This window comes from Nocardioides sp. NPDC006273 (assembly GCF_040613495.1).
Classification (GTDB): Bacteria; Actinomycetota; Actinomycetes; order Propionibacteriales; family Nocardioidaceae; genus Nocardioides.
Map to the genome: position 1 here is coordinate 1 of NZ_JBEXSD010000001.1, position 54,711 is coordinate 54,711.

Genomic DNA, 54,711 nt, shown 5'->3' on the forward strand with positions numbered 1-54,711 from the left:
GCGAGATCCGCCGCTGCCTCAAGCGCTACATCACCCGCGAGCTCTACCGCCAACTCGAGCACCCACAAACCCTTGACAGGACATAGGAGCGTCGCGGTGCATGATCGAGAAACAATCGAAGAAGGGTCGGCGGCGAACCCTGAAACGAAGAACAGTCGCGTAGCGAGGTTTCCCGGACGAGAACCGTGTTGGTCTCGACACGCCTCCGCCTAGCGGCTCCGGCGGCTCGACCAGCGGGGGCCAGGCTCGGCTAGCGGGAGCCAGGCTCGGCCAGCGGCAGCAGGTAGCTCGACCAGCGGCGCGGCCGTCGGGCTGACGCCCACCCACCGAGACCACTCCATGGACCCCCTGAACAACTAACTATAGTAATTAGAGTTACATTACTATTCCAGCAGCCCAGATACCCCAGGAGTCCACATGGAGCGCCTCATCATCTTTGCCCTCGTCGGCCTAGCCGCCCAGGCCGTAGACGGCTCGTTGGGCATGGCATACGGCGTCACCTCCAGCACCCTCCTGGTAGCCACCGGAGTCGCCCCCGCGGTCGCGTCCGCATCGGTCCACCTCGCCGAGGTCGGCACGACGTTCGTCTCGGGCGTCTCTCACTGGCGTCTCGGGAACGTCGACTGGAAGGTCGTGGGCAAGATCGCGATCCCCGGCGGCGTCGGCGCGTTCGCCGGCGCGACGTTCCTCTCGGGTCTCTCCACCGAGAGCGCCACGCCGTGGGTGGCCGGTCTCCTGCTCCTGCTGGGTCTCTACATCGTCGCGCGCTTCGTCTTCGGGAAGCCGCCGGTCTTCATCCCGGGCCGGCGCCCGGGGCTCGGCCTGCTTGCTCCGCTGGGCCTGTTCGGCGGCTTCATCGACGCGACCGGCGGCGGTGGCTGGGGTCCGGTCACCACGCCTACGCTGATCTCGAGCGGCACCCTGCACCCGCGCAAGGTGATCGGCTCGGTCTCCACCGCCGAGTTCGTCACGACCGTCTCGGCGAGCGTCGGCTTCCTCGTCGGTCTGGCAGGGGAGGCGCTCGACTGGCGGATCATCGGCGGGCTTCTCATCGGTGGCGTGATCGCGGCCCCCTTCGCCGCCTACCTCGTCAAGCACCTCTCGCTGCCCACCCTGGGAGGCCTGGTCGGCAGCATCATCCTGGTCACCAACGGCCGTACGCTGCTGCGCAGCTTCGAGGCCGAGTCCGTGGCTGCGTACGGCCTGCTCTTCGCCGTCGCCGCTGTCATCGTCGCCGTCGCGGTGCGCAAGGTGAGGCGCGATCCCACCGCATCACCGGAGCCCGAGCCCACCAACGTCTGATGACGTGGCGGGCTCGGGTCCGCCCTATCGGCGAGCTCCGATGGCGGTTCGCGAGGCGGCCTCCTGGAGGGCCTCCTTCTCCGGCTCGGTGATCACACCGGCCGTCAACAGGGCCGCGGTCCGCTCCGCGACGTACGCACGGAACACACCGGGGGACGACCAGGTGTGCTCCTCGGCGAACTGCTCCGACAGGCACCACCGACCATCCACCACCCGGTCCTCGACGCCGGAGCTGACCAGCTTCTCGGGGATCCCGAGCCACACCGTGCCCTGGCAGACGACCGCATCGGCGCGCTGGGCGTTGATGGTCGTGTTGACCAGCCGCAGACCTTGGACGTGCTCGGCCAGCATCGGAGTGCGGACACCGGAGAAGGAGGAGTTCAGGATGTTGATGTTGGTGATCGGCGAGCGGGCATAGCCGCGCAGGAAGATCGCGTGAGTGCCGCCGACGCTGTGCAGGTCCTCGATGTAGACGTCCCGCACGGTCGGGGTGAAGTCGCCCGCGTCGCCCTCCTCGTAGCCGAAGTCGACCCAGACCGCCTGGCCACCCTGCTGCGGCACCGCGTTGTCACGGACGTAGATGTCCTCGACCACCCCGCCGCGTACCGAGTTGGTCTTGATCCGAACCACGCGGTCGAGGTCGGGGCTGTCCATGACGTTGTCCTGCGCGAAGACGTTGCGTACGCCGCCGGACATCTCGCTGCCGGCGACCACCGCCCCGTGGCCGGCCTGCATGTAGTTGCCCTCGATCAGGATGTTCTCGGCAGGAACGCCGATGCGGCGGCCCTCGGCGTTGCGCCCCGACTTGATGGCGATGTTGTCGTCACCGGTGTTGAAGAAGGTGTTCTTGATGACCACGTCGCGGCTGGACTCCGGGTTCACTCCGTCGTTGTTCGGGCCGAGGCTCTCCAGGTGGACGCCGTCGATCGTGACGTTCTCCGACAGCGTCGGGTGCAGCAGCCACATCGGCGACCTGTTGAGGGTGACGCCCTGGACGAGGATGTTGCGGCTCTCGTAGAACTCGACGAAGCTCGGGCGGATGTAGTGGCCGGCGCCGAAGACCCGCTCCTCGACCGGCACGCCCTCCTCGCCCATCCGGAAGAGCTCGTTGCGGTCCGGCGTCTCCGGGCGAGGCCGGTCCGCCTTCCAGTCCCACCAGTTGTCGGCGTCGGCGTTGCCGTCCAGGGTCCCGTTGCCGGTCACCGCGACGTTCTCGACCTGGTGGGCGTAGATGAAGGGGGAGTAGTTGTAGAGCTCGACGCCCTCGTAGCGCGTCTTCACCACCGGCAGGAAGTCCGCCTTGTCGCGGCTGAAGCGGATCGTCGCCTCGTCGGCGAGATGGAGGTTGACGTTGCTCTTCAGGTGGATCGCCCCGGTGAGGAAGACCCCGGCCGGCACCTCCACCCGGCCGCCGCCGGCCGCGTTCACCGCCTCGATCGCCTCCCGGAAGGCGTCGGTGCTCTTCGCCTGGCCCGACGGATCGGCGCCGAAGTCGACGATGCTGACCGCATGGTCGGGGAATGTCGGCGGCTTCACGCGGGCCCGGATCTCGTCGGCCTGCGCCCAGGCCGCGGAGGTGTCCGTGGGGTCGCCCGCCGGCGGCGGCGGCGCCTGCCCTGCCACCGCGGCGGGGCTGGTGAGGCTCAGGGTGCAGAGGAGGGCGATCGTCAGGCCGAGCGCGCGAGCCGGCCATCGGGTCACAAAGGAGGAAGGTGTGACGTACGTCTCGTTCCGAGTCATGACTGAATGCTCGCGTCGGGCGTCCGAGTGCGTCCAATGCCGATCCGGTCTGGTGCCATACCCTCGCGACCCGTGCGGCTACGACGCCTGTTCGTGCGGGCGAGGTACGGCGGCGACGAGCTGCTGGGTGTAGGGATCCTGGGGGGAGCGGAAGACGGCGTCGGGGTCGCCGTGCTCGACGATCTTGCCGGACTTCATGACGTAGACGTGGTGGGCGACGAGGTGGACGACGGCGAGGTCGTGGCTGATGAAGAGGTAGGAGAGGCCCTGGTCCCGCTGGAGGTCGACCATCAGCTCCAGGATCTGCTCCTGGACGAGGACGTCGAGCGCGCTGACCGCCTCGTCCATGACGACGAGCTCGGGATCGAGGGCGAGTGCGCGGGCGATCGCGACGCGCTGGCGTTGACCTCCGGAGAGCTCGTGCGGCCGCCGGTGGGCGTACGCCGCGGGCAGGTCGACCCTGCCGAGCAGGTCGGCTACGGCCTTGCGGCGAGAGGCGGCATCGCCGATGCGGTGGACGCGCAGTGGCTCGTCGACGACCTGGCCGATCGTGTAGCGCGGGTCGAGAGAGGCATACGGGTTCTGGAAGACCGGCTGGATGGCGCGCCGGTAGGCGAGCAGGTCCTTGCCGCGCAGGCTCGCCAGGTCGGTGCCGCGGTAGCGGATGGTGCCGGCGTCGGCCCGTTCGAGGCGGAGGGCGAGCCGGGCGGCGGTGGACTTGCCGGAGCCGGACTCGCCGACGATGGCGACCGTGCGTCCCTTGGGGATGGACAGGTGGATCCCGTCGACGGCGTGGAGGTGCTCGCGCTGCCCGCGGATGCGGTATCGGCGCACGGCGCCACTCACCTCGAGGAGGGTCTCGGGGCGCTCGGCGGACCCGTCGTCGGCCGCCGTCGGGATGACCTTGACGTCGGACATGGCGGGCGCGGCGGCCAGCAGCCGCTGGGTGTAGTCATGCTGTGGAGACGCGATGATCGTGGCCGCGTCACCGCTCTCGACGACCCTGCCGCGATGCATGACGACGACCCTGTCGGCGCGTTCGGCGGCCAGGGCGAGATCGTGGGTGATCAGAAGCACGCCGGTGCCGAGCTCGGCGGTGAGCGCAGCCATCTGGTCGAGCACGAGGCGCTGCACGGTGACGTCGAGCGCGGAGGTCGGCTCGTCGGCGAGGAGCACCTCGGGTCGGCAGGCGAGCGCCATCGCGATGAGCACCCGCTGCCGCATCCCACCTGAGAACTCGTGCGGATACTGGCGGAAGCGGGCGGCGGGCCGGTCGATGCCGGCCTCGCCGAGCAGGTCGATGGCGCGTTCGCGCGCCTCCTGCCCGGACGCGAGGCCGTGGACCGCCAGCGCCTCGGTGATCTGCGCACCGACGGTCATCACCGGGTTGAGGTTGGTCATCGGGTCCTGCGGCACCAGGCCGATGCGTCGGCCACGGATCGCGGTCATGGCCGACTCGGGGGCGCGGGTGATGTCCTGGTCACCGAGGGTGATCGTGCCGGCGGTGATCCGGCCGTTGTCCGCCAGGAGCCGGTTGACGCAGGAGGCGAGCGTCGACTTGCCGGAGCCGGACTGGCCGACGACGGCGACGGTCTCTCCGGCGGCGACGTCGATGGAGACGTCGTGCAGCGCCTGGACCGGGCCCTCGCCGGTGTCGAAGGTGACCGAGAGGTCGCGTACGGACAGGACAGGGGTCATCGGTCCTCCTCGAGGCCGGCCGCGTCGAGGAGGACCGAGATGATCTCGGTGCCGGGTACGACGTCTGGGAGCCGGGTGGGATTGTGGTCGATCGGGCCGAGCGGGCCGTGCAGTCGGGTCGCGCCGCCGGCGACGACGACACCGGTGTCGGGGGCGACGGCGAAGAAGGTGCCGGTGAAGCCGGGATGCTGCAGGAAAGTGGTCTCGCCGGCCCGGCCGAGGAAGGCGCCCAGCGCCTGCTCGGGATGCTCGGGGTGCGGTGTCGAGAAGCGGTCGAGCACCTCGCGTGGCACGAAGGTGCCCTCGCACAGTGCAGTCCCGTAGGTCAGCAGGTCTTCGACGGTTGCGAAGAGGCCGGCGTGCCCGGCGACGCCGTCGAGGGCGTGGGCGGTGTTGCCGTCGTTCACCTCACCCCGGACGGGATGGTCGCGCCATCTGGAGAAGCGAGCCGGTGGGATGCCGACGGGGTGCGGCTCGTCGGTGGCGAGCATGGCGCACTCATACGCGTCGCTGTCCGCGCTCGTGGCGGCGCGGTCCGGGACGACCGGCCCGAAGCGGGCCGAGAGCCCCAGTGGCGCGGCCACGAGCTGCTCGTACGCCTCGTCCAGCCGGAGCGTGGTGACCTGCTCGATCACCGCGCCGAGCAGGATCATGCCGAGGTCGGAGTACGTCCAGCCCGCGCCGGGTGGGTACGCCAGCGGGAGCTGCTGGACATGCTGGATCGTCTCGCTGCGCCGGCCGCTGGGCACGGTGGCGTAGAGCGGCCACCACGGACGCAGACCGGCAGTGTGGGTCAGCAGCTGAATGACGGTCGCCTCGTCCTTCCCATCGCCTCGGAAGGCGGGCAGGTGTCGGCACACCGGGTCGCCGAGGCGCAGATCGTCGGCGGCGACGAGCCGCATCGTGATCGCCGTCGTCGCGACCAGCTTGGTGACCGAGGCGAGGTCGAGCATGTGGTCAGGCCGCATCGGCGTCCCCGGACCATCGGCAGAGGGCAGACGCGCCCAGCCGGAGGCCGCGATCTCGGAGCCGTCCGGGGTGCGCCGCCCGACGACGGCACCCGCCGGATGGGTGCCGTCGCTGCCGAGAGTGAGCAGGCGGTCGGCGTAGGTCTGAACGGGTTGCCGGCCGGTCATCGCTCGAACACCAGGGTGCCGGGCCAGGTGTCGATGGCGGGCGGAGGCGTGCCCGTGGCGCTGATCCGGCCGAGCACGCGGGGCCCGTCGGCACCGGTGCAGCTGGGCACGTTGCCGGGGAGCCCGTGGACGCTGGCCCAGCCGATGAGGGCGAAGGCGATCGCCTCCTTGTGGTCGGACGGGACGCCGAGGGCGTCGCTGCTGGTGACGCGCACGCCGGGGAGGAGCTCGCCGAGCCGTCGCATCAGCACCGGGTTGCGTACGCCGCCACCCGAGGCCACCAGCACCTCGACGCCCGCCCGGGAGACCGCCTGGGAGACGGTGACCGCGGACAGCTCGGTGAGGGTCGCGACCAGGTCGGGAAGCGAGGGCGCCACGCCCGTGCGCTCGAGCGCTTCCCGGACGTAGTCGAGGTTGAACAGCTCCTTGCCGGTGCTCTTCGGTGCCGGCCGCCCGAAGTAGGGAGAGTCGAGCAGCTCGGCCAGCAGCGCCTGGTCGACGGCGCCGGTCGCGGCGAGCTCGCCGTCGCGGTCGTAGGTCGCCGCTCCGGGCGCCTCCGTGACCACCGCGTCGATGAGGGCGTTGGCGGGCCCGATGTCCCACGCGACCGGGTCCGCGGCGCTTCGGCACACGGTGAGGTTGGCGATGCCGCCGAGGTTGAGCGCGGCGGCGACGGCTCCTTCCTCGACCAGCGGCGCCAGCATCCGGACGTCCAGCAGCGGCACCAACGGCGCGCCGTGCCCGCCGGCCGCGATGTCGTCGGAGCGTACGTCGGAGACGACCGTCGCGCCGGTCGCCTCGGCGATCCAGGCGGGCTGCCCGATCTGAAGCGTGCCGAGCGCACGGCCGCCCTCGACCCAGTGGCTGTGCTCAACCCAGTGAAAGGCGGTCTGGCCGTGGGTGCAGACGACGTCGACGGCGCCGGCCTCCTCGACAGCCCGGCTCGCGGCCGCGGCGAACGCCTGCCCGATCCGGGTGTCGAGCTCGCAGACGACGTCGAAGCCGACCGGCGCCGGCGGCATGGCGTCGATGAGCCGCTGTCGCAGGTCGGCCGCGTAGGGCACGGAGGTGCTGTGCGCGATTCGGGCGCGCAGCACGTTGCCGTCGACGGAGAAGTCGACGACCGCGATGTCGATCCCGTCGTGGGAGGTTCCGGAGATCATTCCGAGGACGCGCATCAGCCACGCTCCTCGATGACGGTCCGCAGCCGGCCGCCGGCCAGCTCCAGCGCCTGCGAAGCCTCGGCAGGGGAGAGGCCGGTGAGGATCGTCGCGATCGCGAGCTTGGTGTGCCAGTCCGCCTCGTCGAGCGCTCGGAGCACGGTCGTATCGTCGGCTCCGGTGGCCTCGGTGACCATCCGGATCGCGCGGTGCCGAAGCTTGGCGTTGTTGGCCCGCATGTCCACCATCAGCGACCCGTAGGTCCGCCCGAGCTGCACCATGGTGGCGGTCGAGATCATGTTGAGCACCATCTTCGTGGCCGTGCCGGCGCCGAGCCGGGTCGATCCGGCGACGATCTCGGGTCCGACCGGCACCTCGATCCCGTGGTCGGCGACGCGCGCCAGGGGCGTGTCCAGGTTGCAGGCGAGACCGACGGTGAGCGCGCCGTGCTCCGCTGCGTACGCCAGGGCACCGAGGGCATAGGGCGTACGCCCGCTGGAGGCGATCCCCACGACGGTGTCGAGCGGCCCGACGTCGAGAGCTGCCAGGTCGGCGGCGCCCGCGCTCTCGTCGTCCTCGACGCCCTCGGCTGCGCTGAAGAGCGCCGATGGGCCGCCGGCGATGACGCCGACGACGACGCCGTCGAGGCCGAAGGTGGGCGGCACCTCGGAGGCGTCGAGCACCCCGAGCCGACCGGACGTGCCTGCGCCCACGTAGATCAGCCGGCCGCCTTCCCGCATCCGAGCGGTCGCCGCGGTTGCGGCGGCCGCGATCGACGGCAGGGCGGAGCGTACGGACGTCGCGACCGTCGCGTCGCGCGCGTTCATCGCCGCGATCAGGTCGGCGACCGAGAGCTGGTCGATCTCCGGACCGTCCATGGTGCTCGACGCCTCGGTGGTGAGCGCATCGAGCATCGCTTCGTCCTCTGCTTTCACTGGCTCCACCTTCACTGGCTCTGGCTTCACTGGTTGGCTCCTCGTGGGTCGAGCGCGGCTCGGAGTCCGTCGCCGAGCAGGTTCAGCCCGACGACGGCCAGGATCAGCGCGACGCCGGGGGCGAAGAGCATCCACGGAGCGACGCTGCTGAGCGTCTGCGCCGCATAGACCATGCCGCCGAGCGACGCCGCCGGGGGCGGGGTGCCGAACCCGAGGAAGCTCAGCGCCGCCTCGGTGAGGATCGCCCAGGACAGCGACAGGGTGACCTGGACGACCAGGATGCCGAGGATGTTCGGAAGCACGTGCTCGAACAGGGTGGAGAGCCGACTGCGGCCCACGGCGGTCGCGGCTAGCACGTACTCGGCGTGGCGCAGCGTCAGAACCGGCCCGCGGGCGACCCGCGCGAAGATCGGCAGGTAGACCACCGCGATCGCGATCGCCACCGTCAGCCAGCTGCGGTGCAGGGTGGCGGCCAGCGCGAGGGCGAGCAGCAGGGAAGGGAAGGCGAACAGCACGTTGGTGATGACGCCGACCACCCGGTCGAGGACGCCTTGGTAGTAGCCGGCCAGGATGCCGAGCAGCACCCCACCGATCGCCGCCACGGTCACCGAGACGAGGGCGACCCGCAGCGAGTTGGCCAGGCCGGCGCAGACCCGGGCGAAGATGTCGCGACCGAACTGGTCGGTGCCGAGCCAGTGGCTCGCGCTGGGTCCCTGGAGCGCAGCCTGTACGTCCTGAGCCGCCGGGTCCTGTCCGACCCCGACCGCGGCGAAGACCGCGAGCACCGTCACCAGGGCCATCAGGACCAGGCCGACGATCCCGCTCGGCGTACGGAACGCCTTGGCCCATCGGCCGGAGGCCCGCGTCGTGGGGACCTCGGGCACTTCATGCATGTCTGCTGCTGCGCTCATCGGGCCACCTCCGTAGCGCAAGCGCCAGAATACGGACGCAGCCCGATGAAAGATCCGATGTTCGCTCGCTGACGCTCGCTCATTGAACCCTCACCCTCGGGTCGACGAGACGGTAGAGGACGTCGGTGAGCAGGTTGACCAGGACGAACATCACCGCGATCACCAGCACGGTCGACTGCACCACTGCGTACTCCTTCTGCTCCAGGCCCAGCAGCACCTGGCGCCCGATGCCGGGGATCGCGAAGATCTGCTCGACCACCAAGGCCCCGCCGAGCAGGAAGCCGAACTGGAGGCCGCTCATCGTCACCACCGGGATCAGGGCGTTGCGGAGGATGTGCCGCACCTGCAGCCGCCGGCCGGACACCCCCTTGGCGCGGGCGGTCCGGACGTAGTCCTCGGAACGCACGTTGAGGATCGCGGCGCGTGTGGTCTGCAGGATCGGCGGGGCGATGCTGACCCCGAGGACGAGCGCCGGCAGCAGCATCTGCTGCAGGTTGAGGCCGGGGTCCTCGCCCAGCGTGCGGTAGCCCTCGCCGTTGGGATACCAGCCGACCGTGTTCACCAGCCAGCTCGACACCACGGCGGCGAGCAGGAACGAGGGCACCGACAGCGCGACCAGGCTGGTCACCTGGCTGATCTGGTCACGTGCCCGCCCGGGGCGGCTGGCCGCCAGCATCCCGCCTGGAATGCCGAGGGCGAGACCGATCACGATGGCGAGCACAGCGAGCTCGACGGTGTTGGGCAACGACTGCACGGTCATCGACAGCACGCTCAGGTGTGAGGTCGCCGAGACGCCGAGATTGCCGGTGAGCACACCGCCGAGCCAACCCAGGTACTGGGACAGGAGCGGCTCGTTGACCCCGTAATAGGCCTCCAGCGCCTGCAGCTGCTCGGGGGAGAGGTCACCGGCAGCCGTCCCGTACGCCGCGGTGATCTGGTCGCCCGGGACCACCCGCAGCAGCACGAACGTGAGGATCGAGACGCCGACCAGCGTCACCGCCGCCTCTCCGAAACGCCGGGCCACCGGGTGGCGCCCGAAGGCGCCCGCCCGGTGAGCGAGGCTCGACGCGGTGCTCAGGAGACCGACGCCTTCCACAGCGTCGCGATCGAGGCGTCGGCGCGCTCCTCCAGGCCCTCGACGGCCTTGTTGGCGACGACGTACATCTCCGGGGTGAACAGCCACACCCATGCCGCCTGGTCGACCAGGTGCTGGGAGATCTCCTCGTAGATCGGCTTGCGGGCGGCGGTGTCGGTGGTGGCGATGCCGTCGGCGAAGAGCTTGTCGAGGTCTGGCGAGCTGTAGCCGGCGACCTTGTTGAAGCTGCCCGCCTCGGTGAAGTAGCGGCTGTACATCGTGTTCGGGTCCGAGCTGCCGCCGTTCATCGCGATCGCCGCGTCGAAGTCGGCGGCGAGCCACCGCTCGACGTAGGCGTTGGAGTCGAGCGCCTCGACGTTGACCTCGATCCCGACCTTGCCGAGCTGCGCCTGGATGTTCTGCGCCTCGTCGACCGCGGTGGAGTAGAGACCCTGGGAGGTCATCAGGTTCAGCGTGAACCCGTTCGGCTTGCCCGCCTTGGCCAGGTAGTCCTTCGCCTTGTCCAGGTCCTGCTCGGGGCACGGCTGCGCTTCAGGGTCCGAGCGGAACTCCGGCGAGGTGATCGGCCCGGTCGGCTTCCCCGACCCCAGCGCGGCGGAGTCGATCACGTCCTGGCGCGAGATCGCGCACTGGATCGCCAGCCGGGCGTTGGGGTCCGACAGCGTCGGCGAGGTCGCCCGCAGCTGCAGCACGTGGTAGGACAGCGAGTCGACCGTCATGGACTCGGTCTGTCCCGAGGTCGCGGTCTTCGCCGTCACCGGGTTGTCGAAGATGGCCACGTCCACCGAGCCGGTCTTCAGCGAGGACACCATCGACTGCTCGTCGGGGATGACGCGGAACTCGACCGTCGCCGCGCCGGGCTCGCCGGCGTAGTAGTCGGCGTTGCGCGTGAGCGTGATCGACTCGTTCGGCGTACGGCTCTTGAACTGGTAGGGCCCCGAACCCACGGGCTTGGTCTCCAGGCTCTTCGCGTCGACGTCCGAGGGCACGATCGCGGTGTTCACCCCGGTCAGCCCGGACACGAAGGAGGCGTCGGGCTGCTTCAGGGTCACCACGACCGTCTGCGGGTCGGGCGCCTCGATGCCGGCCACGTTGGCGAAGTACGACGCCGAGCTCGCGCTCGAGGCGGGGTCGATGATCTTCTCGTAGGTGTGCTTCACATCGGCGGAGTCGAGATCGGAGCCGTCCCCGAAGGTGACGCCTTCTCGCAGGGTGAAGGTGTAGGTCTTCCCGTCCTCCGAGATCTCCGGCAGCTCCGCGAGCCCTGCCTCCGGGACGCCTTCGGCGTCGGTGTTGAGGAGGGGGCTGTAGATCTGCGAGAGGACCTGGATCGACTGGGTCGAGGTCGCGGTCCAGGGGACCATCTGCGCCGGGTCGGCGGAGATCCCGAAGACCAGGGTGCCGTTGGCATCGCCGGTCTGCTCGCCGTCGGTGCCGCAGCCGGCGAGGCCTGCTGCGAGCAGGCCGGCCGCGAGCGCGGTGGCGACCGTTGCGTGCGTGCGATGTCCGTGTCGTCGTTGCGTACTCACGGATCCTCCTAGGGATGGGCAAGGATGTCGGGCCAAGAGGTCGGGTTCTTGCCTGCAGTGGCATCGCCCGCGGATCCCTGGACTCTATGACAAAATGTTTCCGATGTGACCCAATGCGGGTCAATTATTAACAGGTTGTTGTGGTCGAGCCGAGCGAGGAAACGATGAGCGAAGACATCCTGGTACGCCTGCGGCAGGCCCTGCCCGGGCTCAGACCGAGCGAGCGACGGCTGGCCGAGGCCGCCCTGGCCGACCCGGGCTCCGCCGCGGGACTGACCATCACCGAGCTCGCCGCCGGCCACGAGACCTCGACCGCGACCGTCACCCGGTTGTGCCGCAGCCTGGGGTTCACCGGCTACTCGGCATTCCGGCTCGCGCTGGCGCGGGCCGGGGCGAACGAGGCCGGCCGCCGGATCGAGTTCGGGGTCTCCGAGGGGGACATCGACCCGGCGGACACGACCCGGGAGGTCGTGCGCAAGCTCGCCTTCCAGGAGGCCCGAGCGGTCGAGGAGACCGCGGACAGGCTCGACATCGACGAGCTCGACCGGATCGTCGCCGCGATCACGAGCGCCCCGGTCGTGGACGCGTACGGGTCGGCCTCCAGCGGCCTGGCCGCGCAGGACCTCCAGCAGAAGCTGCGCCGGATCGGCTACCAGGTCAACGCCTGGGCCGACGCCCATCTCGCCCTCACCAGCGCCGCCGTGCTCCCGACCGACGCGGTCGCCATCGCGTTCTCCCACTCCGGCGAGACCGAGGAGGCGATCTCGGCGCTACGCACCGCCGCCGGCCGGGGCGCCTTCACTGTCGCGGTCACCAACTTCCCGGACTCACCGCTGGCCGAGCTCGCCGATGCCACGCTCACCACGGTCTCCCGGGAGACCCGGTTCCGGTACGGCGCGATGTCGAGCCGGATGGCCCAACTCGTGATCGTCGACGCGATCTTCCTCGGCGTCGCCCACGAGAACCCCGACGACGTCACCGCCGCGCTCGGGGCGACGCTGGACGCCGTCGCCTCCCGGCGCGTCCGGCCGCCCCGAGGCTGAGCGAGCTGCCGGTCAGGCTCCGCCGAGGTGCAGGGAGGCGTAGGTCTCCTTGACGAACCTGAGGTGGCTCCAGGTCTCGGCCTCGTGGACGCCGTCGAGGTCGCGGATGTGATCGAGGACCTCGACGAGATCACCGGAGGTGGCGGTGTTGACCGTGAGCAGGGCGTCGAAGCGCCCCAGTGTCCGGGCGACGAAGGTCACCGACGGAAAGTGTGCGACCTGCTGGGCGACCGGGCGGTGGGCGGCGCCGTCGATCCGAAGACCGATCCCGGTGGCCGTACGCCGCTCGTGACCTGAGTGGCGCACCACTGCGCCGACCCGGACGACGTTGCCTGCGAGCAGCTGAACCACGCGGCGCCTCGTGCCGGCGGGGGAGAGGCCCACGCTCGCGGCGAGGTCGACGTAGGAGGCGCGGCCGTTCGACTGCAGTGCGCGTAGCAGGGCGTAGTCGATCTCGTCGAGCGAGCCGGCGGCGGGCGCAGGGCCGACCGGAGCGGCGACGTCACGGATGACCTCGGTGTAGAGCAGCGTCTCGGTGGCGACGATGCCGTCGATCGCGCGCACCTCGGCGAGGGCGTCGTCGATCTGGACGATGGTTCCGGCGCGGAGCTCCAGGACCAGGGCGTGGTGGCCGCTGGTCATCGACACCAGGGTGGTGTCATCGCGCGCCGCGGCGGCGTGCGCGACCCGGCTTGCGGAGCCGTTCACGGTCACCGAGACGTGTGCGAGCACATCGTGGCCGAGCACGGCCGGGTGGACGACCCCGCGGACGTCGATGTGTCCCTCGGTCAAGAGCCGCTGGACCCGGGTGGCTGCTGCCGATCGGGAGAGCCCGACTCGTGCGGCGATCTCGCGGTGAGTGAGGCGACCGTCCTCCTCGAGCAGGGCGATGATCGCCTCGTCGGTGTCGTCGAGCACTCCGGGCGCGATTTGGTTCGGCATTTTTTGGGTACGCCTCCTGTGTCGCATCGATGGTCAAGGGCGGTGGATGAGTGTGATTATGACGGATTCAACTGGAATCAGCGGCATATCAACAGTTCTGACGGACATGTGAAGAGCGAAACGTTTGCGGCGGCGCCTCGGGCGATCTTAGAGTGACGCAGATCTCAGTCGGTTCACAGACGAGATGCCGCACCACCGAAGGAGAACCCTCATGCCCGTCGGCCCAGTCGACGCCTCCAAGAACCCCCGCTACGCCGGCTTCGCGACCTTCGCGCGGCTGCCCCGCCTCGACGAGGTGGAGCAGGCCGATATCGCCGTCGTCGGCGTCCCGTTCGACACCGGAGTCTCCTACCGGCCAGGTGCCCGGTTCGGCCCGTCGCACGTGCGTGAGTCGTCCCGGCTGCTGCGCCCGTACAACCCGGCGCTGGACATCTCGCCGTTCGCGACGGCTCAGGTCGTCGACGCAGGGGACATCGCGGCGAACCCGTTCCACATCCGGGAGGCGCTGGACACGGTGCAGGCCTCGGCGCTCGAGCTCACCGCCGGCGGCACCCGACTGGTGACGATCGGTGGCGACCACACCATCGCCCTGCCGCTGCTGCGGGCCGCCGCCGAGCGGCACGGCCCCGTCGCGTTGGTGCACTTCGACGCTCACCTGGACACCTGGGACACCTACTTCGGCGCCGAGTACACCCACGGCACCCCGTTTCGGCGGGCAGTCGAGGAGGGCATCCTCGACACCGAGGCACTGTGTCACGTCGGCACCCGCGGACCCCTCTACGGCAAGAAGGACCTCGAGGACGACCGTCGCTTCGGCTTCGGGATCGTCACCTCCTCCGACGTCTTCCGCCAGGGCGTCGACGAGGTCGTCGAGAAGATCAGGAAGCGGGTCGGCAACCGGCCCGTCTATGTCTCGGTCGACATCGACGTCCTCGACCCGGCGCACGCCCCCGGCACCGGCACCCCTGAAGCCGGCGGCCTCACCTCGCGCGAGCTGCTCGAGATCCTGCGCGGCTTCGTGGGCCTGAACCTGATCGGCGCCGACGTGGTCGAGGTGGCCCCGGCGTACGACCATGCAGAGCTGACCGGAGTCGCGGCCTCTCACGTGGCCTACGACCTGGTCTCGCTGCTCGCGATGCGTCACGGGGGCCAGGCGTGATGGCGCGCAACGGCGGCGACGTCACCGTCGAGAGCCTCACTGCTCTCGGTGCGACCCACGTGTTCGGCATCCCGGGCCAGCACGCGCTCGGTCTCTTCGACGCCATCCGACGCAGCGACCTGAGCTTCGTCTCCTCCCGGGTGGAGAACAACTCCGTCTTCGCCGCCGACGGCTACGCCCGTACGACCGGTCAGGTCGGCGTGGTGTTCTGCTCCACCGGGCCGGGAGCGCTCACGGCGCTGGGAGCGCTCCAGGAGGCGTACGCCGCCTGCGTCCCGGTCCTCATGATCACCAGCCAGATCCCACGAGACGGGCTCGGCGGTGCCCGCAAGGGCTATCTGCACCAGCTCGACGACCAGCGGGCCAGCGCCCGCAACGTCACCAAGTCCACCGCCACCGTCCGTGACGCGGCGGCCATCCCCGGGGTGCTCGCCGATGCGTGGGCCACCGCCCAGGAGGCCTCGGCCGGACCGGTGTGGGTCGAGATCCCGCAGGACGTGCTCCTCGAAGAGGTCACGGCGCCGCCGGTGACGGGGCTCGTCGCGACGGTGCCCGCACCGCGACGTCCCCGGCCCGAGGTGGTCGTCGAGGCCGCCCGTCTGCTCACCGCAGCGGAGCGCCCGGTGATCCTCGCCGGGGGAGGCGTACGCCGCTCCGCCGGAGCCTCGGGGGCGATGGTCGCCCTCGCCGAGCTCCTCGACTCGCCAGTGGTCTCGACCTCCGGCGGCAACGGCTCGATCCCGCTCGCTCACCCGTTGAGCGCAGGCGCGTGGATCGAGGACCGGCACACCACCGACCTGCTCGAGGACGCCGACGTCCTGCTCGCGATCGGCACATCGTTCGGCGAGGTGACCAGCAACTACGGCACCTTCGCCCCGCGTGGCCGGGTGATCCAGGTCGACGCCGAGGCTCGGGTGCTCGGCTCCAACCACGACGTCCTCGGCGTCCACGCCGACGCCGCCGCGGCGCTGGTCGCCCTCGCCGAGGAGGTCGGCCCGGAAGGTCGCCGCAGGGCCGACCAGGCGCGGTCCGGCGCGAGCGTCGCCGAGAACCTGCTCACCAGGGTCCGGACCAGGCTCGACGGCCAGGAACTCGCCGCGGAGCAGCGGCTCCTCGCGGACCTGCGCGCCGCGGTGCCCGACGACGCCGAGACCTTCTGGGACATGACCATCGCGGCGTACTGGGCCTGGTCGGCCTGGGATCCGCGCACCGGTGGCTTCCACACCGCGCAGGCCTCCGGCGGCCTCGGTCTGTCCTTCCCCGCAGCGATCGGCGCGGCGGTCGGGGCCGGGCGGCGTACGTTCGCGGTCTCCGGCGACGGCGGCGCGATGTACTCCATCGCCGAGCTCGCCACCGCTCGTCAGCACGACGCCGAGGTCACCTGGCTGGTGATCGACGACGGCGGCTACGGGATCCTGCGCGAGTACATGACCGGGGCCTTCGGCGCCGCCACCGCCACCGAGCTCACCCGGCCGGACTTCGTTCTCCTGGCCGAGGCGTTCGGCATCCCCGTCCACGCCGCGACTCCCGAGACAGTCGGGGAGATCGTCGCCGGCACCTTCACGACCAGCGGACCCGCGGTCGTGGTCCTGCCGACGACCCTTCGCATGTTCTCCGCCACCTGACCGCGCCCATCTGACTCCGCCCATCTCACCGGGAGCCCCCTCATGGATCTCACCATCATCGTCATCTATCTCGCCGCCATGGTCGCCTTCGGCTGGTGGGGCAAGAGCCGCACGAAGGACAGCTCCGACTTCCTCGTCGCCGGCCGCCGGCTCGGCCCGGTTCTCTACACCGGCACCCTGTCCGCGCTCGTCCTCGGCGGCGCCTCGACCGTCGGCGGGGTCGCCCTCGGCTACGAGTTCGGACTCTCCGGCGCCTGGCTGGTCACGGCGATCGCACTCGGCGTCCTGGCGCTGAGCCTGGTGTTCGCCGGCAAGATCCAGCGGCTGCGGATCTTCACCGTCGCCCAGATGCTTGCCCTGCGCTACGGCGTGGGCGCGACCGCGGCCTCGGGTGTCGTCATGATGGCCTACACGCTGATGCTCGCGGTCACCTCCACGATGGCGTACGCGACCGTGTTCAACGTCCTCTTCGGCACCGACCGGGTCGTCTCCGTCCTGATCGGCGGCGTCATCGTGGTGGCCTACTCCACCATCGGCGGGATGTGGTCGATCACCCTGACCGACATGGTCCAGTTCACGCTGCAGACCATCGGCATCTTCCTCCTGCTGCTGCCCTTCACCTGGAACCACGCCGGTGGCCTGGACGGCATCAGGGCGCGGGCCGCTGACTCCGTCTTCGACCTCGGCGCGATCGGCACCGGGACCATCATCACCTACGTCGTCGTCTACACCTTCGGCATGCTGATCGGGCAGGACATCTGGCAGCGGGTCTTCACCGCCCGCTCGCCGCAGGTGGCCCGCTGGGGCGGCACCGCGGCCGGGGTCTACTGCCTGGTCTACGGCGTGGCCGGCGCGCTGATCGGCGCCGCTGCCTCCACCTTCGTCACCGTCGAGGACCGCAACGACGTCTACGCCACCGTCGCCGAGTCGATCCTCCCGGTCGGCGTCAGCGGTCTGGTGCTCGCCGCCGCGGTCGCCGCGATGATGTCGACCGCCTCGGGCGCCCTGATCGCGACGGCGACGGTCGCTCGAACCGACGTTCAGCCGATGATCGCCCGGCTGCTCGGACGCAACCCGGCGCGGATCCAGGACCAGGCGGAGAATCCCGAGCACGACGTGCTCGCCAACCGGATCTACGTCGTCGCGATCGGGGCCATCGTCGTCGTCATCGCCTCGCTGCTCGGCGATGTCGTCTCCGCGCTGACTATCGCCTACGACATCCTCGTCGGCGGTCTGCTGGTGCCGATCCTGGGCGGCTTCCTGTGGCGCCGCGCCACCGGCGCCGCAGCGGTGGTCGCGATGGTCGCCGGCACCCTCGCCACGTTGGGGACGATGGCGATCGTCGGCGACGTGCTCGCCAACGAGCCGGTCTACGCGGGGCTCACCGCCAGCGCCGTGGCGTACGTCGTCGTCAGCCTGCCCACCCGTCCGACCGACCCCGCCGTGATGCGGGAGTGGACCAGCCGGCTCGCTGGGGGAGACACCCCTGGCGGATCCGACGGGGCCGGACGGAGCGCCAAGGAGAGCTCCATCTGAAAATGCGTATTGTCAAATACGTGGGTCGGCCCTAGGTTCGGATGTGTCCGGTTCGCCTGGAGAGAGCGGTCTGTCATGGTCAAGCGTTCTGCCGTCATTCGTGCCATCGTGCTGCTGCTCGCGGCCTCGACCCTGCTGATCGCCCCACCGGCGCAGGCGGCGGGAGGCGTCAACGACGCCGCGTGCCGGCCGTCGGCCGCCCACCCCAACCCGGTCGTCTTCCTGCACGGCCTGGGTGCCAACAAGGACGAGGACCTCAACGTCCTCCAGGCCGACGTTGCGGCGCAGGGCTACTGCACCTACAGCCTGACCTACGGCACCGGCGTCTACGGCCCGTTCGTCGGCGGGGTCGCGGACATCGGCAGGTCGGCAGGGCAGATCAAGGCGTTCATCCAGGATGTGCTGGCGCAGACCGGCGCGGCGAAGGTCGACCTGGTCGGCCACTCCGAAGGAGGCTTCCAGACGCTCTACGTCACCAAGACGCAGGGCATCTCCGACCGGATCGACAAGGTCGTCGCCATCGCGCCGCCGACCCATGGCACCACGTTCGCCGGCCTCTACCGTCTCGGGATGGCCCTGGGCGCCGACGAGCTGGCCGGGCGAGTCCTGACCGCCTTCGGCTGCATCGCCTGCACCCAGCTGGTCACCGACGGCAGCGCCGTACGCACTCTGACGAACGGCCCGATCGCACAGGCCGGCGTGACGTACACGATCATCCAGTCGAGGTACGACGAGCTCGTCACGCCGCCTGAGACCGCCTTCGTGCGCGAGCCGGGGGTCACCAACACCTACGTGCAGGACCTCTGCCCGCTCGACCCGGTCGGCCACATCGGCGAGGCGTACGACACCAATGTCTGGCACATGGTCGAGAACGCGCTCGACCCGGCGAACGCCGCCCCGTTCGTCTGCTCGGTCGGGTCGCCCGGCTGATGGCGCAGAAGGGCCGCTCCTACGGTGGGCTGACCCGCGAGGAGCGTGATGCCCAGCGCCGCCAGCGGCTCCTCGCGGCCGCCAAGGAGATCATCGGCACGAAGGGCTACGCGGCGAGCACGATCCCGGGCATGTGCGCCGCCTCGAAGGTGTCGACGCGGCACTTCTACGAGCTCTATCCCGGCAAGGAGGACCTCTTCGTCGATCTCTACGACCGGATCACCGCCGACTCCTACGCGCGAGTGGCGGCCTCGTTGGGGGCCACCGCCGGGGAGCCGATCTTCGAGCGGGTGCCGGCAGCCGTGCTGGCCTATCTCGACCCGATGCTCAAGGACACCCGCGTCGCCCGGATCGCGTTCGTGGAGATCATGGGCGCGAGCCCACGCATCGAGAAGCTCCGCCTCGGCTATCGCGAGACCCTGGTCGAGATCGTGAGCACGGAGTGCGCCGCAGCCGTACGCCGGGGCGAGATCCGCGACCGCGACTGGCGCTTCGCGGCGCTGGCGCTCGTGGGCGCCGTGACCGCCATCGTCTACGACTGGGCGCTGCGCCGGCCGCGCTCGAGCCGCGAGGCGCTCGAGAACCAGCTCGCCGGGCTCGCGCTCGTCCTCTTCACCTCCGACCCGGTGTATCTCCCCGCCTCATCTGGGTACCGGCCGGACGTACAACGATGAGGAGGAACAACATGTTCAAGAAACCAGCGTTGTTGACTGCATTCGGCATCGGCTACCTGCTCGGCGCCCGCGCTGGACGCGAGCGGTACGACGCCATCGTCGCCAAGGCCCAGGGTCTGTGGAACGACCCGCGGGTCCAGGAGAAGGCACACACTGCCCGAGTCGTCGCCGAGGAGAAGGCAGAGACCGCCAAGCACGCCGCTCAGGACAAGATGCCTAACCACAACGGCAGCTCCACAGGCTCCACGAGCTCCACGGGCTCGACGCCGTCGCACCAGACCACGCCGAGCGCCCCGAGCCCGGCCGCCTCCGCTGACCCGGTGACCGGGACACCGCGGGGGTGGGAGTCGTGACCACCCATCAATCCGGCCCCACCCATCAGACCGACGCATCGATGGGTGAGCTCGTCTCGCGTCTCTCGGAAGAGATGTCTCATCTCGTCCGAGGTGAGTTCGAGCTCGCCCGCCTCGAGCTGACGGAGAAGGCCAAGCACACCGGCAAGGGCGCCGGAGTCTTCGGTGCCGCCGGCCTGGTGGCGCTGTACGGAGTGGGTGTCCTGATCGCCTCGGCGATCCTGGCCCTGGCTCTGGTGCTCGATGCCTGGCTCGCCGCGCTGCTGGTCGGGGTCGTACTCCTGGCCATCGCCGGCATCATGGCCCTGGTCGGGAAGAAGGAGGTCTCCGAGGGAGCTCCGATGAAGCCCGAACGCGCCACCGAGAACATCAAGCGGGACGTCGAGGCCGTCAAGCAGCACGGCCGGCCCACGGACCACACCGCGAGGAGGACGACGCCATGACGCACGACTCCACCAGGCCCGTCGAGAGGCCCGTCGAGAGGCCCGTCGACACCCATGACGACACCGGCATCGCCGCTGTCGAGGCCGACCTGGACTCCACCCGTCACGAGCTCGCCGACACGCTCGACGAGCTCGCCACCCGGCTGGACGTCAAGACGCGGAGCAAGGACAAGGTCCACGAGGTGAAGCAGCAGGCGCAGGTGGCTGCTGGATCCCGAGACGTACAGATCCGGAGCGGCATCGCCGTCGCGGCCGTGATCACCGTGATCCTGCTGCTGGCCAAGAGGAAGCGCCGGGTCAACTAGATGATTGATGCAAGGGCTGGGCGAGCCGATTCGCGCTCGGCGCCGCGCTCGCAAGGCGCCGCCTCGAAGGAATACCGGGTGTCTTTCGAGAGGCGGCAACGCCGCGAGCGCGGATGCCGAGTGCGAAGCGGCCGGTCAGACCGCGCATCAATCATCTAGGCCGGGTCAACCGGTCCAGGAAGGCGACGAGAAGCGCCTCGCGCATCGCAGGGGTGGCCAGGTCGAGCATCGCATTGACCTCGGCCATCTGCTGCGGTAGCGCGAGGCGGTGTCCTGACCTTGTCGAAGGGTCGCCTGCTGTGTCGGCGCCGATCAGACCCGCGGCGACCAACAGGCCGTCGAAATGGTCGTCCGAGAGGGTGAGCGGGTCGAGGCTCGCGATGAACTCCGCCACGCCGGGGTCGACCGTGACCGGGCCGGCGGCCACGGCGGCCGCGACCGCCTCGCCCAGAGCGTCGAGGAACTCCGGTACGTGGGGCAGCGTCGCGGCGCTCACCGACAGGTGGATGGTGGCGGGCGCGCCGGCGTAGGACATCTGCGGCTGGACGTACCAGCCTCGGGTCGCCATCTCGTCGCAGACCGTGAACGGGTCACAGGTCGCGTCCGTCCTGACCGCGATCAGCGTGGAGTCCGGAACGCTGACCTCGGTCAGCTCGGGTATCTCGCCGATCCCGGAGCGGATGCGGTCCACGGCATCGAAGACGTCGCGGGTGAGCCGCTCGTAGCCGTCATCGCCCAAGGAGCGCATCACCGCCCAGGCACCGGCCAGCGGGCCGCCCGACTTCGTCGACTGCATCGTGGAGTTGAGCATGGTGTAGCCCGGCCACGCGGCCGAGGCGAAGAACTGCGGTCGGCGCAGCTGCGGGGTGCGGTGCAGCAGGACCGAGGTGCCCTTGGGGGCGTAGGCGTACTTGTGCAGGTCCACGGAGATCGACGTGACGCCCTCGACCGCGAACGTCCATGCCGGTACGTCGCGGCCCAGCCGGGCCGCGTAGGGCAGCACCCAGCCGCCGATGCAGGCGTCGACATGGCACCGGATCCCGCGCTCGGCGGCGGCCGCCGCGATCGCGGTGACCGGGTCGACGACGCCATGCGCGTAGGACGGCGCCGAGGCGACCACGAGCACGGTGCGGTCGTCCATCGCCGCGGCCATCGCGGCCGCATCCGCTCGGAAGTCGGGCCCGACCGGGACGAGCACCGGCTCGACCCCGAAGTAGTGGGCGGCCTTGTGAAAGGCGGCGTGCGCGGTCGCCGGCAGCACCATCCGCGGGCGCTCGATCCCGGGATGGGCGTCGCGTGCGGTCTGCACCGCGAGCAGCACCGACTCGGTGCCACCGGAGGTGACCGTGCCGACCACGGTCTCGGGGGCCTCGAGGAGGTCGACGGTCATGCCGACCACCTCGGTCTCCATCCGGAGCAGGCTGGGGAACGCGGTCGGGTCCAGGCCGTTGGAGCCTGCGTAGGCAGCCACCGCCTCACGGCCGATCCGGTCGATGTCGGGCAGACCGGAGTCGTAGACGTAGGCGAGGGTGCGACCGCCGTGCACGGGAAGGTCGGCGGTCTGCATCGAGCGGAGCTGGGTCAGGGCGTCGGTCATCCGGTCACATTCCTCTATCGGTGCTGTCATCCACGTCGTCGGCAGTGAGTGTGTAGCGCCTCAGCCACAGCAGGCTGAGGAGGGCCAGGAGCGCCGGCAGCACCGAGAAGCCGAGCGTGATCGCGGTCAGCGCCGATTCGGGCTGGGCGATGTCGCTCCCGGTCGAGGAACGGTAGCCGCCGATCGCGAGCACGGCGGCGTAGACCCCGGGCCCGAGCGCCAGCCCGAGCGTCTCACCGGCGGTCCAGACGCCGGTGTACACGCCGATCCGGCTCGAGCCGCTGCGCCGGGCGTCGACGGCGGCCGCGTCGGGGAGCATCGCCATCGGGAAGACCTGGCACCCGGCGTACCCGACGCCGACCAGGACCACCGCGGCATAGACCAGTGCGGCCGGGGCGACCTGGGCGGTCGAGGCGCCCAAGGCCCCGACGGCGAGGACGACCGAGGCGGCGACGTACCCGCTCTTCTTGCCGACCCTGGCCCCGAGCGCCGCCCACGCGGGCGTGAGCAGCAGCGCGGGGCCCACGAAGCAGACGAACAGCACCGTCGCCGCACCCGCATGGCCGAGCACGTTCGTGGCCAGGTAGTCGACGCCAGCCAGCATCGCGCCGAACGCCACGGCCTGGATCACGAAGGTGATCAGCAGCCGGCGGAAGTCGGGCGCCGCCGCCACGATCCTCAGCTGGTCGCGCAGGCTGCCCGCACCCGGCTCGATGGTGCGGACCGGCGCCCGTCGGGTGCCGACGTACGCACTGAAGACCCCGATCAGGATGAGCACCGCCATCACCACGCCCATGAGCCGATAGCCCTCACGGCCGCCGACGGCGTCGCGGATCATCGGCGCGCTGGCGCCGGCGAGCAGGATGGTCAGCGCCAGGATCGCGACCCGCCAGGTCATCAGCCGGGTCCGCTCGTCGTACGAGTCGGTCAGCTCGGCGGGCATCGCGACATAGGGCACCTGGAAGAACGCGTACGCCGTCGCGCATGCCAGGAACAGGACCAGCACCCACAGGGCCTCGAGCCCGGTGGCCATCGACGGCGCCGCGAAGAGCAGCGCGAAGGTCACCGCCAGCGCGATCCCGGCCCGGCGCAACCAGGGCCGTCGCGGCCCCCGCGGATCCACCGTCCGGTCGCTGATCCGGCCTGCGATCGGGTTCAGCACCACATCCCACGCCTTCGGTGCGAACACGATGAACCCGGCCGCCAGCGCTGCGATCCCGAGGGTGTCGGTCAGGTAGGGGAGCAGCATCAGGCCCGGGATGGTGCCGAAGGTGCCGGTGGCCACCGAGCCGGAGCCGTAGCCGAGGCGTACGCCGAGCGGCAGGGTCGGACGGGCGTGCATGCCCGACATAGTGCCGTGGCCGACCCCTCGGCGTCCGGGGTTTCGCCTCATCCTCACCACAGGTAGCGGCGTACGAAAGCCTCCTTGATCGGCCCGCCATGGGCGAACGCGGCGTCCACGGTCTTCTCGAGGGTGAGCGCCGAGAAGCAGGTGTCGCCGTCGACGAGAAGATCCGCGTACGCCGCAGCCGCCTGCGCGAAGCTCACGTTCCGAGCGGGGTGGAGCAGGACGTGGCGGGTCTGCGGCGTCCACTGGTCGGGGTGGTTCCGCATCGAGAGCGCGAGGAGGTGGTCGCGCCAGATCTGGCGCAGGCCGGTGTCGAGGACCTTGTCCTGCCAACCCGGCTTGAACGCGCCGGAGGCCTCCGCGATGGCGATCAGGAACTCGGTCTGCTCCTCGTGCCTTGCGACGGCGTCCGGTTTGTCGGGCGGCGGCTTGGGCTCCTTCACGGCGTGTTCGTGATACTTCGTCTCGACGCCGAGCACGGTCAGTGGCGCGGTCGGCCGTCCGAGCACCAGCGCGACGTCGAAGGCGGTGCGGTCCCGGGTGTAGCGATCGCTGCCTCGTCCCGGCGACCATTCGAAGAGGATCGCCGAGGTCTCGGCATAGGGCGCGCCGAACAGCTCTGCGAGCTGGTGCCGGGAGGCGTGGTTCTCCGGCAGAGACGCCTCACCGAAGAGGTTGAACGCCATCGGCATCGACGACAGCAGATCGCGATACAGACGCTTCGCGTCGAGGGTCTGGTGATCCTGCTTCGCCTCCACGCGTGCCCGGGCGATCCGGTGGATCTCAGGGGTGAGGAAGTTCGCGCCCGCCTCTGCGTCGGCGTCGAGGAGCTTCGTGCCGTTGTGGATGTCTTCCACCGGGGTCTCGTCGAAGCCTCGTCTCCCCGCGTGGCTGCCGAAGGAGACGATGCCGAGCTCGTCGACGGCCCAGCGATGCTGTCGCCACCTGGCCTCCCGCTTGAACGCCGTCATCCTCTGCCCACCGGCCGTGTCGGTGTCGAACCAGCAGCCGGCGTCCTTCAGGTCATCTTGCGACGGGATCATCGGCGTCTTCATCGTGATCGTCCTTCGTCCGGGGGTTGCGATCATCGACGTCCGAATCCTCGGAGACCGACCACATCGAACGGCGCGTACCCGGCGTTGGGTACGTGGGCGTGGCTTCTGATCTGCGGAGTAGGTTGGCGCCATGCCGCTCGAGACCGGTGCCGTCGCGCCCGACTTCACGCTCCCCGCCCAAGACGGTACGTCCGTCGTCCTCTCCTCGCTCCTCGAGAAGGGACCCGTCGTGCTCTTCTTCTACCCGGCCGCCGAGACCCCGGTGTGCACGAAGGAGGCCTGCCACTTCCGTGACCTGGCCGGCGAGTTCGAGGCGATCGGCGCCCAGCGGCTCGGGATCAGCAAGGACAGCGTGAAGAAGCAGGCCGGCTTCGCCGCCGACCACGACCTCGACTATCCCGTCCTCTCCGATCCCTCCGGATCGGTCGCCGGGCTCTACGGCGTGAAGCCGAGCATCCTCGGCAAGCTCGGACCGCTGCAGCGTACGACCTTCGCGATCGGCGCCGACGGCCGGATCAAGGCTGTCGTCGAGGGGATGCTCAAGGCCGAGATCCACGCCGACGAGGCCCTGGCCGCGCTCCGGGACGAGGCGCGATGACGGCCCGGCCCACCATCGCCGTCACCGGCGCGACCGGTTACGTCGGCGGCCTCGTCGCTCGCGCGCTGGGAGGCTCCGCCACCGATCTTCGTCTTCTCGTGCGTGACCCCGCCAGGGCCCCCGAGATCCCCGGAGCCGACGTGTTCGCGGTCAGCTACGACGACCGAGAGGCCGCTGTGGCGGCTCTCGACGGCGTTCAGACCGTGCTCATGGTCTCGGCCGCCGAGTCGGCGGACCGCCTGGAGCAGCACCTCACCTTCGTCGACGCCGTCGCGGCGGCCGGGGTCGAGCACATCGTCTACACGTCCTTCTTCGGCGCTGCGCCGGATGCCGTCTTCACGCTCGCGCGCGACCACTTCGCGACCGAGGAGCGGATCAAGGCGAGCGGCATGGGCTACACCCTGCTCCGTGACAACTTCTACCTCGACTTCCTCCCCGCCCTGGTCGGTGAGGACGGTGTCATCCGGGGGCCGGCAGCCGAGGGGCGCTTCGCGCCGGTCGCGCGCGCCGACGTCGCGCGCTCGGCCGTGGCGGCGCTCACGGCGCCACACCATCACCGAGGGCTCACCTACGACCTCACCGGACCCGAGTCGCTCACGATGAGCGAGGCAGCCGACATCCTCGCCGAGCATCTCGGGAGAGAGGTGCGCTATCACGACGAGACGGTCGAAGAGGCCTACGCGTCGCGTCGCCGGTGGGAGGCGCCCGACTGGCAGTACGACGCCTGGGTCTCCACCTACACCGCGATCGCCGCAGGGCAGCTCGACGGCGTCAGCAGTGCTGTAGCCACGCTCACCGGTCGGGAGCCTCTGGGCCTCCGCGACTACCTCGCCGCCGGCGAGTAGGCGCAGGAACCGAGCGAGTCCGACCGCGTCATTCCTGCTGGCGGACCACCGAAACCGAGGCCATCGCGGGCACGTCGAGGCGGTATACCCGGCTGAAGCCCTCGCCGTCGAGGCTGGCCAGAGAGGCGTCCATGTCGGCCCGCTGACCACGGATTGCGCGTTCGGGGACGACGCGTCCGTGGCGTGAGGTGTTGCGTGCCAGGCAGTCCTCGAGCGAGACGTCGAGAGCGATGGCGACTGTCTCGACGCCGAGCTTCTCGGCAAGGTCGAGGTTGCGGCGACGGGCACTCCCATGGACGTTGGTGGCGTCGATGACCGCGATCCGACCGGCCTCCAGGCGTGCCTGCGCGATGTAGCGGACGAGCTCGAAGGCCTGCGGTGTGACCGACTGATCCGCCTCGGAGTCCGCGATGAGGGCCCGGCAGTGGTCGCTGGAGATGACCTCGTACGGCCCGAAGACGTGCTTGGCGAAGGTCGACTTCCCCGATCCCGACGGACCGATGAGAAGCACCAGGCTGGGAGCGCCGATCTTGATGGTGCCACCGGCAGGTACGTCGATCACGCGCCAACCGTACTGGGAGGCTCGTCGAAACCACTCACGCGTCCCTCCCGGTTCCCCTACGGTTGCGGGGTTCGAATCACGAGGAGGACGCGTTGGATTACACGCCGGTTCAGATCGGTACGTCGACCATCCTGATCGAGTCGTCGGACGACGGGCCCGGCGGAGGGATCGACAGGTCCGGCGACGAGTTCGGCACCACCGAGACCAGCAGCCGGCTCGAGGACGCCTACGGATCGCTCAAGCGGATGCTCCAGGACGTCTCGGCGGATCTCGGCAGCGCGCTCGCGTCATCCCCTGACGGGCCCTGCTCGGTCTCGCTGGAGCTCGCGTTCTCGTTCACCAGCGGCGCCGACGTGTGGGTCATGAAAGCGCAGGGTCAAGGGTCGGTGAAAGCCACGTTGACCTGGGACTTCGACCGATCCTGATGAGCGTCGGCGAGCTGCTCGCGCAGGCGACCTGCGCCGTCCGGGCGAGCAAGGACGGACGTACGATCGGCACTGCCTGGCTGGGCACCGACGAGGGCCATCTCCTGACCGCGGGCCACGTGGTCGCACCCCTCGCCTCGCAGGGTGAGGTGTGGGTGAGGTTCCCCGATGCCGAGACCGACGAGCGTGCGACGTTCGTGATCCAGCCGGTCCACGACAAGCCCGCCGCGTTGGACTTTGCGGTGCTGAGGCTCGACCGCCCGAACGGTCGGCGCCCGCTGCCGTTCACCCTCGTGACGCAGGCCGACGGACTGGTGCGCGCGCGTGGCTACGGCGACAACCTCCGCAACGCGCAGAGCGGCGGCACCGGCGTACTGACACCTGCCGGGAACTACCTGCGCACCAGCAGCTCGTGGGCCTACTACTTCCAGTACGAGACGACGACCCTGGCGGTCACCGGATTCAGCGGCGCCGCGGTCTACAGCGACCTCGCCGGTGCGGTTATCGGCATCCAGGTCGAGGCCGAGGGCGGCCGACAGGCGTTCGCGATGCCGCTTGCCCGGATCGTCGACTACTGGGAAGAACTCGTCGGCGCCGCGGTGAGACCGACGCGCGGTCGCTGTGTCCTGCTGCAGCCGAGCAGCACCACCGAGACCCAGCGCGACATCGTCCGTGAGCGGATCCTGCGGCCCGTGCTGGAGCAGCTGAACCTCTCCCTCTACGTCTCGGAGCCGTCGGGAATGCGGGGCGAGGATCTCAAGCAGCTCGAGCTCGCCGACGTCGTCATCGCCGACATCACCGACGCAGATCCGGCGGTCGTCTACGAGCTCACGGTCGCTCAGGGTCTCGGCACTCCGGACGTCGTCATCCAGGAGCGGAGCACGAAATTGCCGGCCGGACGCATCTTCGACGTGCTCGACCTCGACCTGGACGACGTCGAGGCGTCCAGACGCACCGTCGAGCAGCGCCTGCTCTCGGTGCGGTCGATCTTCGAGGCGCTGGGCGAGAACCCGACGGCCAACCCGGTGACGACCTTCTTCAAAGCGCCGCTGACCCAGATCTCGGTGGCCAACGCCCTGGCCGCGGGCTACGCGAGGAACTTCGTGATCCCCGTCGCCGACGCGCTGCTCGAGATCAGCGCGGGACGGGGTCCGGGCGGCGTGACCGTCGACGGTGTCGAGGTGTCCCCCGAGCGGCTGCGAGATGTCACCGTGACGGTGGTCGTGCCGAAGCGGCTGGAGTGGTGCAGCGATGACTTCATCGATCTCGAGCTCGCCCGAACCGGCCTGGTCGTCCCTGCAACCGTGTCCCACCCGGACTTCTCGCGACCACGGTCTATGAAGTGCCTTCCGCTCGTCGACGGCGAACCGGTGCGGCTCCTCGACGTGTTCCCGACCACCCTGGCCACGGTTGCCGAGTCGATCGACGAGCGCTTCGATATCGATCCCCACCGGCGTACGAGCGACCATTGGGTGGCGCTGGAGCAGAAGGAGATCGACCGCTTTCAGAGCAAGCTCGTCAAGCGCATCCGCTCCGCTGGTGACCGCCGCGTCGGCCCCCGGTTCCTCCGTGACGTTGTCCGTGTCTCCACGGCCGCGGCGGTGTTCCCGCAGCTCACCTGACGTCGGGGAATGCCCGCCGCCACGTCGGGTACCGCCTTCGGCATGGTTGCATTCGGATACACACTGATGACCGAACAGGCGGGCCCGAAAGACCTCGTGCGCCACGCCGTCGCTGCCGAGGAGGCGGGTTTCGACTTCCTCGTGATGAGCGACCACTACTCGCCATGGCTGGTCGAGCAGGGGCACGCGCCGTACGCATGGAGCGTGCTGGGCGCAGTCGCGCAGGCCACGCAGCGGATCCCGCTGATGACCTACGTGACCTGCCCGACGATGCGCTACCACCCCGCCGTGGTGGCCCAGAAGGCTGCCACCGTGCAGGATCTCTCCGACGGCCGGTTCACCCTCGGACTCGGCAGTGGAGAGAATCTCAACGAGCACGTCGTGGGTGCCGGCTGGCCGGCCGTGCACACCAGGCATGAGATGCTCGCCGAGGCGATGGAGATCATCTCCGCGCTCTTCGACGGCGATCTCGTCGACTACCGGGGCGAGCACTTCCAGGTCGATGCCGCTCGGCTCTGGGACCTTCCCAGCACCCGGGTTCCTGTCGGGCTGGCGATCGGCGGGCCCGAGGTCTCCAAGCGCTGCGCCGCCATGGCCGACCACCTGATCGCCGTAGAGCCCGATGCGGATCTGGTGGCGGGGTGGAACAACGTGGCGGAGGCGCCGAGAGTCGGAGCCGGTGGCAACCGAGCCATCGGCCAGATCCCGATCAGCTGGGACCCCGCGGACGCCGAAGCAGCGACACGACGGGCCCACGACCAGTTCCGCTGGTTCGGCGGTGGCTGGGCGGTCAACAGCGAGCTTCCGACCACGGCGAGCTTCGCTGCCGCCTCGCAGTTCGTGCGCCACGAGGACGTCGCCTCGTCGATCCCGTGCGGCCCCGACCTCGACGCGATCACGGACGGGATCCGGCCCTTCTGGGAGGCCGGGTTCACCGATGTGGCTCTCGTCCAGGTGGACGGGTCGACGAACGACCAGTTCCTGACCGAGGCGGCCGCGCCTCTCCTCGCCGCGCTGCGCTCGGCGTCGGGCTGAGGCTCGGCCGCCCGGGACTCAGGGCTTGAAGACGACCTTCACCAACCACCTCGCCGGGCTGTTGGCCGAGTCGCCCTAGCCCGCGGGGCAGCGAGCGAGTCCTGCGTGGACGGCGAGCAGCTGAAAGGTCGGAGGCGCGCGCAGGTCATAGGAGCGCGGGCACTGCCTGGGCGGCGGTATAGACGGCGACGCCGAGGACCAGGACGGTGAAGACGGTCCGTAGCCAGTCGGTGTCGACACGGTCGGCGAGGCGTGCCCCTGCGACGGCAGCTGCCGCCGACGTCGCGGTGAGGACGGCGACGGGGATCCAGTCCGGCTGGGCGCCGGAACCGGCCCGGACGACCAGTGCTGCGGTGCTGGTGATGGTGATGACCACCAGGGACGTGCCGGCGGCGTACTCCATGGGCAGCGCGAGGGCGATCAGTAGAGCGGGTACGACGAGGAAGCCGCCGCCCACGCCCAGAAAGCCGGTCAGTGCCCCGACGACCGTCGCCGTCACCAGCACCTTGAGCGCCCGGGGGCACTGGCAGGCGAACTTCGGGCTGAACGTGATGATCGGGTCGTCCAAGGCGGGTCGCGCGGCGGGCCGGTGGCGGCCTCCCCGACCGTGACGTAGCTGGCGCCAGGCCAGCATTCCGCCGACCAGCAGCATCAGGGCGGCGAACGCGGCCAACAGGACGTTCTCGGGGACCCGGTCGGACGCCGCTGACCCCACCACCGCTCCGCCGATCGCGATCAAGCCGAAGACCAGGCCGCGGCCGAGCAGTACGTTGCCGGCCCGATGTGCGGCGATCGCCCCGATGAGCGAGGTGACGCCGACGACCACCAGCGATCCGGTGGTCGCCTGGGGAGCGGACTGGCCGAGCAGATACACCAGCACCGGCACCGCCAGGATCGAACCGCCGCCACCGAGTGCGCCCAGAGACAGGCCGATGAGCGCGCCGGCGGCGACGGCGAGGAGCAGGGTCATCTCAGGCGCCGTCGCCCTGTCGGCTCACGAGGTGCAGACCCACCTTCTCGGCGTTCTCGAAGGAGTCGTCGATCGCGACCGGAGTACGGCCGGCGGCGGCAATGAACGAGGCGGCGACCGAGGCGCGGTAGCCGCCGGCGCAGTGCACCCACACCTCCCCGGCCGGCACGTCGCCGACCCGGCGGGGCAGCTCGTGGATCGGGATGTTGACCGCTCCTTCGATCGCTTCGGCCTCGTACTCGTCCGAGCGGCGTACGTCGAGCACGGCGACGTCGCGGTGGTGGCGCACCTGCGCCAGGTCGGCGAAGGTGGCGGTGGGGAAGCTGCCGAGCTCGCCGTCGGTCCAGTCCTGCGGTCCGCCGGTGGCCTGGGCTGCGGGCCGGTCGATGCCGATCCGGACCAGCTCGCGCTGGGCGGTGGCCACGTCCTCGGGTGTCTCGCCGAGCAGGGTCACGGGCGTGCCCCACTCGATCAGCCAGCCCAGGTAGGTCGAGAAGCCACCGTCCAGCCCGAAGTTGAAGGTGCCGGGGGAGTGACCGGCGGCGAAGGCCTTGCGGTTGCGCAGGTCCACCACCCACTCGCCCGCCTCGATCCTGCGCCGCAGCTCGGTCGCGTCGGCCTCCTGCACCGGGGAGAGGTCGGGTGCGGATGGGCCGGCCGCGTTGGCGGGTCCCATGTGCGCGTAGTACGCCGGCCAGGCGGCGAGGCCGCTCAGCAGCTCGCGGACGTAGGTCTCCTCGTCCTGGGTCAGCACCGGATTCGTGCGCTTCTCGTCGCCGATCGTCGAAGCGGTGGCTTCGGACTGCGTGGCCGAGCAGAAGGACCCGAACCCGTGGGTGGGGTAGATCTCCGCCTCGTCAGGCAGTTGCTCGGCGAGCTTGTGTGCCGACGCGTGCTGGTGGCGCACCAGGGCGTCGGTGTGCTCCTTGCCGAGCAGGTCGGGCCGGCCGGTGGCGCCGTAGAGCAGCGAGCCGCCGGTGAACGCGGCGTACGGCTCCTCGCGGTCAGGCCCTTGGACCGAGAGCTCGTAGGACAGGTGTGTGAAGGTGTGACCGGGAGTGGCGATCGCGCGGACACGCATCCGGTCGCCGACCTCGACGACCTCGTCGTCGGTGATCGGAGTGCGGTCGAAGGACACCTCGTCCGCGCCGTTGACCAGGTACGCCGCGCCGGTCGCCTGCGCGAGTGCCAGGCCGCCGGTGACGTAGTCGTTGTGGATGTGGGTCTCGAAGACGTGGGTCAGTCGGACGCCGTCGGCCTCGAGCACTTCCAGCACCCGGTCGATGTCGCGCTGAGGGTCGACCACGAAGGCGACCTCGCCGTCGTGGACCACGTAGGTGCGGTCCCCGAGCGATGGGGTCTCGAGGGTGCGGACGATCAGCCCGCCGGCCGGCTGCTGCTGTGCCGCGGTGGACTCGATGGCGGTGTAGTCGGTCATGTTCGCCTCATTTCTCGATCGGTCGCCCGGAACGGATCCAGGCATTGGTGCCGCCCGCGACGTTGATCGCGTCGAAGCCGTTGGCGGTCAGGACTTCGGTCATCGCACCGCTGCGATTGCCCGAGGCGCACACCATGTGGACCGAACGATCCCGATCGACTTCGCCCAGTCGGGCGAACAGCTGATCCATCGGGATGTTGATCGCCCCGGGCACGTGGCCCTCGCGGAACTCGGCAGGCTCGCGGACGTCGATGACAGCCGCGCCCTGATCGAGCGCCGCGGCGAGCTGGTCGATGGTGGTCTCACGCATGAGAGGGACTCCTTTGCTGACGTGTCGTGTAACCCCCCGGGGGGTTGTGGTTTCGACGTTAACACATCCCCCTAGGGGGTTGTATGGTTGTCAGTGCAGACCCGCCGCAGGCCTAGTGATCGATACCCAGGAGGGACATACCCATGACGCAGTACACGCTCGAAGCCACCGTTCGCCGCCCCTATGGCGAGACCGTCGAGGCGGTGCGCGCCGAGCTCGCAGCTGCCGGATTCGGCATCCTCACCGAGATCGACCTGAAGGCCACGCTGAAGGCGAAACTCGATGTCGACGTCGCACCCCAAGTCATCCTGGGGGCCTGCCGTCCGCAGCTGGCTCACCAAGCGCTGCAGGCAGATCCCTCGATCGCCGCCCTGCTGCCCTGCAACGTCGTCGTCCGGGCCGTCGACGACACCACCACCGTTGTCGAGGCCTTCGACCCCGACACCATGATGTCCATCGCCGGCGACGCCGGCGACACCCTTCGCGCCGTCGCGACCGACGCGCGGCAGCGGCTGACCGCGGCTCTGGCCGCATTGGAGAACAACTGATGGACCTCGAACCCGCCGAGATCAAGGCGATCATCACCCGCATGAAGCGCGCCAACGGCCACCTCGCCAGCGTGATCCGCATGATGGAAGAGGGATCGGACTGCGAGTCCGTCCTCACCCAGCTGGCCGCCGTGAACAAGGCCCTCTCCCGCGCTGGCTACGCGATCGTGGCCACCGGCCTGCAGCAGTGCCTCACCGAGTCCGACGAGGGTCTCGACGGTGTGGACGTCAAGAAGATGGAGAAGCTCTTCCTCGCCCTCGCCTGAGCAGGCGGAACGCCAGGCTCAGGGCTTGAAGACGACCTTCACCATCCCGTCGGCCTTGGTCTGGAAGGACTTGTAGGCCCACGGAGCCTCGGTGAGGGGAACGTGGTGGGTGGCGAAGGAGTCCACGCCCAGCGGGTCGTCGTCGCCCTCGAGGAACGGCATCAGGTCATCAGTCCAGGCGCGTACGTTGGCCTGGCCCATGCGGATGCCGACCTGCTTGTCGAACAGTTGCATCATCGGGAACGGGTCCATCGCACCGCCGTAGACGCCGGCGATCGAGACGGTGCCTCCGCGGCGTACGGCCTCGAAGGCGGTGTGCAGCGCGGCCATCCGGTCGACGCCGGCGGTCTGCATCACCGGGCGGCTGACGGCGCCGGGCATCCGCGACAGGATGGTCGTGGCCATCTCCGCGATCGGCGACCCGTGGGCCTCCATCCCCACGGCGTCGACCACGGCGTCGGCTCCGCGTCCGTCGGTCAGCTCGCGCACCTGCTCGCCGACGTCGCCGGACCCGAACGAGATCGTCTCGGCTCCACGCTGTTCGACCCGGGCGAGTCGCTCGGGCTCGCGATCCACGCTGAGGACACGGTGACCCTCGGCGATGGCGAAACGGGCCACCATGTCACCGATCGGGCCGGCGCCGAGCACCAGCACGGTGCTCTCCGGGCCTGGGTCGGCGTACCGGAGCGCCTGCCATGCGGTCGGCAGGACATCGGAGAGGAACAGGAACCGGTCATCGGGCGGGCCGTGCGGCACCTTGACCGGCAGCTGGTTGCCGAAGGGGACGCGGAGGTACTGCGCCTGCCCGCCGGGGACCTGTCCGTAGAGCGAGCTGTAGCCGAAGAGGCTCGCGCCGGTGCCCTGGTCGCGGTTCTGCGTGGTCTCGCACTGTGAGTGCAGGTCGCGCCGGCACATCCAGCAGGTTCCGCAGCTGATGTTGAACGGCACCACCACCCGGTCACCGACGTTCAGCTCGTGGACCGCGGGTCCGGTCTCGGCCACGACCCCCATCGGCTCGTGGCCGACGATGTCGCCCGGCGTCATGAAACCGGTGAGCACTTCGTAGAGGTGCAGGTCGGAACCGCACAGTCCCGACGAGGTGACCTCGACGATGATGTCGTCGTCCTCGACGATGTGCGGGTCCGGGACCTCCTCCACCCGGATGTCGCGCCGCCCTTGCCAGGTGACCGCCTTCATGGATCTGCCTCCTTCGGATCGGATGACCACTGCGGTACCCGGATCCGGCGATTCGAGACCGGCGATCGAACAGTGCTCAACCGGAGCGAGGTGGGTACCGGTGACGCACATCGGACAGATCGGGCCGGAAGCGGGAAGGGCGTGGACACACATGAAGGTGGTTGTCATAGGTGCGTCGGGAAACCTCGGCAGCGCCACGATCCGGGCCTTGACCGCGGACGGTGCCGCGACGGTCATCGCCGTGGCCCGGCGGGCGCCGAGCGGCCCGCGGACCAACACCCACGCCTCTGCGGAGTGGCGTGAGGCCGACGTGTCGACGGGCAACCTGGAGCCGGTGCTGGAAGGGGCCGACGCGGTCGTCCACCTCGCTTGGAAGTTCCAGCCGACGCACCGGCCCGAGGAGACCTGGGCGACCAACGCGGTCGGCACGCGCAAGGTGCTCGAGGCCGTGACCAGGGCCGGCGTCCCGGCGCTCGTGTGCGTCTCGTCGGTGGCTGCCTACTCGCCGGTCGACCACGACGATCACCTCGACGAGACCTGGGAGACCGACGGCGCGTCGTCGGCTGCGTACTGCCGGGAGAAGGCGTACGTCGAACGGGCTCTGGACGCCTTCTCCGGCTACCATCCCGAGGTCCGTCTGGTCCGGGTCCGGCCCGCGTTCGTCTTCCAGCGCTCGGCGGCCAGCGAGCAACGGCGCATCTTCGGCGGCGCCCTGGCCAGGCCCGAGCTCCTGGACCGGCGGCGGATCCCGGTGGTGCCGGTGCCTGCGGGCCTGCGGTTCCAGGCAGTGCATGCCGGCGATGTCGGCCGGGCTCTCGCCACCGCCGCGACCACGGAGGTGACCGGCGCGTTCAACCTGGCCGGTGAGGGCGTGATCACTCGCGAGGAGATCGGCGAGCTGATGGGCGCTCGGACGGTCGAGGTCCCCTCGAACCTCATGCGTCAGGGCTTGGAGACGGCCTGGCACGCACGTCTCGCGCCCGTCCCGGGCAGCCTCCTCGATGCGGTCATGCAACTGCCCCTGATGTCGACCGCCCGCGCTGAGCGGGAGCTCGACTGGCGACCGCGCCACTCCGCCATGGAGGCGCTCGAGGCGGTCATCTCCGGCATCCCGGCGAAGGCCGGCAGCGAGCTTCCGCCACTGCATCCGTGACGTCCAGGAGAAGGACCACCCCGGCAGACGGGTCGGGCGTTCCGCGATCAAGGCATGAGGGCGATGCTCCTTGGTTACCGGTTGGCATGACGTCACTGAGCTGTCTGATCCTGAACTGCACTCTCAAGCCTTCGCCTCACGAGTCCAGCTCCGAGCTGATCGGGTCCCAAGTGCTCTCCGCGCTCCGGGATCACGGGGTGGGCGGCGAGATGGTCCGGGTGGTCGATCACGACGTGCGGTTCGGGGTGACCACCGACGAGGGCGACGGAGACGAGTGGCCGCAGCTGCGTGAGCGGATGCTGGCCGCGGACATCCTGGTGCTGGTCACCCCGATCTGGCTGGGTCAGCCGTCCGCGGTCTGCAAGATGGTGCTCGAGCGGCTCGACGCCGAGCTCGGCGAGACCGACGACGACGGCCGGATGCTGACCTACGACAAGGTCGCCGGGATCGGCGTCGTCGGCAACGAGGACGGCGCCCACCACGTCACCGCCGAGCTCTGTCAGGCGTTGAACGACGTCGGCTTCACCATCCCCGCCGGCGCGGCGACCTACTGGGTCGGCGAGGCCATGCAGGGCGTGGACTACAAGGACAAGGAGCCGACGCCCGAGACCACCGCGGGGACGACCAGGACCCTGGCCCGCAACGTAACCCACCTCGCGGGCCTGTTGGCTGCCTCGCCCTATCCCACTGAGTGACCGCTCACCCAGTGACGGCAGGAGCGAACGGGGGCACACTGGCCCCATGATCTCCGTCTCCGACCGGGGCCGACCTGAGCTCCGGGTGCGCCTCACCGCCGAGGCGGCCAGCGTGCCCGGAGCGCGCAGGTTCGTCACGGATGGGCTTCTGGATTGGGGTCGCGCGCACCTGGTCGAGGACGCGGCCATGTGCATCACCGAGATGGCGGCGAACTCGGCCCTGCACAGCGGCAGCCCCTACATGCACGTGCGTCTGCACGATCTCGAGCCGGCGGTGAGGGTCAGCGTCGAGGACGACGGCGCGCTGGTCCCTGTCCAAGCCGTTGCTCCGCCTCCTGTCGAGAGTCGGGGCACCACCGGGCGGGGGCTGGCCATCGTGTCGGTGCTGGCGAAGTCCTGGGGGATCGAGGAGCGCGCCGATCGGCGGCGCATCTGGGCCGACCTCGTCGGCGACGGCGTCGAGCACGACGTACGGCCTCCCACGGTGGAGTACGGCGAGCAGGTGGTGCCGGCGTCGTCCGCCGTCCCGGCGGACTGGGTCACCGTGCGGTTGCCCCGCTGCCCGGTCCAGCTCGGGCTCCAGATCGACCAGCGCCTCGACGACCTGGTCCGTGAGCTCCAGCTCATCGACTCCGAAGAGGGCCCGACCCCGCCGCGGGAGCTCGGCCAGCTCATCGAGCGGCTGGTCGCCCGACCGGCCTTCGCCCGTCACATGGGTCGGCGCACCGCACTGGACGCTGCTGCTGCGGGGCTGGAGTACGTCGACATCGAGATGACCCTTCCCCGCGAGATGGCTGTCGTGGTCCGTGAGCTGATGGCCGCGGACAACCTGGCCGACGCGCTCAGCGAGACCCACCAGCTGCTCACCCTGCGCTCCACACCGGAGATGGTCTCGCTGCGGACCTGGTTCACCGAGAGCATCGTCGCTCAGGCGGAGGACGACGCCGACCCCGTGCCGTACGACGAATGGCTGCGGGCGGGTGGTGGCCATGGGTGAGGCTTGCCCAGCCTGTCATTCTCGGACGCGGCTCAGCGACTGCGGTGGCAGGAGCGGGTGGGACTGGAGGTCCACGCGGCGTACGCCGCAGCTTGTGCAGCGTACGTAGAGGACCAGGCCCTCCGACGTCTGATGGCTGGACTCGGTGAGCCAGCCGTGCTCATGGGTGGCGTCCGCGTGCGGGGACTGCTCTGTTGCGGTGTCCGTCATGGTCACCACCCTGCTGTAATGGTCTTATGCATCTCAACCCTTACGGCGAGTACGCCGTGCTCATGGCTGCCTCGCTCGCCGACGACTGGCCCGAGGACCGGGCCGGCATCGAGGCCCGGACGAGGGAGTTCGGCATGACGATGGACTTCGCTGAGGCCTCAGGCGACCATCGGCGAACCCGCGGGGTGATCGACGAGTGGCTTCGTATCGTCGATGCGGGGGAGCCGGGGGAGCGGGCGCGGTTGCTCAACGACCTGATGGCGCAGGCGACGGCGTATCCGCGACTGACCGACCACGGGCAGGAGGGGTGGCACATCCACTACCGAGACGAGGCCAACGACTCGCTTCCCGACGTGCTGCGCGCGGTGATCAGCGTCGGCACGGCGCTGCACCTGACCACTCGGGGCATTCATCGCCTGAGCCGGTGCGCCGCGGGGCAGACGGACGGGGACCCATGCGTTGCGGTGGTCGTGGACGTCACTCGGAACGGACGGCAGCGCTACTGCTCGGTCCGCTGCGCCAACCGGGCTGCGGTACGTCGGCACCGAGCCCGCCGCTCTTCGCCTGCCCGCTGAACGGTGCGCTGCGCGGGCTCGGCGACTGCGGTTACTCCCAGGGGGTGGTGACCTGGAGGACCGCTTCGGTGAGCGCCTTTGTCCGCAGACCGGTCACCTGCTGATATTCCGGGTCCGCGACCATGCTGCTGAATGCGGAGCGTGAGGGATAGCGGACCAACAGGACTGCATCCCATTCCTGGCCCGCCTCGGCCACGAGGGCCGTGGAGCCCTCGCCGGCGTAGATGACCTCGCCGCCGTATCGGGGCAGGAACGTCGTCGACAGGGCCTCGGCGTACTGGTCGTACATCTCGCGGCCGCCGTCGTCGAACCTCAGCAGGTTCAGCATGACCACCGGCCCGCCTTGGTCCTCGCTGAGCAAACGCTTCAGGTCCGTGCCGCGGGGGTCGATCGCCATGCTCGAGATAATGACACACCCACTACGACGACGCCGTGATTTCGGTTCGGCGGGTGACGATGCAGGATGACTTGCGGGCAGGCGCATGTTCGCTCCTGCGCGAACGCACGTTTCCCGACTGCCTGGGTACCGGCCCACCAAGCGGCGCGACACCGAGACGCTTCCCGGGTGTCCCCGACTCCGAGGTCCGAGCGGCCGCCTCGAGGAGGCGGTCACACCGCTGATCACGAGCCACCCGAGCCGATGGAGGCAAAGGCATGGAACAGCAGATCGACCGTGTAGCCGAGCCCTGGGGCAGCCGGACTCCGTACGGGGCCGACGAGCCATGGCCGGTGCGAGTGGACACCCACCTCGCCGACGGCGTCGCGCCCGACGACGTCGACCGATGGGTCCAGTCGGCGTCGATCCTGCACTCCAACGGCGATGCGATGGACATCGGCGTCAAGGATGGTCGCATCGTGGGGGTGCGGGGCCGTGACGTCGACCGCGTCAACCACGGGCGGCTCGGGCCAAAGGACCTGTACGGGTGGCAGGCCAACGGCTCCGCGGACCGCTTGACGCGGCCGTTGATCCGTCGCGACGGAAAGCTGGTCGAGACCGACTGGAACACAGCCCTGGACGCCGTCGCCGCGCGCACCACGGAGCTTCTGGAGGAGAGGGGCCCATCCTCGATCGGCTTCTACACCAGCGGACAGCTTTTCCTCGAGGAGTACTACACGCTCGGGCTCATCGCCCACGGCGGGATCGGCACGAACCACGTCGACGGCAACACCCGGCTGTGCACCGCGACCGCCGCGGCAGCGTTGAAAGAATCCTTCGCCTCCGACGGCCAACCCGGTTCGTACACCGACATCGATCACGCCGACGTGATCTGCCTCTACGGCCACAACATGGCCGAGACCCAGACGGTGCTCTGGGCCCGTATCGTGGATCGGCTCGCTGGACCGAACCCACCGGCGATCGTGTGCGTCGATTCCCGCCAGACGCCAGTGGCCGCCCACGCCACGGTGCACCTCGCGCCCCGACCCGGCACCAACGTGATGCTCATGAACGCCCTGCTGCGCGAGCTGCTCGAGCACGACTGGATCGACCACGAGTACGTGGACGCGCATGCGGTGGGGTTTGCCGAGCTCGAGAAGATGCTGGAGGGCTGCACGGTGGAGCGGGCGGCGGAGGTCTGCGGTGTGCCTGGCCCCGGCCTCCGTGAGGCCGCCCGGCTGATCGGCACCTCGAGGCGCCTGATGTCCACCGTGCTGCAGGGGTTCTACCAGTCCCACCAGGCCACGGCGGCGGCTGTGCAGGTCAACAACATCCACATCGTGCGCGGCATGCTCGGCAAGCCCGGGTGTGGTCTGTTGCAGATGAACGGACAGCCGACCGCGCAGAACACCCGCGAGTGCGGCGCCGACGGGGACCTGCCCGCCTTCCGCAACTGGAGCAACGACTCGCACATCAAGGACCTCGCCCGGGTTTGGAACATCGACCCGATGCGGATCCCGCACTACACCGCCCCTACTCACCTCATGCAGATGATGCGGTACGTCGAGGACGGCTCCATCCGCTTCCTCCACATCTCCGCCACCAACCCGGCGGTCTCGCTGCCTGAGCTGCGCAGGATCCGGTCGATCCTCTCCCAGGACCGGTTGTTCCTGGTGGTGCAGGACCTCTTCCTCACCGAGACCGCGCAGCTCGCCGACGTGGTGCTCCCGGCGGCGACCTGGGGGGAGAAGACAGGCACCTTCACCAACGTCGACCGCACGGTGCACCTGTCGGAGAAAGCCGTCGAACCGCCCGGCGATGCCCGTCCGGACCTGGACATCCTCATCGACTACGCCCACCGGCTCGGGCTGAAGGACAAGGACGGCGCGCCGCTGGTGAAGTGGAACAGCCCGGAGGAGGCGTTCGAGGCATGGAAGGAGTGCAGCCGGGGACGGCCGTGTGACTACACCGGGCTCACCTATAACAAGCTGCGCGGCGGCGGCATCCAATGGCCCTGCAACGACGAGCACCCGGACGGGACCGAGCGGATCTATGTCGACGGCGACTTCTGGTCCCACCCCGACTACTGCGAGAGCTACGGACGTGACCTCATCACCGGCGCACCGGTTGAGCCGACGGAGTACAAGGCGCTCAACCCGCACGGCAAGGCGGTGATCAAGGCAGCAGAGTACCTACCGCCCCACGAGCCTCCCTCCGAAGACCACCCGTTCCAGCTGATCACCGGACGCACGCTCTACCACTTCCACACCCGGACCAAGACCGGCCGCGCACCACAGCTGCAGGCGGCCGCCCCGGAGGTCTGGGTCGAGGCATCTGACGCCGATGCGAGCGACCGAGGATGGCAGGAGGGTGACCTCCTTCAGGTCACCACCCCCCGAGGCGCGGTCACGGCACGCTTGCGGATCAGTGGCATCCGACCCGGCGTGCTGTTCTTGCCCTTCCACTACGGCTACTGGGACACCGCCGCCGGGCATGAGCCCGATGATCGAGGGCGCGCCGCGAACGAGCTCACCCTGACCGACTGGGACCCAGCCTCCAAGCAGCCCATCTTCAAAACCGCTGCCGCGAACGCCACCAAGATCGCCCCGGCCGGCGGCACGCCGGCGCCGGCACCGACCACCACGGGCTCCGAGCCTGTTTCTTCGACGGTTTCGCCGACCAGGGGTGACGCGACGGCGATCACGAGCGAGCGTATCGACCGGACAGGAGACATCCGATGAAGGTCCTCCAGACCCTGCGCAGCCTTCGCGGCAACAAGGTCGGCGCCGCGATCGAGGAGCTGCACCGCTCCGAGAACAACCTGGCGGGCGCCCTCCTGAACCTCTCGGACCTGCAAAAGAGCGACCACGAGATCTTCTACGTCGCCCGCGACGTCGCCAGGTGGTCCCAAGAACACGTGCGCCGCCTGGCGGAGGTCGCACAGGTCTATGGGCTCGAGCTCGATCCTGCTCCGGAGGATGACGCGACCATGGTCGCCCGATTGAAGCAAAAGGGCTCCGAGCTTGCCGGCCGCTTCCACGAACCGACTCTGCTGCTCCTAGCCGACCTGCGCCATATCCACCGCACCGCCGCCGGGGTCTCTCTGGATTGGGAGGTGCTCGCCCAGACGGCACAGGCGATGAAGGACTCCGATCTGCTCGCCGTGGCTCAGGAGTGCCACCCGCAGACCCTGCGTCAGATGCGCTGGGCCAACGCGAAGGTCAAGGAAACCGCAGCTCAGGCCATGGTCACCGGCTGAACGGCAGCGTCGCGGGACGACCAACGGCTGGGTCCACGAGGTCGCTAGCTACGGGGATGCCCAGGGCTGCCCGCTCGGCCTGCGCCACGTCGTCCGTGGCCTGACCACGCCTACTCCGAGGGCGAGCCGCTCCACCTGCTCCACCTGCTCCACCTGCTCCACACCGGAGCCGGCAGGCGGCCCCACAGTCCGATCACGCGGAATGGAGTGCACCGGAGGGGGGTACCGGATCGGCATGGAAGACACATGGGCAAAGCATCCCGATCAGGTGACTCACTGCCGCCGGGCGCCGCGGACGTGCGTCCGGATGTTTCCATGACGGCGGGCCTGCCCGAGACGCCCGACGTCACCGTCGTGGTGATCACCCGGAACCGTTGGCCCGACCTACGGGAGTCGCTGCCGCGTCATCGCTGCCCGGTCATCCTCTTGGACAACGGATCCGAGGACGGGACGCCCGCGCACGTCCACGCGTCGTTCCCAGTCATCGACGTGGTCGAGCTCGGCAGGAACTTCGGAGCGGTCGCGCGCAACACAGGAGTCGAGCGAGCGACCACGCCGTACGTCGCGTTCGCCGACGACGACTCGTGGTGGAGCCCGGGGGCCCTGTCGTCGGCCGCATCGATCCTCGACGCGCATCCCCGGCTCGCGGTTCTCGCCGCTCGGGTCCTTGTCGGGGAGGAAGAACGTCCCGATCCGCTCTGCGCTGCCATGGAGGCCTCGCCGCTCGGGACCGAACCGGACCTGCCCGGTCCGTCCGTTCTCGGATTCCTCGCCTGCGGCTCCGTCGTCCGTCGCGACGCCTTTCTCGCCGCCGGCGGGTTCGACGAGGTGGTTTTCTTCGGAGGTGAGGAGGAACGGCTCGCGCTCGATCTTGCGTCGCAGGGCTTGGGTCTCGCTTATGTGGATGACGTCGTGGCCCGGCACCAGCCCTCGACCGGACGCGACCGCAGCGAACGGCGTGCGCGCGGGGAACGCAACCGGTTGCTCACCGCCGTGATGCGCCGGCCCTGGCCCGTGGTGGCACGCCACGCGTTACGTGCTGTGCTCCAAGGCGGCCCCGGGCTGCGCGGTGTCCTCCGCGCGGTGCCGGCGCTGCCTCGGGCGCTGAGGGCAAGACGACCTGTGGGCCGCCAGGTGGAGGCGGCCCGGCGGCTCATCGACACCGTGCCCTCGCTCGGGGCGGCGAGTCGTCGTCCGGAGCCGGCATCTGCCCGTGCCCGGCCGCAGGCCAGCGCTGCAGACCCGTGACCGGCCGGGGCGCGTGGAGTCCGATGCTGGGATCGTCAGTGCGACTGGCGTCGCAGAGCCATCAACAGCGCGCCGCGCCCGGCGTGCTCGAGGTCGATCAGCAGGTTGCCCGTGAGGTCGCGGTGCAGGAGGCCTTTCGCGGCCTCGCCGGCCACATGATCAACTTGTGACCCCCGCCACCTGGCGTCCCCACCCTCGAGAGCAAGGAACCCCATGCCCGCCCAGCGTCTCATGCCCACCGACGAGTCCGCGGACCTCATCGAGCTGACCCGGACCATCGTCGACAAGGAGCTGCGCCCGGTCATCGCCGACCTCGACGCGTCCGCGACGTTCCCGCGGGACGTCTTCCGGACGCTCGGGCGGGCCGGTCTGCTGTCGCTGCCGTACCCGGAGGAGGTCGGGGGCGGCGACCAGCCGTACGAGGTGTACCTGCAGGCGTTGGAGGAGATCGCGTCGGCGTCCGCGTCGGTGGGCGTCGGGGTCAGCGTGCACGCGCTGTCGTGCTTCGGGCTGTTCACCGCCGGGACCGACGACCAGAAGCAGGCGTGGCTGCCCGAGATGCTGTCGGGTGAGCTGCTGGGGGCGTACTGCCTCTCCGAGGCGCACGCCGGCTCGGACCCCGCGGCCATGCGGACCCGTGCGGTCCGTGACGGTGATGACTACGTCCTCACCGGCGCCAAGGCGTGGACGACCCACGGCGGCAAGGCGGACTTCTACAAGGTCATGGCGCGCACGTCGGACGACGGCGCGAGGGGCATCAGCTGCTTCCTGGTGCCGGCCGACACTCCCGGTCTGACGGCCGATAACCCCGAGCAGAAGATGGGGCTGATGAGCTCGACGACCGCGACGATGCTGTTCGACGGCGTCCGTATCCCGGCCGAGCGACGCCTCGGCGCGGAGGGCCAGGGCCTGCCCATCGCGCTGGCCGGGCTCGACGCGGGGCGCCTCGGTATCGCCGCCGTCGCCACCGGACTGGCGCAGGAGGCGCTCGACGTCGCCATCGCGTACGCCAAGGGGCGCGAGACGTTCGGCAAGGCGATCATCGACCACCAAGGACTCGCGTTCGTGCTGGCCGACATGGCCGCTGCGGTCGAGTCGGCCCGCGCCACCTACCTGGCCGCGGCCCGCCTCAAGGACGCGGGCCGTCCGTACTCGCGGCAGGCGTCGATCGCCAAGATGGTCTGCACCGACAACGCCATGAAGGTCACGACCGACGCGGTGCAGGTCCTGGGTGGCGCCGGCTACACCAAGGACTTCCCGGTCGAGCGGTTCATGCGCGAGGCCAAGGTGATGCAGATCTTCGAGGGCACCAACCAGATCCAGCGCCTCGTCATCAGCCGCAGCCTCGCGCGCTGAGTCTGAGCTCACACCACGCGTACGCGGGTCTTGACCTTCGTGAAGTCCCAGACCTCGGCCGCCATCTTGGCGCTGAGGCGGATGCAGCCGTCGGAGGTCTTCTTGTCGGTGCCGAGATACCAGTTCGGGTGGATCTGACGACCCGTTCGCATGCTCACCGGGACCCGGTGGAAGGCGACGCCGCAGGGCGCGAACCGGACGAAGTGGTAGAGCCACTGTGTGCCGCCGTAGTTCGTACGTGGGTTGCCGCGCGCCGGTCGGCCGCAGTAGGAGCCGGTGGTGTACCACTTCTTGTCCAGCCACTCCGCGTCGATCATCCCACCCTGCGCGCGGATGGACCCGTCGGCGCGCACCAGCCAGACCCAGTCCTGTCGCTGGCTGATCACGATGCGGCGTCCGGTTCCCGTGCGCGCCGGCACCGGCCGGACGTCACACCGCTTCGCCGTCGCCGACATCAGCCGTTTCCGCGTGGTGGTCGTGAAGCGACCGCTCGGACTCAGTCGGTGGCGGGTCTGGAAGCGTACGACGGCCGTGCGGGTGTGGTCGTCCACGCGCCCGTCGACCCGGCCGACGTTGCAGCCGATGCCGGCCAGCCGGGTCTCCCACCGCTTGATCGTCGTGGCGGTGGCGGCGTTGCCTGGGCTGACCACCACCACGGCGGCCGCCGCCAGCGCGACAGCGGTGGCGAGGGGGAGAATGAGGACGAGGACGGAGCGGCGTGTCCGAGGTGCGCCGGCCAAGGTCGGGAAGGTTAGCACCGGGCGAGGCTAAGCGACATTTGCGCTCCGGGCAGCCGCTGTTGCCCGGTTGTTGACCAGATGACGCGGACGCGGGTGGGCCGCACTCACCGAATCGTGGCTAGTCGATGAGGAGCCAGAGCAGGTGCGCCGAGAGCGCCGTGGTCGCGGCACTCAGGGCGACCACGGCGCGGAGCGGTGGTCGTGACTGCTGGGAGTGCACGCCTCGCACACGATGGTGGTAACGCCTGGTGGTCGAGCACGCGATCGCGACTGCGACCGTGAGATAGGCGGCGGCAGAGACGACGCCTACCGGGCCGAGCTGCGGCGCTGCCTTCAAGCAGATGGTGGCGACGACCAGGTAACCGAGCACGGTTCGTGACCAGGCCAGACTGGTGCGTTCTGGCTGGAGACCAGGATCTCGCAGGGGCGTTCCGTCCGTGTGCCTCACAGCATGAGCACCAGGACACTGCCGGATCCCGCCAGCACGACGAGCGCGAGCATGGGTACCAGCGGCGACAGCGGGAGTGGGCGGTCCCTCCGCAGAGCCCGCTCCACCGCCAGCCAGCGCACCGCGGCCCCGGCGCTGATCGCGACCCCTGCGAGCAGAAGGAGCACGGCCACGGGTTGTCGGAAGGCGGGCGGCCACTGCTCGGCCATCAGGGTCTCGGTCGCCACCGCTGCCGCGACGACCGCGAGCGCGGTGCGGATCCAGGCCAGGAACGTGCGTTCGTTCGCCAGGGTGAACCGGGGGTCCGGTTCGATGTCACCACCGAGCAGGAGACTGCGGACGTCGCGGCGGCTGTTGCTCGATCTCATCCTGCTTCCTCACTGGGAGATGAAGACGCGTTGGTGGCGCTGCGCCTCCGTGTCGGCATCGTCGGGCGCGGCTGGGCCGTCGAGATCGACCCGCACGGTGTGCACGGTGCCGGTGAAGGCGTTGTCGATCGCGGCGTACTCGTCGCTGACCGGGGTGCCCAGGTCGATTCCGATGTCCAGTGTCTCGTCGAAGGAGAAGTAGTAGGGGATCGTCTGCTCCACCCGTCCCTGGGCGACCTTGATGCCGTCGACCATCAAGATCACCTCGCCGCCGCGGCCGTGTCCGCCGCCGTCGTAGTGGAACTCCATCCGGAGCTCGTGACGTCCGGGGGACAGCGGTTCCTGGGCGCCGACCGTGAAGTGGGTCAGGTCGAAGTAGCTGTAGTCGTAGCGGACCCTGCCCTCGACGCAGTACAGGGACCAGCCTCCGAACCGGCCGCCCTGGGCGATGACCACTCCGGCGGCGCCGGTCGCGGGCACCTCGACGTCGGCGGTGACGCTGTGGGAGCGGTTCTTGACGTTGGGCGTGGTCTCCTCGGTGAACCGCCGCATGCCGCCGCGGTAGGTCACCGACCGGCGGTCGCCGAGCAGGTCGACGCGTCCAGCCAGGGTGGGGTTCTCCCGCTCGGTCACCCGGGGATCGAGTGGGAACACCTGGTGCTTCGCGGCTTCGATGAGGAACAGCTCCTGCAGCTCGCGCAGCAGCTGCGGGTGCTCCGTCGCCAGGTCGTGGGCCTGCGAGAAGTCCGTCTCGACGTGGTAGAGCTCCCAGACGTCGTCGCTGAACCGTCGTCCTTCCTTCGGGACCATCTCCCAGGGAGTCCCATGGCGGGTCACCGCCATCCAGCCTTCGTGGTAGATGCCGCGGTTCCCGCACATCTCGAAGTACTGCGTACGGCGTCGGTCCTGCGCGTCGGCGGCGTCGAAGGTGTAGCGCATGCTCGTGCCTTCGACCGGCTGCTGGGCGACACCGGCTACCGAGGTCGGCTGGGGAACGCCGGCGCAGTCGAGGATCGTGGGGAGGATGTCGATGACGTGGTGGAACTGGTCTCGGACGCCTCCGTGGTCGGCGATCCCGGCGGGCCAGTGCACGACCAGGCCGTCTCGGGTCCCGCCGAAGTGGGAGGCGACCTGCTTGGTCCACTGGAACGGGGTGTTGAGCGCCAGCGCCCATCCGACGGGCGCGATCGGGTAGGTCTCCGGGCCGCCGATCCGGTCCAGGTCCGCGATCATCTCCTCGGGGTCGTCCACGAGTCCGTGGCCGAGTCGGTGCTCGACCGTGGTGCCCTCGATGCCCCCTTCGCCCGACGCGCCGTTGTCGCCGAGCAGGTAGACGAACAGCGTGTTGTCCAGCTCGCCGAGCTCGTCGAGCGCGGCGACGAACCGCCCGACCTGCTGGTCGGCGTGCTCGGTGAACCCGGCGTAGGTCTCCATGAACCGCGCCGAGAGCGCACGCTGCGTGTCGGAGAGCTCGTCCCAGTGGGGTACGCCGTCGGCCCAGCGAGCCAGCTCGGCGTCGGCCGGGGCCACGCCGATCCGCTTCTGCTCGGCCAGGGTGGCCTCGCGCTGCTCGTCCCAGCCGTGGTCGAACCGACCCCGATATTTCTCTTGCCACTCCGGCGCCACGTGCAGCGGCGCGTGCGAGGCGCCGAGAGCGAGGTAGGTGAAGAACGGCCGGTCCGGGGTCAGCGTGCGCTGCGTACGCACCCAATCGATCGCCCGGTCGGCGAGATCCTCCGAGAGGTGATACCCGTCCTCGGGTCGCCGGTCCGGCTCGACCGGCGTCGTGCCTTCGTACAGCAGCGGGTACCAGTGGTTCATCTCCGCACCCATGAACCCGTAGAAGGTGTCGAACCCCTCGCCGGTCGGCCACCGGTCGAACGGGCCCACCGCGCTGATCTCGCGCGGCGGGGTCTGGTGCCACTTGCCGAAGGCCGCGGTGCTGTAGCCGTTGCCCTGCAGGATCTGGGCGATCGTCGCCGCAGACTGGGGCCGGAACCCGTTGTAGCCGGGCGCCGCCGTGGCCATCTCGGTGGTGCCGCCCATCCCGACGGAATGGTGGTTCCGGCCGGTCAACAGGGCCTGGCGGGTCGGCGAGCACAGAGCGGTCACGTGGAAGCGGGAGTAGCGCAGGCCACGCTCGGCCAGCGTCTCCGCCGTCGGCATCGCGCACGGGCCGCCGAACGCGCTGGACGTTCCATAGCCCAGGTCGTCCATGACGACGATCACGACGTTCGGTGCCCCAGGCGGAGGCGTGGTCGGACGTACGGGTTCGAAGGCTGCGGTCTGATCATCGATACCGAGGGCGGTGGGGACGACCTGCGCCTGGTCGGGCTCGGGCAGTACGTGCCGGTCGGCGTGGAAGGTCACGATGGAATCTCCTCGAATGCTGGGTGGGCCGAGTCGTGCCGGTCCGCTCGACTCATCGAGTCTCGGTCCAGGACACTCTCGGCAGCAACGGCGAGTGGGCTAGGTCAGCGATAGCCGCTTGCTATGCCTTAGGGCTGGGAGCCGGTGGAGCAGGCGTCGACGCAGAAGTCGACGAAGCCCAAGGCCAGGTCGCTGGCTCTGCGCTTGCGCCAGATCACGTGTACCGACCGGCGAAGTGGCGGGTCGATCGGTTGTACTCGCGCTCCCTTGACGGCGGCATCGTCGGCCATCGCCCGCGGGAGCACGGCGGCCCCTGCTCCGGCCAGGACCAGGGGCGCCACCGCGGCGAGGTGAGCCGTCTCGACGGCTACATCCGTCGACAGGCCCGCGGCCAGGAGTGGTTCGGCGACGATGCCCCGGAGCACAGTGCCGTCGGGCGTACACACCAAGCCCCGCTCCGAGAGATCGCCGATCGTGATCGATTCCTTGTCGGCGCGGCTCACCGTTGGAGCCGATGTGGCGTCCGGCGGACACACGGCCATCATCTCGAGGTCGGCCAGCCAGCGGCTCTCCAGAGTTCCGCCCGGAGGGGTCCCGTCGACGAGGCCGAGCTCCGCTCCGCCCATGCGCACCGTTTCCAGCACGTCACCGTGCCAGATCGGATCGGCCACGGTGACCTGGACGCGGGGATGCAGAGCGCGAAACTCGCCGACCAACCGTGCCAGTGGTTCGACGGCCCACAACGTGTTCGTGATGATGGACAGTCGGCCGAACCCGGCCTGTGACACGGCGCGCACCGCGCCACGTGCCACCGCGAACGATCGCAGGGACCGTCTGGCCGGCTCGAGCAGCGCCTCGCCGGCTGGAGTGAGTCGCACGCCCCGGCCGTGTCGATCGAAGAGCCGGGCGTCGAGATCTCGCTCGAGCCAGCCGATGGCGTTGGACAGCGACGGCTGGGCGATGGACAGTGCTTGGGCCGCCCGGGTGAAGCTCCCCAACTCGGCTACCGTCACGAAATATTCGAGGTGGCGCCTGTCCATGCGTGGAGCATAGTGCGTCGACGCGACGGGGGAGCGAGCGTGATGGAGGCGAGCGGGTCCCTATTGCGGGCGCCTATGGCTGCGATAGCCAATCGGGGGGTTCGCCTGGACGGATTCGTTGAGATCCTGTTCGAACCGAAGCGCAGGCATCGTAAAGAGCCAGATCTACGGATGGCAACCGCGGGGCCGCTGAACCCGAGGGGTCGAACTGTGAACGAGAAGGAAACCTCTAGCCAGTCGCGTCACGCGGACGGGGGAAGGCGCGCCCGTCGTAGAGTCGGAGAGACGTTGGGGAAGATCGATCCGATGCACCCGAAGTATCCTCACGACACGCATCCAGCCCTGGTCCCCGGAATCTCCATCGACGAGCAACGGCGGCGCTACAGCGTCGACAAGCTCGTGTTCGCCATCGCCGGAGGGCTCACGGTCGGCTTCGTGATCTGGGGCGTCGCGGCACCGGACAGTGTGGCCTCGGTCGCCCAGACCGCCTTCGGCTGGACCACTCGGAACGTCGGCTGGCTCTTCAACTCGGTCGCTGTCGTGGTGCTGGTCTCGCTGCTGGTCCTGGCCTTCTCGCCCTACGGCAGGATTCCGCTCGGCAAGGACGGCGAAGAGGCGGAGTTCAGCACCTTCGCCTGGGTGGCGATGCTCTTCGCCGCAGGTATCGGGATCGGTGTCATCTTCTGGGGTCCCTCCGAGCCGCTCGCCTACTTCACCGACCCACCGCCGCTCACCAACGAGGCGGGTTCGGTCGAGGCGATGCACCGGTCGATGGCGCAGACGTACTTCCACTGGGGATTCCATGCCTGGGCGATGTACGCGCTCGTCGGTGGTGCCGTGGCGTACGCCGCCTATCGCCGCGGCCGGAGCCTGCTGATGTCCTCGATCTTCCGCACTCTCTTCGGCGAGCGGCTCACCGAGGGCTTCGCGGGCAAGCTGATCGACATCCTCGCCATCGTCGCCACCCTCTTCGGCACCGCCGCAGCCCTCGGAATCGCGGCGATGCAGATCGGGACCGGCGTCAGCATCGTCACCGGGGTCGGTCAGGTGACGAAGCTCATGGTGGTCGGCATCCTGCTGCTGCTCACCGTGGGCTTCGTGATCTCGGCCGTCTCCGGTGTCGCCCGCGGCATCCGCTATCTCTCGAGCATCAACATCGTGCTGACCATCGGCGTCGTCGGGCTGATCCTGGCCCTGGGGCCGACGCTGTTCCTGCTGAACTTCCTGCCGTCGGCGCAGCTGGAGTACCTGGGCTCACTGTTCGACATGATGGGCCGCTCGCTGTCCTGGGGAGAGGAGACTCAGGAGTTCCAGGCAACCTGGACCGTCTACTACTGGGCGTGGTGGATCTCCTGGTCGCCGTTCGTCGGCATCTTCATCGCCCGCATCTCGCGGGGACGTACCATCCGGCAGTTCCTTCTCGGCACGATCCTCATCCCTTCCACGCTGCTCTTCGTCGCCTTCGGCGTGATGGGCGGCACGTCGATGAAGATGTCCCAGGAGGGTTCGCTCGCCGACGACCTGACTCCGCCGCAGGTCTTCTTCAGGATGATCGACAACCTGCCCTACCTCGAGTGGCTTCCGTTCCTGATCATCCTGGTGCTGGCGATCTTCTTCATCACCTCTGCTGACTCCGCTTCGGTGGTCATGGGCATGCTGTCGACCCGGGGACACCTGGAGCCGAGCCGCTGGGTGGTCGTCTTCTGGGGTCTGGTGATGTCCGGCATCGCCGTGGTGATGCTGCTCCTCGGGGATGCGACCGCCCTGGCCGGCCTGCAGCAGCTGGTGATCGTCACCGCGGTGCCGTTCGCCCTGGTGATGCTGCTGATCATCGTGGCCTGGATCCGCGACCTCGCCACCGACCCGTACACCCTGCGGCACCGCTATGCCGAGGCCGCGATCCGTAACGCCGTTCTCCAGGGCGTGGAGAGGTACGGCGACAACTTCGCCATCCAAGTGGTGGAGGCGAGCTGTCCCGAGGAAGGTGCCGGTGCGGAGGTCGACTCCACCGACGAGCGGTACACCGACTGGTACCAGCGCACCGACGAGGAGGGTCAACCGGTGGAATATGACTTCGACTCCGGGACGTGGGCCGACGGCTTCGACCCGGTGACCGGCGAGATTCCGGCCGTCCGCCCGGACAGTCCCTGACGAGGTCCAAGGGGCGCCGTACGTCCTGAGGATGTAACACGGCGCAAGGAAGTCGTCGCGCGAACGCATTCAGTCCACAGGTACGGGTACCGCAGGCGGCACTGAGGACCCGAGCCCTCGGCCGGCGTTCGGGTACGACACGGACCGCCCGGCGGGAGTTAGGACGCCACGTGGACATTGCGACTCTGTTGGTGTGCTTCTCAGCAGTGCTCGTGGTCGCCGTACTTCTGTCCGAGTTGGCCAATCGAACGGTGCTGTCGACAGCGGTGCTGTTCCTCGTGGCGGGCTTCTTGCTCGGGCGCGGCGTCCTGGATGTGCTCGAGGTGCAGTCCGGCGACCCGGCCGTGTCGGTGCTGGCCGAGCTCGCGCTGTTCTCGGTGTTGTACAGCGACGGGATGCGGGTCGGGGTGAAGGATCTGCGGCGAGCCTGGCGCCTACCGGGTCGTGCGCTGGTACTCGGGCTTCCGCTCACGCTGATCGTCACCGCGGCGTTGGCGCACTGGGTGGCGGGCCTGCCCTGGCTCGAGTCGCTGCTGCTGGGGGCAGTGCTCTCGCCCACCGACCCGGTGTTTGCGGCCGCCATCGTCGGGAGGAAGGAGGTGCCGCCCCGCTTGCGTCACCTGCTCAACGTCGAGTCCGGCGTAAACGATGGCCTGGCGCTCCCCGTCGTCCTGGTCCTGCTCGCCGCTGCAGGCGGCACGGAGACAAGCGGCTGGACGCTCGCCACGGAGCTGGCCCTGGGGGTGGTGATCGGCATTGCCGTGCCATGGCTGGTGCTACGGCTGGAACGTCTGCGCTTCTTCTCGGCCGCCCGGCACCTGCAGCCGCTGCTGCCGGCAGCCGTGGGCCTGTTGGTGCTCGGGCTGTGCCTGACCACGCACGCCAACCTCTTCCTGGGTGCCTTCGCCGCCGGAGCCACCGTCGCGACCATGTCCCAGGAGTTCCGTCACGAGTTCGAGCAGCTGGGTGAGCTGGTGGCCGAGCAGCTGAAGCTCGTGGCGGTCCTGGTCTTCGCTGCCCTGATGACCCCTACTTTCCTGGTCGAGGAAATCGCCTGGACGGGCTGGGCCTTCGCCATCCTCGCCCTCGTGGTCGCGCGGCCGGCCGCGCTCTGGCTGTCGTTCCAGGGCTCCGGGCTGGGCCTGCGCGAACAGGCGGCCGCCATGTGGTTCGGCCCCAAAGGCTTCGCCTCGGTCGTCTACGGCCTCATCGTGCTGGAGTCCGGCATCGACCTGGCCGACAAGCTGTTCCACCTGACGGCCCTCACCGTCAGCCTCTCCATCCTTGCCCACTCCTCCACCGACGTGGCTGTGGCTCGTCAGTTCTTGGACACGGACATCCGTGCCGAAGGCTCCCCGGAGGCGCAGTGATGAGAAACGGCACCTGACACCGGAAGACGTTCGAAGACGTTTCGCAGGTCAGGCGCCGTTTCAGGCATCTAGCGGCAGATCAGGAAGACCTCCGGATCAGATGTCGTAGTAGAGCTCGAACGCCCGAGTGGTTGGTGGTCGCTTGCGATGATTGGTGGAACCGCAGGTCAGCGTGGATTTGGTCGGTGGGTGCTGACGGCGTCATGCGGCTGAAAGTGATACTCCTGCGGAATCCCTGCGGAACGGAGCCTCCAACTGCTCGCCTCGTCCGACGTCGGGACTGAACCGACATGCCAACTGTCGGTGCCGCCACAGCGGCAAGTCAAGGTTACTCCCATGTTGCCCACGTCGGACGCTGGACAGGATCGAGAAGATTGAGACTCTCGGCGCGGAGACCGATGCTGGGCCTGAGGTGCTGCTGTATCTGCTGGTGGTGCTCGACGTCCGTACGCTCGCCGCCGCGCCGCGCAATGCCGGGGTGCTGAGTAGGCTGCCGGAGGTGCAGCGCAAGGAGTTCTTCGGGCCGTTCGGGGCAGCGCGTGAGGAGCTCCGGGCTTCGTACCCCGCTTGGGTGGACAGGTCGCAGCTTCTCGTCCGGCCTCGGTGATGACCCCAGAGGGTAACCTGCCGGTCCCGTTGCTGCTGCAGCTGGTCGAGGTCGTCATCGGCATGGGCTCCGATGGGCACCGGATCAGCCAGATCAGCGAGGGCGTGGTGGCCGCGTCGTGCCTGCGCGTGTATCTGGCTGGCCAGGAGTGTATCGACGGGGCCGCCGCGCGAGCGGTCGATCTGATCGGGGCCTTCGAGTAGACCCGATCCCGCGAACCGGTCGCCGGCCCATTCACAAGACGGTGGGGACGGGTCGGCGGCTGCAACTCCGTGCCGCGACGGTCACGCGGACTCGTAGGTTGGTCGGCGCGTGGCGCCCAGACGGTCGCGGAACGCGACGGATTCCGAGATCGCTCGGTCGAAGCGGGCGTACTCCTCGTCAGTGAGTCCGCAAGCGATCGCGTCCAGGTCGTAAATGAGCAGTCCAGCCCTCGAGCTCGGCCTAGGTGAGGCTTGACCCGCTCCAACGCTGCGGTGCGGAGACGGTCGAGGTTGTCGTGATCGGGGGATGGATGTGCGGCTAGTTCGATGGCCGCTTGGACCCTCCCATACGCGGGCTCAACGGGACTGCCCGCTTCAACGACAGTGAGCTCGGCCGCGGCCAGGTCGCGGACGGTTGGTGGTTGGAACGAGTCGATCGGCGTCGCATGCGTAACCGGCTGGCCAGCCACTGCGTGCATAGCGCCTCGGGACTATAGCGATGGAGTTCACCATTATGCATTGACTTCCGTATAGATGAAACGTACGGTGAAGTGACCGGCGCCACATCCCTCGCCGCGTCAGCGCCCATCCCGAGGAGCCATTCATGTCCGTTCGCACCGCTTCCAGTAGTGCCCGCCGCTCATTGAGCGAGGGTCCACTGCTGCTGATCGCCGCTGGCTTCGCTGCGCTAGAGGGATATGACCTCGCCAGCTACGGCGTCACCGTCCCGTCGCTTCTGCAGTCTGACCTCGGAGTCACGAAAGTGTCGGCGGGCCACGTCGGTTCACTCCTCGCTGTCGGCATGCTGATCGGAGCGGGCCTTTGCGCTGTGCTGATCCGGCGCTTCGGCAGCCGAAGGCTTCTGTTCGCGGGCGCGGGGCTGTTCTCGATCGGGACTTTGACCTGCGCACTCGTTCAGGACTTCGGGCTCTTCGGCCTTGCTCGGATGCTGGTCGGGGTCGGCATCGGCATCGTTCTCCCGACGCTCACTGCTTACGTGGCCGACGTTTCCGAGCCGTCTCGGCGCAGCCGGAACGTGGGAATCATGATGGCCGGCTACGCCGGCGGCGCGCTGATGTCGGCCGTGCTGGCGGCCTCGCTGCTTCCCGACTACTCGTGGCGTTGGATCTACGCCATTGGCGCGCTCCCGGCGCTCGTCCTGCTGCCGCTCGGGTTCCGGCTCCTGCCCGACAGTCCGCACACCCCGACCAG

55 protein-coding genes (1 of these 55 only partly in view) are annotated in these 54,711 nt (G+C 69.5%); 31 read left to right on the forward strand and 24 right to left on the reverse strand.

Annotation, left to right across the window (positions count from 1 at the left end; genetic code table 11):
• The first annotated feature begins 417 nt into the window (after positions 1-417).
• Complete coding sequence (locus ABZZ22_RS00005) at positions 418-1,302, forward strand: sulfite exporter TauE/SafE family protein (protein ID WP_354925341.1); 885 nt, start codon at positions 418-420, stop codon at positions 1,300-1,302.
• 24 nt (positions 1,303-1,326) lie between these two features.
• On the opposite strand, the gene ABZZ22_RS00010 is transcribed toward ABZZ22_RS00005, so the two are convergent.
• The 8 genes from ABZZ22_RS00010 to ABZZ22_RS00045 form a co-directional block, all read right to left on the reverse strand.
• Positions 1,327-3,042: a glycoside hydrolase family 28 protein gene (locus tag ABZZ22_RS00010; protein ID WP_354925343.1), complete on the reverse strand. Its 1,716-nt coding sequence runs from the start codon at positions 3,040-3,042 to the stop codon at positions 1,327-1,329.
• Between the two features lie 78 nt (positions 3,043-3,120).
• Entirely contained in the window at positions 3,121-4,740 is a 1,620-nt protein-coding gene (locus ABZZ22_RS00015) for an ABC transporter ATP-binding protein (RefSeq protein WP_354925346.1), read from the reverse strand.
• Positions 4,737-5,876: a serine hydrolase domain-containing protein gene (locus tag ABZZ22_RS00020; RefSeq protein ID WP_354925349.1), complete on the reverse strand. Its 1,140-nt coding sequence runs from the start codon at positions 5,874-5,876 to the stop codon at positions 4,737-4,739. Before ABZZ22_RS00020 ends, ABZZ22_RS00015 begins: the two co-directional genes overlap by 4 nt.
• Complete coding sequence (locus tag ABZZ22_RS00025) at positions 5,873-7,054, reverse strand: anhydro-N-acetylmuramic acid kinase (protein ID WP_354925352.1); 1,182 nt, start codon at positions 7,052-7,054, stop codon at positions 5,873-5,875. The genes ABZZ22_RS00020 and ABZZ22_RS00025 overlap by 4 nt, the downstream gene beginning before the upstream one ends.
• On the reverse strand, positions 7,054-7,971 hold the full coding sequence (gene murQ / locus ABZZ22_RS00030; RefSeq protein WP_354925355.1) for an N-acetylmuramic acid 6-phosphate etherase: 918 nt from the start codon (positions 7,969-7,971) through the stop codon (positions 7,054-7,056). Before murQ ends, ABZZ22_RS00025 begins: the two co-directional genes overlap by 1 nt.
• Positions 7,972-7,997: 26 nt before the next feature.
• Positions 7,998-8,882, reverse strand: a complete 885-nt coding sequence (locus ABZZ22_RS00035; RefSeq protein WP_354925358.1) for an ABC transporter permease — start codon at positions 8,880-8,882, stop codon at positions 7,998-8,000.
• A 79-nt stretch (positions 8,883-8,961) separates the two neighbouring features.
• On the reverse strand, positions 8,962-9,978 hold the full coding sequence (locus ABZZ22_RS00040) for an ABC transporter permease (protein WP_354925361.1): 1,017 nt from the start codon (positions 9,976-9,978) through the stop codon (positions 8,962-8,964).
• Positions 9,957-11,507: an ABC transporter substrate-binding protein gene (locus ABZZ22_RS00045; protein WP_354925364.1), complete on the reverse strand. Its 1,551-nt coding sequence runs from the start codon at positions 11,505-11,507 to the stop codon at positions 9,957-9,959. Before ABZZ22_RS00045 ends, ABZZ22_RS00040 begins: the two co-directional genes overlap by 22 nt.
• A gap of 164 nt (positions 11,508-11,671) precedes the next feature.
• Here ABZZ22_RS00045 and ABZZ22_RS00050 point away from each other — a divergent pair, with 164 nt between their 5' ends.
• Complete coding sequence (locus ABZZ22_RS00050) at positions 11,672-12,550, forward strand: MurR/RpiR family transcriptional regulator (protein WP_354925367.1); 879 nt, start codon at positions 11,672-11,674, stop codon at positions 12,548-12,550.
• Positions 12,551-12,562: 12 nt separating this feature from the next.
• On the opposite strand, the gene ABZZ22_RS00055 is transcribed toward ABZZ22_RS00050, so the two are convergent.
• Complete coding sequence (locus tag ABZZ22_RS00055) at positions 12,563-13,492, reverse strand: Lrp/AsnC family transcriptional regulator (protein WP_354925369.1); 930 nt, start codon at positions 13,490-13,492, stop codon at positions 12,563-12,565.
• Positions 13,493-13,703: 211 nt separating this feature from the next.
• Here ABZZ22_RS00055 and speB point away from each other — a divergent pair, with 211 nt between their 5' ends.
• The 8 genes from speB to ABZZ22_RS00095 all read left to right on the forward strand — a co-directional run bounded on the left by speB (position 13,704) and on the right by ABZZ22_RS00095 (position 20,517).
• The gene (speB, locus tag ABZZ22_RS00060) at positions 13,704-14,651 is read left to right on the forward strand and encodes an agmatinase (protein WP_354925372.1); all 948 of its coding nucleotides are present in this window, start codon (positions 13,704-13,706) and stop codon (positions 14,649-14,651) included.
• Positions 14,651-16,276: a thiamine pyrophosphate-binding protein gene (locus ABZZ22_RS00065; protein ID WP_354925375.1), complete on the forward strand. Its 1,626-nt coding sequence runs from the start codon at positions 14,651-14,653 to the stop codon at positions 16,274-16,276. Before speB ends, ABZZ22_RS00065 begins: the two co-directional genes overlap by 1 nt.
• A 42-nt stretch (positions 16,277-16,318) precedes the next feature.
• Entirely contained in the window at positions 16,319-17,812 is a 1,494-nt protein-coding gene (locus ABZZ22_RS00070) for a sodium:solute symporter (protein WP_354925378.1), read from the forward strand.
• Positions 17,813-17,887: 75 nt separating this feature from the next.
• Positions 17,888-18,742 carry an alpha/beta fold hydrolase gene (locus ABZZ22_RS00075; RefSeq protein ID WP_354925381.1) on the forward strand — a complete coding sequence of 285 codons (855 nt, stop codon included), beginning with the start codon at positions 17,888-17,890 and terminating at the stop codon, positions 18,740-18,742.
• Positions 18,742-19,416, forward strand: a complete 675-nt coding sequence (locus tag ABZZ22_RS00080; protein WP_354925384.1) for a TetR/AcrR family transcriptional regulator — start codon at positions 18,742-18,744, stop codon at positions 19,414-19,416. The genes ABZZ22_RS00075 and ABZZ22_RS00080 overlap by 1 nt, the downstream gene beginning before the upstream one ends.
• Positions 19,417-19,427: 11 nt before the next feature.
• On the forward strand, positions 19,428-19,769 hold the full coding sequence (locus ABZZ22_RS00085) for a hypothetical protein (protein WP_354925387.1): 342 nt from the start codon (positions 19,428-19,430) through the stop codon (positions 19,767-19,769).
• Entirely contained in the window at positions 19,766-20,212 is a 447-nt protein-coding gene (locus ABZZ22_RS00090) for a phage holin family protein (RefSeq protein ID WP_354925390.1), read from the forward strand. Before ABZZ22_RS00085 ends, ABZZ22_RS00090 begins: the two co-directional genes overlap by 4 nt.
• Positions 20,209-20,517 carry a DUF3618 domain-containing protein gene (locus tag ABZZ22_RS00095; protein ID WP_354925393.1) on the forward strand — a complete coding sequence of 103 codons (309 nt, stop codon included), beginning with the start codon at positions 20,209-20,211 and terminating at the stop codon, positions 20,515-20,517. The genes ABZZ22_RS00090 and ABZZ22_RS00095 overlap by 4 nt, the downstream gene beginning before the upstream one ends.
• 151 nt (positions 20,518-20,668) lie before the next feature.
• Here ABZZ22_RS00095 and ABZZ22_RS00100 read toward each other — a convergent pair whose 3' ends face one another.
• The 3 genes from ABZZ22_RS00100 to ABZZ22_RS00110 are packed head-to-tail and all read right to left on the reverse strand — an operon-like array spanning position 20,669 to position 24,550.
• Positions 20,669-22,114, reverse strand: a complete 1,446-nt coding sequence (locus ABZZ22_RS00100; protein WP_354925396.1) for an aminotransferase class V-fold PLP-dependent enzyme — start codon at positions 22,112-22,114, stop codon at positions 20,669-20,671.
• Between the two features lie 4 nt (positions 22,115-22,118).
• The gene (locus ABZZ22_RS00105) at positions 22,119-23,456 is read right to left on the reverse strand and encodes an MFS transporter (protein WP_354925399.1); all 1,338 of its coding nucleotides are present in this window, start codon (positions 23,454-23,456) and stop codon (positions 22,119-22,121) included.
• A 53-nt stretch (positions 23,457-23,509) separates the two neighbouring features.
• Positions 23,510-24,550, reverse strand: a complete 1,041-nt coding sequence (locus tag ABZZ22_RS00110) for a hypothetical protein (RefSeq protein ID WP_354925402.1) — start codon at positions 24,548-24,550, stop codon at positions 23,510-23,512.
• Between the two features lie 97 nt (positions 24,551-24,647).
• On the opposite strand from ABZZ22_RS00110, the gene ABZZ22_RS00115 reads away from it, so the two are divergent.
• Both ABZZ22_RS00115 and ABZZ22_RS00120 read left to right on the forward strand, forming a co-directional pair.
• Entirely contained in the window at positions 24,648-25,115 is a 468-nt protein-coding gene (locus ABZZ22_RS00115) for a peroxiredoxin (RefSeq protein WP_354925405.1), read from the forward strand.
• Positions 25,112-25,960 carry an SDR family oxidoreductase gene (locus tag ABZZ22_RS00120; RefSeq protein ID WP_354925408.1) on the forward strand — a complete coding sequence of 283 codons (849 nt, stop codon included), beginning with the start codon at positions 25,112-25,114 and terminating at the stop codon, positions 25,958-25,960. The genes ABZZ22_RS00115 and ABZZ22_RS00120 overlap by 4 nt, the downstream gene beginning before the upstream one ends.
• Before the next feature lie 28 nt (positions 25,961-25,988).
• Here the strand turns inward: ABZZ22_RS00120 and ABZZ22_RS00125 are convergent, their stop codons facing one another.
• Positions 25,989-26,522 carry an AAA family ATPase gene (locus ABZZ22_RS00125; RefSeq protein WP_354925411.1) on the reverse strand — a complete coding sequence of 178 codons (534 nt, stop codon included), beginning with the start codon at positions 26,520-26,522 and terminating at the stop codon, positions 25,989-25,991.
• A gap of 92 nt (positions 26,523-26,614) precedes the next feature.
• On the opposite strand from ABZZ22_RS00125, the gene ABZZ22_RS00130 reads away from it, so the two are divergent.
• Genes ABZZ22_RS00130 through ABZZ22_RS00140 form a run of 3 tightly spaced genes read left to right on the forward strand, consistent with a single transcriptional unit; the run spans position 26,615 to position 29,604 of the window.
• Entirely contained in the window at positions 26,615-26,947 is a 333-nt protein-coding gene (locus tag ABZZ22_RS00130) for a CU044_2847 family protein (protein WP_354925414.1), read from the forward strand.
• Complete coding sequence (locus ABZZ22_RS00135) at positions 26,947-28,569, forward strand: STING domain-containing protein (protein WP_354925417.1); 1,623 nt, start codon at positions 26,947-26,949, stop codon at positions 28,567-28,569. Before ABZZ22_RS00130 ends, ABZZ22_RS00135 begins: the two co-directional genes overlap by 1 nt.
• A gap of 42 nt (positions 28,570-28,611) precedes the next feature.
• Positions 28,612-29,604: a TIGR03557 family F420-dependent LLM class oxidoreductase gene (locus ABZZ22_RS00140; protein ID WP_354925420.1), complete on the forward strand. Its 993-nt coding sequence runs from the start codon at positions 28,612-28,614 to the stop codon at positions 29,602-29,604.
• Positions 29,605-29,749: 145 nt separating this feature from the next.
• Here ABZZ22_RS00140 and ABZZ22_RS00145 read toward each other — a convergent pair whose 3' ends face one another.
• Genes ABZZ22_RS00145 through ABZZ22_RS00155 form a run of 3 tightly spaced genes read right to left on the reverse strand, consistent with a single transcriptional unit; the run spans position 29,750 to position 32,322 of the window.
• Positions 29,750-30,574, reverse strand: coding sequence for a sulfite exporter TauE/SafE family protein (locus ABZZ22_RS00145; RefSeq protein ID WP_354925423.1), 825 nt, complete (start codon positions 30,572-30,574; stop codon positions 29,750-29,752).
• A 1-nt stretch (position 30,575) separates the two neighbouring features.
• Positions 30,576-32,012, reverse strand: a complete 1,437-nt coding sequence (locus ABZZ22_RS00150; RefSeq protein WP_354925426.1) for an MBL fold metallo-hydrolase — start codon at positions 32,010-32,012, stop codon at positions 30,576-30,578.
• Between the two features lie 7 nt (positions 32,013-32,019).
• Positions 32,020-32,322 (reverse strand): rhodanese-like domain-containing protein, encoded by a 303-nt coding sequence (locus ABZZ22_RS00155; protein ID WP_354925429.1) that lies wholly within the window; start codon positions 32,320-32,322, stop codon positions 32,020-32,022.
• A 143-nt stretch (positions 32,323-32,465) separates the two neighbouring features.
• On the opposite strand from ABZZ22_RS00155, the gene ABZZ22_RS00160 reads away from it, so the two are divergent.
• Both ABZZ22_RS00160 and ABZZ22_RS00165 read left to right on the forward strand, forming a co-directional pair.
• Positions 32,466-32,870, forward strand: coding sequence for a DUF302 domain-containing protein (locus ABZZ22_RS00160; RefSeq protein WP_292652387.1), 405 nt, complete (start codon positions 32,466-32,468; stop codon positions 32,868-32,870).
• On the forward strand, positions 32,870-33,136 hold the full coding sequence (locus ABZZ22_RS00165) for a metal-sensitive transcriptional regulator (protein ID WP_292652385.1): 267 nt from the start codon (positions 32,870-32,872) through the stop codon (positions 33,134-33,136). The genes ABZZ22_RS00160 and ABZZ22_RS00165 overlap by 1 nt, the downstream gene beginning before the upstream one ends.
• An 18-nt stretch (positions 33,137-33,154) precedes the next feature.
• On the opposite strand, the gene ABZZ22_RS00170 is transcribed toward ABZZ22_RS00165, so the two are convergent.
• Positions 33,155-34,333 (reverse strand): alcohol dehydrogenase catalytic domain-containing protein, encoded by a 1,179-nt coding sequence (locus ABZZ22_RS00170; RefSeq protein ID WP_354925433.1) that lies wholly within the window; start codon positions 34,331-34,333, stop codon positions 33,155-33,157.
• 151 nt (positions 34,334-34,484) lie between these two features.
• Between ABZZ22_RS00170 and ABZZ22_RS00175 the strand changes: the two genes are divergently transcribed.
• The 3 genes from ABZZ22_RS00175 (at position 34,485) to ABZZ22_RS00185 (ending at position 37,178) form a co-directional block, all read left to right on the forward strand.
• Entirely contained in the window at positions 34,485-35,486 is a 1,002-nt protein-coding gene (locus tag ABZZ22_RS00175) for an NAD-dependent epimerase/dehydratase family protein (protein ID WP_354925915.1), read from the forward strand.
• Between the two features lie 86 nt (positions 35,487-35,572).
• Positions 35,573-36,181 (forward strand): NAD(P)H-dependent oxidoreductase, encoded by a 609-nt coding sequence (locus tag ABZZ22_RS00180; protein ID WP_354925436.1) that lies wholly within the window; start codon positions 35,573-35,575, stop codon positions 36,179-36,181.
• A 46-nt stretch (positions 36,182-36,227) separates the two neighbouring features.
• Complete coding sequence (locus ABZZ22_RS00185; RefSeq protein WP_354925439.1) at positions 36,228-37,178, forward strand: ATP-binding protein; 951 nt, start codon at positions 36,228-36,230, stop codon at positions 37,176-37,178.
• A 15-nt stretch (positions 37,179-37,193) separates the two neighbouring features.
• Here the strand turns inward: ABZZ22_RS00185 and ABZZ22_RS00190 are convergent, their stop codons facing one another.
• Positions 37,194-37,388, reverse strand: a complete 195-nt coding sequence (locus tag ABZZ22_RS00190) for a hypothetical protein (protein WP_354925442.1) — start codon at positions 37,386-37,388, stop codon at positions 37,194-37,196.
• Between the two features lie 26 nt (positions 37,389-37,414).
• Here ABZZ22_RS00190 and ABZZ22_RS00195 point away from each other — a divergent pair, with 26 nt between their 5' ends.
• Positions 37,415-37,963, forward strand: coding sequence for a CGNR zinc finger domain-containing protein (locus ABZZ22_RS00195; protein WP_354925445.1), 549 nt, complete (start codon positions 37,415-37,417; stop codon positions 37,961-37,963).
• A gap of 31 nt (positions 37,964-37,994) precedes the next feature.
• On the opposite strand, the gene ABZZ22_RS00200 is transcribed toward ABZZ22_RS00195, so the two are convergent.
• Positions 37,995-38,360, reverse strand: a complete 366-nt coding sequence (locus ABZZ22_RS00200; protein ID WP_354925448.1) for a DUF1330 domain-containing protein — start codon at positions 38,358-38,360, stop codon at positions 37,995-37,997.
• A 257-nt stretch (positions 38,361-38,617) separates the two neighbouring features.
• On the opposite strand from ABZZ22_RS00200, the gene ABZZ22_RS00205 reads away from it, so the two are divergent.
• The 5 genes from ABZZ22_RS00205 (at position 38,618) to ABZZ22_RS00225 (ending at position 44,202) form a co-directional block, all read left to right on the forward strand.
• Positions 38,618-41,080 carry a nitrate reductase gene (locus ABZZ22_RS00205; RefSeq protein WP_354925451.1) on the forward strand — a complete coding sequence of 821 codons (2,463 nt, stop codon included), beginning with the start codon at positions 38,618-38,620 and terminating at the stop codon, positions 41,078-41,080.
• Positions 41,077-41,598, forward strand: a complete 522-nt coding sequence (locus tag ABZZ22_RS00210; RefSeq protein WP_354925454.1) for a hypothetical protein — start codon at positions 41,077-41,079, stop codon at positions 41,596-41,598. Before ABZZ22_RS00205 ends, ABZZ22_RS00210 begins: the two co-directional genes overlap by 4 nt.
• A gap of 315 nt (positions 41,599-41,913) precedes the next feature.
• Complete coding sequence (locus ABZZ22_RS00215; RefSeq protein WP_354925457.1) at positions 41,914-42,846, forward strand: glycosyltransferase; 933 nt, start codon at positions 41,914-41,916, stop codon at positions 42,844-42,846.
• Between the two features lie 38 nt (positions 42,847-42,884).
• Entirely contained in the window at positions 42,885-43,016 is a 132-nt protein-coding gene (locus tag ABZZ22_RS00220) for a hypothetical protein (RefSeq protein WP_354925460.1), read from the forward strand.
• A 43-nt stretch (positions 43,017-43,059) separates the two neighbouring features.
• The gene (locus ABZZ22_RS00225) at positions 43,060-44,202 is read left to right on the forward strand and encodes an acyl-CoA dehydrogenase family protein (RefSeq protein ID WP_354925463.1); all 1,143 of its coding nucleotides are present in this window, start codon (positions 43,060-43,062) and stop codon (positions 44,200-44,202) included.
• Between the two features lie 8 nt (positions 44,203-44,210).
• Here ABZZ22_RS00225 and ABZZ22_RS00230 read toward each other — a convergent pair whose 3' ends face one another.
• From ABZZ22_RS00230 to ABZZ22_RS00250, 5 genes are all read right to left on the reverse strand, one after another.
• Complete coding sequence (locus ABZZ22_RS00230; protein ID WP_354925466.1) at positions 44,211-44,960, reverse strand: L,D-transpeptidase family protein; 750 nt, start codon at positions 44,958-44,960, stop codon at positions 44,211-44,213.
• Between the two features lie 100 nt (positions 44,961-45,060).
• Complete coding sequence (locus ABZZ22_RS00235) at positions 45,061-45,390, reverse strand: DUF202 domain-containing protein (RefSeq protein ID WP_354925469.1); 330 nt, start codon at positions 45,388-45,390, stop codon at positions 45,061-45,063.
• Complete coding sequence (locus ABZZ22_RS00240) at positions 45,387-45,758, reverse strand: DUF202 domain-containing protein (protein ID WP_354925472.1); 372 nt, start codon at positions 45,756-45,758, stop codon at positions 45,387-45,389. The genes ABZZ22_RS00235 and ABZZ22_RS00240 overlap by 4 nt, the downstream gene beginning before the upstream one ends.
• Positions 45,759-45,767: 9 nt before the next feature.
• Positions 45,768-48,128 (reverse strand): arylsulfatase, encoded by a 2,361-nt coding sequence (locus tag ABZZ22_RS00245; protein WP_354925475.1) that lies wholly within the window; start codon positions 48,126-48,128, stop codon positions 45,768-45,770.
• 128 nt (positions 48,129-48,256) lie between these two features.
• On the reverse strand, positions 48,257-49,168 hold the full coding sequence (locus ABZZ22_RS00250; RefSeq protein ID WP_354925478.1) for a LysR family transcriptional regulator: 912 nt from the start codon (positions 49,166-49,168) through the stop codon (positions 48,257-48,259).
• A 306-nt stretch (positions 49,169-49,474) separates the two neighbouring features.
• Between ABZZ22_RS00250 and ABZZ22_RS00255 the strand changes: the two genes are divergently transcribed.
• From ABZZ22_RS00255 to ABZZ22_RS00275, 5 genes are all read left to right on the forward strand, one after another.
• On the forward strand, positions 49,475-51,319 hold the full coding sequence (locus ABZZ22_RS00255) for a BCCT family transporter (protein ID WP_354925481.1): 1,845 nt from the start codon (positions 49,475-49,477) through the stop codon (positions 51,317-51,319).
• A gap of 206 nt (positions 51,320-51,525) precedes the next feature.
• A complete protein-coding gene (locus tag ABZZ22_RS00260) occupies positions 51,526-52,689 on the forward strand; it encodes a cation:proton antiporter (RefSeq protein ID WP_354925484.1) in 1,164 nt (387 codons plus the stop codon).
• Between the two features lie 412 nt (positions 52,690-53,101).
• A complete protein-coding gene (locus ABZZ22_RS00265; RefSeq protein ID WP_354925487.1) occupies positions 53,102-53,296 on the forward strand; it encodes a hypothetical protein in 195 nt (64 codons plus the stop codon).
• Positions 53,296-53,499, forward strand: a complete 204-nt coding sequence (locus ABZZ22_RS00270) for a hypothetical protein (protein ID WP_354925490.1) — start codon at positions 53,296-53,298, stop codon at positions 53,497-53,499. The genes ABZZ22_RS00265 and ABZZ22_RS00270 overlap by 1 nt, the downstream gene beginning before the upstream one ends.
• 604 nt (positions 53,500-54,103) lie before the next feature.
• Positions 54,104-54,711 carry the start of an MFS transporter gene (locus tag ABZZ22_RS00275; RefSeq protein WP_354925492.1) on the forward strand. Its footprint extends 658 nt past the window's final position, so 608 of the gene's 1,266 nt are visible here — the first part of the coding sequence; its start codon is at positions 54,104-54,106; its stop codon lies beyond the right edge, outside the window.

What these genes read in the sequence shown, in the direction of transcription:
- ABZZ22_RS00185 (WP_354925439.1), top strand. Translation starts at nt 36,228, where the DNA reads ATGATCTCCGTCTCCGACCGGGGCCGACCTGAGCTCCGGGTGCGCCTC.
- ABZZ22_RS00050 (WP_354925367.1), top strand. Translation starts at nt 11,672, where the DNA reads ATGAGCGAAGACATCCTGGTACGCCTGCGGCAGGCCCTGCCCGGGCTC.
- ABZZ22_RS00155 (WP_354925429.1), bottom strand. Translation starts at nt 32,322, where the DNA reads ATGCGTGAGACCACCATCGACCAGCTCGCCGCGGCGCTCGATCAGGGC.
- ABZZ22_RS00120 (WP_354925408.1), top strand. Translation starts at nt 25,112, where the DNA reads ATGACGGCCCGGCCCACCATCGCCGTCACCGGCGCGACCGGTTACGTC.
- ABZZ22_RS00055 (WP_354925369.1), bottom strand. Translation starts at nt 13,492, where the DNA reads ATGCCGAACCAAATCGCGCCCGGAGTGCTCGACGACACCGACGAGGCG.
- ABZZ22_RS00160 (WP_292652387.1), top strand. Translation starts at nt 32,466, where the DNA reads ATGACGCAGTACACGCTCGAAGCCACCGTTCGCCGCCCCTATGGCGAG.
- ABZZ22_RS00010 (WP_354925343.1), bottom strand. Translation starts at nt 3,042, where the DNA reads ATGACTCGGAACGAGACGTACGTCACACCTTCCTCCTTTGTGACCCGA.
- ABZZ22_RS00215 (WP_354925457.1), top strand. Translation starts at nt 41,914, where the DNA reads ATGACGGCGGGCCTGCCCGAGACGCCCGACGTCACCGTCGTGGTGATC.
- ABZZ22_RS00115 (WP_354925405.1), top strand. Translation starts at nt 24,648, where the DNA reads ATGCCGCTCGAGACCGGTGCCGTCGCGCCCGACTTCACGCTCCCCGCC.
- ABZZ22_RS00200 (WP_354925448.1), bottom strand. Translation starts at nt 38,360, where the DNA reads ATGGCGATCGACCCCCGCGGCACGGACCTGAAGCGTTTGCTCAGCGAG.
- ABZZ22_RS00190 (WP_354925442.1), bottom strand. Translation starts at nt 37,388, where the DNA reads ATGACGGACACCGCAACAGAGCAGTCCCCGCACGCGGACGCCACCCAT.
- ABZZ22_RS00105 (WP_354925399.1), bottom strand. Translation starts at nt 23,456, where the DNA reads ATGCACGCCCGTCCGACCCTGCCGCTCGGCGTACGCCTCGGCTACGGC.
- ABZZ22_RS00070 (WP_354925378.1), top strand. Translation starts at nt 16,319, where the DNA reads ATGGATCTCACCATCATCGTCATCTATCTCGCCGCCATGGTCGCCTTC.
- ABZZ22_RS00205 (WP_354925451.1), top strand. Translation starts at nt 38,618, where the DNA reads ATGGAACAGCAGATCGACCGTGTAGCCGAGCCCTGGGGCAGCCGGACT.
- ABZZ22_RS00225 (WP_354925463.1), top strand. Translation starts at nt 43,060, where the DNA reads ATGCCCGCCCAGCGTCTCATGCCCACCGACGAGTCCGCGGACCTCATC.
- ABZZ22_RS00005 (WP_354925341.1), top strand. Translation starts at nt 418, where the DNA reads ATGGAGCGCCTCATCATCTTTGCCCTCGTCGGCCTAGCCGCCCAGGCC.
- speB (WP_354925372.1), top strand. Translation starts at nt 13,704, where the DNA reads ATGCCCGTCGGCCCAGTCGACGCCTCCAAGAACCCCCGCTACGCCGGC.
- ABZZ22_RS00100 (WP_354925396.1), bottom strand. Translation starts at nt 22,114, where the DNA reads ATGACCGACGCCCTGACCCAGCTCCGCTCGATGCAGACCGCCGACCTT.
- ABZZ22_RS00075 (WP_354925381.1), top strand. Translation starts at nt 17,888, where the DNA reads ATGGTCAAGCGTTCTGCCGTCATTCGTGCCATCGTGCTGCTGCTCGCG.
- ABZZ22_RS00150 (WP_354925426.1), bottom strand. Translation starts at nt 32,012, where the DNA reads ATGACCGACTACACCGCCATCGAGTCCACCGCGGCACAGCAGCAGCCG.
- ABZZ22_RS00255 (WP_354925481.1), top strand. Translation starts at nt 49,475, where the DNA reads ATGCACCCGAAGTATCCTCACGACACGCATCCAGCCCTGGTCCCCGGA.
- ABZZ22_RS00065 (WP_354925375.1), top strand. Translation starts at nt 14,651, where the DNA reads ATGGCGCGCAACGGCGGCGACGTCACCGTCGAGAGCCTCACTGCTCTC.
- ABZZ22_RS00025 (WP_354925352.1), bottom strand. Translation starts at nt 7,054, where the DNA reads ATGCGCGTCCTCGGAATGATCTCCGGAACCTCCCACGACGGGATCGAC.
- ABZZ22_RS00110 (WP_354925402.1), bottom strand. Translation starts at nt 24,550, where the DNA reads ATGATCGCAACCCCCGGACGAAGGACGATCACGATGAAGACGCCGATG.
- ABZZ22_RS00180 (WP_354925436.1), top strand. Translation starts at nt 35,573, where the DNA reads ATGACGTCACTGAGCTGTCTGATCCTGAACTGCACTCTCAAGCCTTCG.
- ABZZ22_RS00135 (WP_354925417.1), top strand. Translation starts at nt 26,947, where the DNA reads ATGAGCGTCGGCGAGCTGCTCGCGCAGGCGACCTGCGCCGTCCGGGCG.
- ABZZ22_RS00170 (WP_354925433.1), bottom strand. Translation starts at nt 34,333, where the DNA reads ATGAAGGCGGTCACCTGGCAAGGGCGGCGCGACATCCGGGTGGAGGAG.
- ABZZ22_RS00165 (WP_292652385.1), top strand. Translation starts at nt 32,870, where the DNA reads ATGGACCTCGAACCCGCCGAGATCAAGGCGATCATCACCCGCATGAAG.
- ABZZ22_RS00195 (WP_354925445.1), top strand. Translation starts at nt 37,415, where the DNA reads ATGCATCTCAACCCTTACGGCGAGTACGCCGTGCTCATGGCTGCCTCG.
- ABZZ22_RS00080 (WP_354925384.1), top strand. Translation starts at nt 18,742, where the DNA reads ATGGCGCAGAAGGGCCGCTCCTACGGTGGGCTGACCCGCGAGGAGCGT.
- ABZZ22_RS00240 (WP_354925472.1), bottom strand. Translation starts at nt 45,758, where the DNA reads ATGAGATCGAGCAACAGCCGCCGCGACGTCCGCAGTCTCCTGCTCGGT.
- ABZZ22_RS00250 (WP_354925478.1), bottom strand. Translation starts at nt 49,168, where the DNA reads ATGGACAGGCGCCACCTCGAATATTTCGTGACGGTAGCCGAGTTGGGG.
- ABZZ22_RS00035 (WP_354925358.1), bottom strand. Translation starts at nt 8,882, where the DNA reads ATGAGCGCAGCAGCAGACATGCATGAAGTGCCCGAGGTCCCCACGACG.
- ABZZ22_RS00095 (WP_354925393.1), top strand. Translation starts at nt 20,209, where the DNA reads ATGACGCACGACTCCACCAGGCCCGTCGAGAGGCCCGTCGAGAGGCCC.
- ABZZ22_RS00210 (WP_354925454.1), top strand. Translation starts at nt 41,077, where the DNA reads ATGAAGGTCCTCCAGACCCTGCGCAGCCTTCGCGGCAACAAGGTCGGC.
- ABZZ22_RS00015 (WP_354925346.1), bottom strand. Translation starts at nt 4,740, where the DNA reads ATGACCCCTGTCCTGTCCGTACGCGACCTCTCGGTCACCTTCGACACC.
- ABZZ22_RS00145 (WP_354925423.1), bottom strand. Translation starts at nt 30,574, where the DNA reads ATGACCCTGCTCCTCGCCGTCGCCGCCGGCGCGCTCATCGGCCTGTCT.
- ABZZ22_RS00175 (WP_354925915.1), top strand. Translation starts at nt 34,485, where the DNA reads ATGAAGGTGGTTGTCATAGGTGCGTCGGGAAACCTCGGCAGCGCCACG.
- ABZZ22_RS00140 (WP_354925420.1), top strand. Translation starts at nt 28,612, where the DNA reads ATGGTTGCATTCGGATACACACTGATGACCGAACAGGCGGGCCCGAAA.
- ABZZ22_RS00020 (WP_354925349.1), bottom strand. Translation starts at nt 5,876, where the DNA reads ATGACCGGCCGGCAACCCGTTCAGACCTACGCCGACCGCCTGCTCACT.
- ABZZ22_RS00085 (WP_354925387.1), top strand. Translation starts at nt 19,428, where the DNA reads ATGTTCAAGAAACCAGCGTTGTTGACTGCATTCGGCATCGGCTACCTG.
- ABZZ22_RS00270 (WP_354925490.1), top strand. Translation starts at nt 53,296, where the DNA reads ATGACCCCAGAGGGTAACCTGCCGGTCCCGTTGCTGCTGCAGCTGGTC.